The sequence below is a fragment of the Parvimonas sp. M20 genome (assembly GCF_035282425.1).
GTDB lineage: Bacteria > Bacillota > Clostridia > Tissierellales > Peptoniphilaceae > Parvimonas.
Window position 1 is genome coordinate 57672 of the sequence record NZ_JAYKBQ010000002.1, and the last position, 57671, is coordinate 115342.

A 57671-nucleotide genomic window follows, 5' to 3' on the forward strand; every position below is an offset into this window, starting at 1 on the left:
GTTTTTTAAATCCAAGCCAGGCTATATTACCTTTTTATTTGAAAACTTTTGATGAGGGCACATATATAATCGGAATTGAAAAAGAGTATGAAGAGTATAATTTTAGTAAAGTAAAAAGTATAAATGGAATTAAAATAAAAGATATTAGGGAAAAAGCAAAGGAAATAATTTCTGGAGATAACAAATATAATATTGATTATTGGGTTGACTATTATATAACAGATTTGGATTATCTTGTAGGACTTAAATTAATTTCAAATGTAAATGAAATAAATGTAGTGATTGAAAAAGATAAAAAAGAATTTAATGTAAAGTTTAAACCTAAGATTAATAGGGATGTTAAAACAGAAAAAAGTGAATATTCTAAAACAGAGGAATTTAAGAAAAATAAAGAAAATTATAAAAAATCAATATTAAAATTAATTGAAAAATCATCAGGAAAAGAAAGAGAAAAATTAGAAAATGATTTTAAGAAAATAAACAATTTGGAGTTTGTTACTTATAATTATATTGGCAAATCTTTTTTAGAAATTGACAATATTCCATATAAGATGAATCCAACACAATCTTATACTTTTGAAACATTTCCGAAGAAAAATGCAATGGTTCTTCATTATAATATATGTTTTAGTGAAGAACATAAACCTTTTGACAAATTTTCAGCTGAATTTTTTAAATACATTCGAGATAATAAAAATTTATTGGAAATTAATAATATAATAATTGATTTGAGATATAATGAGGGAGGAAGCGAAACTGTTTTTCTATCTTTTTTAGATGAGTTAGAAAAGTATGGGAAGGAAAATAAAAAATTAAAAATTCATATTTTAGTAGGAAGAAATACTTTTTCTGCAGGAACAAAAGTGGTATATTCTCTAAAGAAAAAATTTAAAGATGTTACAATTTATGGAGAACCTTTGGCAGGAGGAATATATTCGTCAGGAAATGTAACACAAGATATTTTGCCAAATAGTAAATTAATATTCAGCTATGGACAAAATTTTTTTGATAATACTAAAGATAATAAAGATTTATTTACAGAAAAAGAAATAAAAGAAAATGTATTAATCCCAAATGAAATTTTAAAACCGACAATAAAAGATTATATTGACAATAGAGATTATGTTTTAGAAGAAATATTGAATAGAATGAAAAAGTAACGATTATTTAACCATTACTTTTTTGTTGCAAAGCAACAATGTTCCCGAGCACCCACCCGATGCGAAGTATTGAGGAAGGGTGGGGTTCTTATATAATTAAGTTAATTCCAATTATTGTTAGTATTAAGTTTACAATTGTAGTTGTAACTATATCATTTCTATTGTATTTATAATTCTTTTTTTGTATATAATTTGATACTACAATTGTTGAAAATATAGTAATTAATGATGATATAAGGATTAGTTTTCCTGTTAAAATAATTCCCAATTTAAAATAAATTATCGGTAAGAAAAAAATTATTGAAGTAAAATGAAGTTTTAAATTATCTATTATTTTAATTTTATTTATATTTTTTAATGAATTTTTATTATATATAAAATTACAAATATTATGTTCTATTCTAAAAATGTTAAACAAATTTAAAATACCATTAAGAACAATTGAAATAGCAAAGAAAATTATTATATTTTCAAGGGTTTCTCTCCAAACGGTTATAAAAGATATTGTATAAAAAAGTGAGATATTTTTTATAAAATTTCCACTTCGTATTATGTATAAAAAATTATATCCAAAATATTTTTCTGAATTTATTAAAAGTTTTGAAAAATTATGTTTTTTAATATAATTTGATTTTATAGAATTTAATATTTTTATTGATATATAGACAAATACAAAAAATACTAAAATGTAAACAAAAAAAGGAATTTTATTTGCAAAATTTTTTATCATTTCTCCAGTTCCTTTTTTTACAAATACTAAAAGCAAAAATATTATACTAAATCTAATCAATAGTAAAAATGACTGAAAATCAATTTTATTGAATATTTTTCTTAGTCCTATAACAATTAAAAATAGCAAGGATACAATTGTCATATAAAATAGGCTTAAGTTTATTAAATCTAATCTGTATGGAATATATACAAAAAAGCCGACGATTAAAGATATGATTAAACTCTTTGAAGAATAGTATTTTTCTATTTCATCAGTTTTTAATTTTCCAAAAAATGATTTTAGTTTTACTTTGCTGTTTAAATTATAGTTTGGAAAGATAAATTCAATAATTATTGTAAAAAATAATAAACTTTTTAGAAGATACATATCTTCATATTTGCCAAACAGAATAAATCCAATATGAATTAATGAAATTATAAACAGTATCAATGCAAAAAATTCTATTAGGTTAAAATTATTTTTTATTTTAAATCTTTTCCTAAATATTTCAAAATTTATTTTAAATACATTCAAGAATTTCACTCTCCAATTTTTCTGTACTTTTATCTAAAATTTTTACAATTTTTCCGTCTTTCATTATAAAAAATTCATCACATATATCTGAAAGAGTATCTAAAATATGCGAAGAAATCAAAATGGAACAATCTTTAGAAATCTCTTTTAGATAGGTTTTAAGTTCAAATATATAGTTTATATCTATACTATTAAATGGTTCATCTAGAATTAAAAAATCAAAATTTCGTATAAATATAGGAGATAGGGCGATTTTTTTACTCATTCCCTGAGAAAGATTTGCAATTAATTCATTTTCTTTGTTTTTTAAATTTAATTTTTCTATAACATAATTGTAATTTGAGTTTGTATCATTATATTTTAATAAAAGATTTATAAATTCTTTTACAGTTAAAAACTCGTAGGCTTTAAGATCAGTTGGGATATAAAGAATTTTGTTTTCGTCAATATCCATTTCGATATTACCATTTAAGTTTAAATTATTTGTTATTGCATTCATCAATGTCGTTTTACCTGCACCATTTTTTCCAATGAGTGCATAAATTTTTCCCTTATCAAAACTTAAATTTTCAACATATATTGAAAAATTTTCAAAAGAATGACTCAACTTTTTTAAAATCATAAAACTCTCCTAGTAAAAATAAATAATTATTCTATATAGAATTTGAAAAATGTGCTTGCTATTAAGTTAATTATATTACAAAAATATCTTTTGTCAACGATTTAGTTAATTCGTTGAGATTAAAAAAATTTGAAAAATATTGAAAAACAAGATATAATATATGCTTGTAGATGTATTTTATATTTTAATAAAGGAAGAGAGTTAATGAATAATTTAAAAACAGATGATTTTGATTTTGAGCTTGATGAGTCTTTGATTGCTCAGTTTCCACTTAAGGATAGATCAAGTTCAAAACTTTTAGTTGTAAATAGAGAAAATTTTGATTTGGAACATAAAAATTTTAAAAATATTGTTGATTATATAAAAAAAGATGATGTTTTGGTAATTAATGATACTAAAGTTATTCCTGCAAGACTTTTTGGAGCAAGACCCGGTAAGAACGAAGCGATTGAAGTTTTACTTTTGAAAAAGCACGAGGATAATACTTGGGAAACTTTAGTTAAGCCCGGAAAGAAAATGAAGATAGGCTCAAAGGTTGAGTTTGGGAACGGAAAATTGCTTGGAGAAGTTGTAGGTATAAGTGAGGATGGAGAGAGATTTGTAAAATTTTCTTATGATGGAATTTTTGAAGAAATTTTGGACGAACTTGGAACAATGCCACTTCCACCATATATTCACGAAAAATTAGAAGAAAGAGATAGATACCAAACTGTTTATGCAAAGCATAATGGTTCAGCTGCAGCGCCAACTGCCGGACTTCATTTTACAGATGAGCTTTTAAAAGAGCTTAAAGAAAAGGGAGTTAAGATTGCAAGAGTTACTCTTCATGTTGGACTTGGAACTTTTAGACCTGTTAAGGTTGATAATGTTTTGGAACATAAGATGCATGATGAGTATTATGAAATTTCAGAAGAAAGTGTTGAAATAATTAATTCTGCAAAGGAAAAAGGAAATAGAATTTTTGCAGTTGGAACAACAAGTGTAAGAACTTTGGAAACAGTTTATAAAAAGTTTGGAAAACTTGTAGCTTGTAAGGGGAATACGGATATTTTCATATATCCGGGTTTTGAGTTTAAGGTTGTTGATTGCCTTATTACAAATTTTCATTTGCCAAAATCAACATTAATTATGCTTGTTAGTGCTTTTGCATCAAAAGAGATAATAATGAATGCATATAATGAGGCTACGAAAAACAAATACAGATTTTTCAGTTTTGGCGACGCAATGCTTATTAAAAAGGAGAAATAATGGAATTAAAATATGAATTGATAAAAAAGTCTTCGGATTGTAATGCAAGACTTGGAAAAATATATACAAATAGGGGTGTTATCGAAACTCCGATTTTTATGCCCGTAGGAACGAGAGCGACTGTAAAGGCGATGAATGTAGATGAGTTAAAAGAAATTGGCTCACAGATAATTTTAGGAAATACTTACCATTTGTATTTAAAACCAGGTCAAGAAATTATTAGAATGGCTGGTGGACTTCATAAGTTTATGAATTGGGATAAGCCAATTTTAACGGATAGTGGTGGTTTTCAAGTTTTCAGTCTTGGAGATATTAGAAAGATAACTGAAGAGGGTGTAGAGTTCAGATCTCATATTGACGGTTCAAAGCATTTTATTTCTCCTGAAAAATCAATGGAAATTCAAAATGATTTAGGTTCTGATATTATGATGGCTTTTGACGAATGTGCACCATATCCTGCAAGTTATGATTATGTAAAAAATTCTATGGAAAGAACTTTACGTTGGTTAAAGAGATGTAAGGATTATCATAAAAGCACAGATAATCAAGCACTTTTTGGAATTATTCAAGGTGGAATGTTTAAGGATTTAAGAAGAGAGTCTGCACTTGCTACAATAGATATGGATTTACCAGGCTATGCCATTGGAGGGCTTAGTGTAGGAGAACCTAAAGAAATTATGGTTGAATATCTAAATTATACAACACAATTTATGCCTGAAAATAAGCCTAGATATTTAATGGGAGTAGGTACTCCGGATTATCTATTTGAAGCTGTTGAAGCGGGGATTGATATGGCTGACTGTGTTCTTCCTACAAGAATTGCAAGAAATGGAACTGCAATGACTTCAAAGGGAAAACTTGTTATAAAAAATGCTAAATATGCGAAGGACTTTGCTCCACTTGATGATGAATGTGATTGTTATGCTTGTAGAAATCATACAAGAGCTTATATTAGACATTTGATTAATGTTGATGAAATATTAGGGGCAAGACTTCTTTCAATCCACAATTTAAGATTTTTACTTAAAACAATGGAAAATATAAGACAAGCAATTAGAGAAGATAGATTTTTAGAATATAAAAAAGAATTCTATAAAAAGTATGGATATGAGGACTAGAAATGAATAAATTTTTAAAATTATTGTTAATTTTAGTGATTACACCGATAATTTTAGCAACAGCAGGATTTGCTGTATTGCCGTCAGCAGTTTTTGCTTATATTAAAGATGGAAAAGAAGTTTTTATCGGCTCCTTTATGATTTATACATTTGCTTTGGTAAATGCAGTATTATCATTCTTTGGAATAACTTATTTAAGAAGAGTTAGAAAGAAATTTAATGATGAAAATTATCCAACGGGAGTAACTGTTGTAGCTTTTGTAACTCTGCTTATTTCTATTATGTGTAATTACTTTACTTTTTCAGTTTTAAAACTTATGTTAAAAAATTCAAAAATGGAAATTCCATTTTATGTAATTAGATTAGTTTTCACTTTAATTGCAATTTTGACAACAATATATGGAATTTATTTGAGAAAAGTAAATAAAGAAAGTGAATTTGCAATAAGAAATAAATGGACAATGAGTAATGATATAGTTTTTGGCTTTGCTAATAAATTTTCAGGAATTGTCTTTATAGCGGGTGGAATATTTCTTTCAATAGTATCTTGGATTATTGGAAATCAAAGTCAATTATATATAACAACATTATTTACTTTAATAATTTGTGCAATATCATCAAACTATATAAGTAGAACAATAGGTATGAAATACAAAATGATGTATAAGGAAAAAGACAAGAAAATATAAAATTTTTTAAAATAGAGTGTCAATTAGAAAATATTGACACTTTTTTAGTGGAAAAAATAGAATTAAATTAGAATAATAATATAAAAATATATAATAATTTTATAAAAATGTTGACAAATTTATTTTAAGTGTATATAATGTATATATACAGTAGATAGAGAGGAGGGTTATATGTTAATTAATTTATATAAAGACGATAAAGACCCGATTTATTTACAGATTGTAAAACAGATAAAAAAAGAAATTATGAATAAAAATCTACAACAGGGAGATTTACTTCCTTCCATTCGAGCTTTAGCAACAGACTTAAAAGTAAGTGTAATTACGACTAAAAGAGCGTATATGGAGCTTGAAAAGGATGGGTTTATACAAACTGTTGCAGGTAAGGGAACTTATGTTACGAATAAAACTGTAAATGTAATCGAAGATGAATATTACAGATTATTGGAAAACTCAATTAAAAATGTTTACACTTATGCAAATGCTTTAGGACTATCTAAGGAGGAGCTTAAGGAAATTTTTGAAAATTGGAGGTAATTATGTTAAAGGTTAAAAATCTTGAAAAAAATTATAAAAAATTTAATTTGAATATGACTTTTGATTTGGAAGAGGGCTGTATTATGGGCTTAATTGGAAAAAACGGCTCAGGAAAGACAACTTTGATTTCCACGATTTTAAATATAATTGTAAAAGATGGTGGAAGTTGTATGATTTTTGGAACGGAAAACAATAAATTAACTCCGATTCAAAGAGAAGATATAGGAATTGTTTTTGATGAAATTCATTTTCCAGACAACTTTAAGATATATGAAATTGAAAAATTTTGTAGTTTAGTTTATAAACATTGGGATACAAGTCTTTTTAGGAAGTTACTTGCTGACTATGAAATAGAAATTATAAAGGAAGTCAGTGAACTTTCAAAGGGAATGAAAATGAAATTGCAATTAGCTGTAGCATTTTCACATAATCCAAAGTTGTTAATTTTAGATGAGGCAACTTCTGGACTTGATCCGATTGTGAGAGATGAACTTTTAGATTCGCTTTTTGAGTTTGTAAGAGATGGTAAACATTCAATTTTAATGTCCTCACATATTTTATCTGATATTGAAAAAATTTCAGATATAATAACTTATATTGATAATGGAAAATTAATTTTTTCCGAATATAAAGATGATTTGCTTGAAAAATATTGCATAGTAAGAGGAGATGAGAGAATTTTAAATGGAATTGCAAAATGTGATATTTTAGGAGTAAAACAAGGTCATTATGGAATTGAAGCATGCATTAATAGAAATTCATTCAAAGGAGAAAATTTTGACAAACCTACATTAGAGGATATAATGATATTTTTAAATAAAGGGGTGATTTAATTGAAAGCATTACTTTATAAAGATATAATAATTTTAAAGAATAATTCTGTGGTAATTTCAATACTATCATTTTTTTTGATTATTGCTATAATATCTGGCAATGTTGATATAGCGTATTTGATTGCGACATTTGGACTGGTAATCTTTTTTATAATCATTTTTGAAAGTGATTATAAAAATAATTTTTATAAATATATAATTTCCAATGCAGTTGAGGAAAAATCTATAGTTATTTACAAATATCTTTTGGTTTTTTCAGCGATCATTTCTATTTTTTTTATCAATCTTTTAATTACATTTTTGACAGGGTATGACAAAACTTTTTATAGATTTTTACTTTTTTCAAGTATAAATATTTTGTTTTATGAAATACTTATTCCAATATTTTTTAGATTTGGGAAAATCGCTATAGCTGTTACTAATGTAATTGGGACTGTTATTTATATCGTAGGAGTTTTTTATTTAATAAAAAATAATACTATTTTAAAATTTGAAATTGGAAATAAATTAAATATTTTTATAATTTTAATTATAATTGATTTAATTTTGTTTGTATTTTCTTTTTTATTGAGTTTGAAATTTATTAAAAGAAGGATAAGTTAGGAGTTTGTTATGAATGGGTTATTGCTTTTAGAATATCTTGAAATTAAGAAAAAATGGTATTTGTTTGCATTAGATTTAATGCTTTTATGTTTAGGGGCTTATCTTGAAATGCCATTCGCCTATATTTTTATAATTTCATTAATTGGAAGTAGAGATGTCGGAAATAATTTTGAAAGGAATAAAAAAATAAACAAATATATTTTAACAACTAAATTTTCAAGAAAAGATTTAATTTTTTCAAAGTTTTTAGTTTCAACTCTAAAAATTTTAGTCTATTTTATTTTTTTATTTGTATTTGTTAGAATTTTTAATTCAAGTTTTTTATTAAGTTTATTAGGATATTTTTTTACGGCTATATTTATAAATCCAATAGTTCAGTATTCATATTTTGTATTTAAAGATAGAGATGATATAGTTCCATTTTTTGTTATGATTGCATTTCCTCTACTTTTTATTTTGTTGGGGTTTAAATATTTACCTAATTATGTTGGACTGTATGAAAATATGTATATATTAATATTAAGTTTTATAACTATATTTATTCTAAATATCTTGTGGAATATTTATTTGCTAAAAGCAACTTTTAAGAGTATTGAATGTGAAGATTTTTAGAAAAACTAAAAGAAGTTATAATTTCAAGACCGGTGGTAATGTCAACAAAAACGGCAAATCAAAAATTCCAATAAAACCTATACTAAATATTGCTAGTATAAACATAAAAAAGCACAGACAAAATTTATGCTTTGTCTGCGCTCTGAGAAGTCGCTAAGCGACTTCTTTTAATTTGTGTCTTCTTATAAATATTCCCAATAGGGTATAGAATACTATAAATACAGCCTGTGAAGCAACAAATAGTAAAAATTTGTCAAAAGTAATTTCTTCTAAAAACTTTACAAAATAATATTGTGGCATAAATTTTGAAAAATTAATTACTCCTTGTGGGATGTATTGTATTGGGAAAAATACTCCAGATGAAAATGCCATTATCATACTGAATGCAGAGTTTATACCATTTACAACTTTTACATCTTTTGATATAGATACTAATAGTTGTCCGATTGAAATAGCAGTGAAAGAGAAAATAAATACCGCTATACTTGTGTAAAATAATGAATTTTTAGGGATGGAATTTCTTGCCATAAATACAGAAATTGCTAAATAAAAACTCGTTATTATAATGGCAATTATTATTTGAGCAACAAATTGTTGTATTGTTTGTGATTTTTGACTATAAGGGGATAATGCCATTCTCTTTAAAAGACTTTCTTTTTTAAATTCAGCATCTATATTAATAATCACTGAAATAGTACTCATAAAAACAATATAACTTAGGACTGCAAAGGTAATATTAAAAGACTGTTTATCTTTTTCTTGATTGTATAAGTTTGTATCTATTACTTTCACATCAATCTTAGTATTTAATGTATTTAATACTTCTTGTTGATCAACATTTGAGTTAATTCCAGCCAAAGTGTAATTTAAATAGCTTTTTAAATCAATTTTTAAAAATGTTATAGCTGAAGTTTTAGTTGGAGCTAAAATTGAAACAGCTTTTTTATCATTTAATAAATTTTGTTTAAAGTCTTTTTTAATAACAATATAAGCTATAATTTTATCTTCAACAAGTTGTTTTCTCGCTTCACTATCCGTGATTTTATCTTCTTTAACATTATGTTTTTCTTTTAGATAATTTATTAACGCTCTTGATTCTTCACTTTTGTCTTCATCATTTATCATTATATCTAGTTTTGTTGGTTTAAATTCAGTATCACTATTTTTTGAGCTGGTGAATATAATCAACATAACCATAAAAATCATAAAAGAAAGTATAACTGATTTTATATTTTTAACAAATATTTTCATATAATTCTTGAATATCATTATGCCTTATGCCTCCTCAAACATATTAATGCAATTCCGAATAATACTAAGGAAAACGGAACTACATACTGAATCATTGAAATTAAATAACTGTTGTCATTTGCAATATTTACGCCTAGTAGGGCATTTTCCATGTATATTGCAGGATTTATATACTTTATTAGAGGAAATCCTGAAGCTATAGCATTAGTAACAGCTGGTCCAATCATCCCTGAAGTATAGTTCATTAGTAAAATAATTCCAAGTCCCACCATTGTTTTAGTTTCGGTTTTAGCTTTTAATGTAACAGAAAGCACCATTCCTAATGTAATTCCAAAAAGCATAATTAAAATAATTATAATACTGGAAGCAAAATAGTTTGTTATCAAGGTTATACCAAATACTAATTTTAAATATACAATTAATAATAGGGTATTAAAACCTGTTGATATTAGTGCTGATATTATTCCATTAATTAAGTAACTTGACTTTCTTAAAGGGGAAACTAACATTCTTACAGCAAAATCTGATGAGTCATATAAAAGATTATCTATATGATTAACCCCGTCAAACATTGTATAAAGACTTGTCATAATTATTATAGAATAGAGTATTGTTTCGACTCCTGTAACACCATGGTTTTTGTCTTCTATAAAATCTTTATTTATACTTTTCAATATTTCCCCTTGATTTATTTTTGTTTCATACATTTGTTTTATTTGATCTAGGATATTTTTAACAACCATTATATCGGAACTAGAAGATGCAATTTTTAAGGACAAATCATTTTCTATAAATGCCTTATATTCCTTGTTTTTTATATCTGTTTGAATATCTTCTTTTACTTCTTTAATATTAAGATATGGTATTTGTTTTAAAATTGACATATGTGGATTGTTTTTGTCTATTCCAACATCTACCTTATCAAAAGACTTACCCATATTAGGAATTACAATGCAGAAAAATGTGGCTAAAATTAAAGGGAAAAAAGTATTCCAAAAAAAGGTCATTCTATCTCTAGTAATTTGTAAAAAACTTATTTTTAAAGCAGATAAAATTTGCATTATTCTCTAAGCTCCTTTCCAGTCATTTCTAAAAATATATCTTCAAGTTTAGGTTTCTTAGAAAAGATTTCTTCATAAACAACATTATTTTCATCTAGTAGATATATTAACTTTTTAATATTACCAATATCACTTGAATAACTTAAAGTTACTTGGTTTTCTTTTAGTTCAACATCTATTACTTCGTCTTGTTTTTCTAAAATTGATATAATTTCAGGTTTTATAAAACCTACAACTGTAATTTTTTCTTTTACACTAACTCCATTAATTAAAGTTTGCATATCTCCTGTTAGTATATTTTTTCCATTATCCATAATAGAAATTCTATTGCAAAGATATTCAGCTTCATCCAAATAGTGAGTGGTATAAAGAATTGATGAGCCTCTTTCTGCTAAATTTTTTATTCCATCTAAGATAAACTTTCTACTTTGAGCATCAACCGCAACAGTAGGTTCATCTAAAATTACAAGTTCTGGCTTATGAGAAATACCACAAGCGATATTTAAACGTCTTTTAAGACCACCAGAAAGTTTTTTATGCAACATTTTTTGATGGCTTTGAAGGCCAGTAAATTCTATTGCTTCATTAACAAGTTTTTTTCTTTCATTTTTATTTGAAACATAAAGACCGCAGAAATAATCGATATTTTCTTTTACAGTTAAATTTTCAAAAACTGCAAGTTCTTGAGGAACAATTCCGATTTTTTTCTTTATTTCATATTCATTTGAAATATCTTTTTTACCGAAAACCTCAATATTTCCACTGTCATATCTCAAAAGAGATAACATACACATTATAGAAGTTGTTTTTCCACAACCATTAGGTCCAATAAGACCTAAAACATCTCCTTTTTCAAGAGATAAATTAAAATGATCAAGGACTATTTTTTCCTTAAATTTTTTGATCAAATCTTCTACTTTTATAATCATAATTATCACCTCACCAATATTATAGCAATAGTTACTTTAAAAGTTTAGTGCTTTATGTAATTTTTTGCATATGACAAATGTAATTTTTTGAAAAATATGGTAAAATAGATGTAGTAATATTAATTAGAATAAAAATAAATATATAAATTTATTTTTTAAAAAATTATATGGAGATTTTATGGTATTTTTAAAATATTTTTTATTAAATTTTTTGTTTTTATTTTCGGGAAATCAAAATTTTCTTAATGTTGCAATTTTTAGCATGATTTCGTTAATTTTTGTACTTATTGTAGAAATTAAAGAAAATATTTATTATAGTTTTGCTTTATCAATAATATTTTTGATTATAATTTATTTTTTTCCAGAATTTAGATTTTTCAGTTTTTCATTTATTTATGCAATTTACAGCAAATCAATATACAATATTCCAATATTCTTTGTATTTTTAATTACAAGAGAAATTGACTATTTCACATTGTCTTTGCTTATTGTCTGTCTATCGCAATACGATAGGGAGCTTTATGAAAGAAAAGTTTTTTATCATAGAGAGTTTTTGAATTTTTATAAGACAAATTATAAATTGCAAAAAGATTTGAAAAGTATGTATCTTGAAGAGGAAAAAAAGAATTATGAGAGCATATTAAAAGAAAGAGAAAAAATTTCAAAGGAATTACATAATTCAATAGGTCATACAATTTCAGCTTCTGTTTTGGAACTTAGAGCATTGGAGTATATTTGTCAAGACGAAGAAGTAAAAGAGTCGCTTATAAGAGTAAGGGAAAATCTATCCGGAGGATTGGTAGATATAAGAAAGATAATTCATAATATGTACAAATCTTCTTTTGACTTGGAGAACTCTATAGAAAAGATAATTACTTTTCCAAATATAAACACAAAGTTTATATATAGAGTGAAAAGTAAGATAAATGAAAATTTAAGTTTTGATATTGTAAGTATTGTTAAAGAAGCATTTTCTAATTTTATTAAACATTCAAATGGAGATAGTTTTACTGTAAGAATAATAGAAAATGAAAGTTCATTTATTATTACGATTTTTGATAATGGAAAAAATATTAAATTTGATAAATCTGAAGGTCTTGGTGTTTTATCAATGGAAGAAATTGCTAGAAAATATCATGGACTTTTCAATGTTATTACTGATGATGGATTTAAAATAAATATTGCAATAGATAAGGGAGAAAATAATGAAAATCTTAATGGTTGATGATGATTTACTAGTATTAAATGCTTTAAGTACAATTTTGAGCAAAAGTGGTTATGAAATTGTATTGGCAACTACTGATTCTAAAAAAGCAATTGAAACTTATAAAGAAAATGAAATTGATGTAGTAATTTTAGATATTAGGATGAAAGAAGTAAATGGAGTTGATGTTGCAATTGAGATTTTAGATTTTGACAAAGATGCCAAAATAATGTTACTTACTACTTTTAATGATAGAGATGATATAATTAGAGCCTTAAATAAAGGAGTTTTGGGAGTAATATTAAAGGACAATGTCGCATCGCTAATTCCTGCAATCGAAAGTGTGAGTCTTGGAAATAAAATTTTAGATAATGAATTGAATTTACATAGTCTTTTTAGTACTACAAAAAAAGATTTTGATCTTCTAACACAAAAAGAAGTTGAAATTTTAGAACAAATTGCTAAGGGACTTTCAAATAAAGAAATTTCTGAAAAATTATTTTTGAGTGAGGGAACTGTAAGAAATTATATTTCAGGAATTTTAGAAAAATTAGAACTTAGAGATAGAACTCAACTTGCTATATATTATTATACGAAATAATTGAAAGGAGAATATGGTGTTTAAAGAAAAATATTTTGAATTTTTTGAAAAAATCGGAATAAGTAAATTTATGGTGTTATCAACATCAAAAGATGACCTCGTAACATCAAGAATGATGAGTATAATTGTGATTGATGAAAAATTTTATTTTCAAACAGATAAAAATTTTAAAAAATATAATCAGATAATTGCAAATCCTAATGTATCTCTGTGTATTGATAACATTCAGATTAATGGGATATGTTGTGATGTTGGGAGACCTATTGAAAATAAAACATTTTGTGAAATATTTAAAGAAAAATATCCAAGTTCATACAGAAATTATTCGCTTTTAGAAAGTGAACGTTTATTGGAAATTGAACCTGCATATATTGAATGTTGGCATTATATTGAAGGAGTGCCTTATATAGAAGTATTTGATGTTAAAAATAAAAAATATACTATGAAAAAATATGTAAGATAAAAAGGTAAGCCTTCCACGATGTAAAGTATCGTTGAAGGCTTTAAATTTTGTTACTTATTTCCTTCTATTCCACTATTTAAAGCAAAAACAATTGATTCCAATAAATTTACTTTGTGAATATAAGCTTTTTGTGGTAATTTAAATACAGCCTTTCCTTGGCTGTTTTTTACAACTACATTACCAATTTTAGCTATGATATCATATTCATTCCATTTGTAAGTTTTATCATCTACTTTAAAATGGTCTTTTGTTATTTCAATTTTAGAACTTTGTTCTAAAATTTTTTTAACTGATTTTAAATTAAACTTGTTATTTTTTGGATCATGGTATATAAATTCAACAGTTTCTCCACCTAATATTTTTTGCATATAAATAGGATAATTTACATTGACAAAATCATCTTGCCATGGTTCAAATGCTTTTTTAGGGTATCCATTTCCAGCTAAGGACTTCCATTTATCATTTCTCTTATACCATATTGCTAAAATTTCTATAGGATTTAATGGGTTTGGAATAAAGAAATAATCTAAACCTTTATAAAGAATTTTATCATCTCCATTTTTTCCGATAATAACACCATCGTCAAAATAAAATAATTTAGGATACATCTTAAACAAATAGTATGGTAATACATATGCAAATAGGATTAGAAATATATCACCTATTATAAGAATAAGTAATGCCATATTATAGTTTCCATTTTTTGAAATTTTATCTGTATTCTTTAGAAAAAATTTAGTAAAAGCGAACAAAAATCCGTTAAATAATAAGAAACACATTATTGCAATTATTTTTAAAGATAATTTAAGCCCATATGATTTTTTTGCATTATCATAATTTTCCACATTTTCACCTCCTTATCTACATATTAAAAATTATATAATCAAACATAGCCTAATGATTACACAATTACAGAAATTTTATCATATTTTTATTTTTAATTCAAGAGTTTAAAGTATTGTTATAATTTAAAATTTCAATAGAAACTTCACTATATTACAAATATTTATATTGTGCTAACTGATGTAACTTATATGTTGATTTTTTATGTATCCTTTTATTAAAATAGTGAATACTAAAAATTGCTTTAACTTAAAATCAGAAGTAAATAATATATCTTAATAGATTTTTTACTTCTTTAACATCGTCGAAAATTTATTTATAAAAATTTATTGTATAAATATTTAATTTTAATTGAATAAATTTACAAATTTTGTTATAATACATAGTAAGTGGAGGTGTATTAATTATGAATAAAAATAAATTCGAAAATGGCAGTGTTAAGATATCAAACGATATTTTTTATATGATTGCTGCTATGGCAGCTATTGAAGTTGAAGGGGTAAAATCTATCGTTGGAGTTCCTGCTGACATTGAAAAAATTAATGCAAAAAATTCTAAGAAAGGAATAGAAATAGAATTTTTAGAAAAAGGAATTCAAATTAGTGTCAAAGTTTCTATAGAGTATGGACAAAAATTTGAAGAAATTGTTAAAAAAATTCAAGAAAATATAAAATTAAAAGTAGAAGTTATGACAAGTATTAAAGTTTTAGGTGTGAATATTTGTATTGAATCTATTGAAAAGTAGAGTGCTTATATGACTAGAAGTGAAGCACGTGAGTGGTGTATGAAGTTGATTTATCAACTAAGTATACAGAACAATTTTAAATGTGATGAGATTGAAAGTTTTATAGAGTATTTTGATTTACCTAGTAGTGAGGTTAAATATATTAGGAAAAATTGCAAATCTATAATTGATAATCTTGATGACATTGATAATATTATAAAAGAAAACTTAGAAGGTTGCTGGAACTACAATAGAATAGCTAAAATTGATTTGGCAATTCTTAGAGTTGCAGTAAATGAAATTTATTACTTGGACGATATTCCTGAAAGTGTTGCAATAAATGAAGCCATAGAAATTGCAAATAAATATTCTACTGATGCTTCATATAAATTTATAAATGGTATTTTGGGAACTATCGTTAGAACAAAAAATAAAATTTAATTTTAGGAGGTAGTTATGGGTGTACTTGGTAATTTATTGTTAATTGTATTTCTTGCCATAGGTTTAACTGGAATAGGAGTATCAACTTATTTAGTTGGGTCTGATGGGAAAATAAGATGGTTAGTATATACAATTTTTAGTGTAGTCTGTATTGGAATATTCTTGCTATTTAAATATTCAGCTAATACAACTCTACTGTTTTGGAGACAAGCATTTTTAATGATGAGTTTTTATGCTGCTGCAGTTTGTACTTTAATGGCATTTATAGCTATTCCTAAAACATCTTTAAAAGCATTAAAAGAAAGTATAGTTCCTGCAGTAAGTATATTTGCTATTGGTGGAATTCTTTTAATGATATTCTAAAATAGGAGAATTTTAATGACAACATTTAAGGTTAAAGAAGTTAGCAAGTATATTTCGAATGTACTTAGGAGAGATTCTTTTTTATCTAACATAAGTGTTGAAGGTGAAGTATCTAATTTTAAAAAATCGGGTGGACATAGTTACTTTAGTATTAAAGATGATGAAGCTATGCTTAAATGTGTAGTTTTTAAAACTATTCCAATTGCACAAAGTTTGAATCTAACTGACGGACAAAAGGTTGTCGTAACAGGAACTGTTATGACATATGAAAAAGGAAGCTACTATCAGATTTTATGTAAAAATGTTGAAGAGGTCGGTCGTGGAAATTTATATGAGCAATTTTTAGCTCTAAAAGAAAAACTTTCAAAGGAAGGCCTCTTTAATTCTGAATTTAAAAAACCAATTCCAAGATTTCCGAAGAATATTGGAGTTGTTACAGCTAAAAATGGTGCTGCAATTCGTGATATTCTAAATACTCTACGAAGAAGATTTAGAATTGCAAATATCTATTTTTATCCTGCAAAAGTTCAAGGAATTGGTGCTAGTGAAGAAATAGCTGAAGGTGTTAAATATTTAGATTCACTTGATTTTATTGACACAATAATTGTCGGTAGAGGTGGAGGTTCTTTTGAAGATTTGAATGCGTTTAATGATGAAAATCTCATTAGAACCATTTTTAATTGCAAAAAGCCGATTATATCAGCAGTTGGTCATGAGATAGATACAATGCTAACAGATTATGTTGCAGATAAGAGAGCGGCGACTCCTACAGCAGGGGCAGAGCTTTCATCTGTAAGTACGGATGAGATAAAAGAATTTTTAAATCAAGCTGAGAAAAAACTTAATAAAAACATTTTAGAAGAAATTTCTGCTGAAAAAGTTCAGCTTGAACATTTTAAAAAAGAATTGGAATATTACAATCCAGTTAATAGAATAACTACATTGAAAGAAAATCTTGAGAATTTGAAAAAATCTTTAGATGAAAAGATAGTTTCAATTTTTAAATATAACAAACAATTACTTGATTTTAAAAGACAATCTTTAGAAATTATAAACCCGAATAGTATTTTAGACAGAGGGTATAGTATTGTTTATAATGATAAGAATGAAATTGTTAAGGATATTAAAAGTGTAAATGTAGGGGATTCTTTGAAACTTAGAGTTTCTAATGGAGAGATTATTTCCGATGTTAAGGAGATTATAGATGGCAATTAAGTTAGAAAATTATGATAAGGGAATAGAAGAACTTATTAAAATTGTAAATACTTTAGAAAAAGAGCAATTAAGTCTTGAAAAAAGTATTGAACTGTATAAAAAGGGAATGAAACTTCATAAAGAGTTGGTTGATATTCTGGAAAAAGAAGAAGGTAGATTATTCTTATTTGACGAAAAGGCTCAAGATGAAGAAGAAAAATTTGTAGAAAAAACTTTAGAAGATGGACAAGTGAGTTTAGAGCTATAATGGAAGATTTTATAAAATTAATTCATAATGATAAAAGCATAATAGAACAAAGATTAAGTAAAGTCTATACTGATAATAATAAGTTTGAAAAAATGTGTGCTTATTCTTTTTCTGTTGGTGGAAAGAGAATAAGAGCAATTTTACTTTTAGAAGCATTTAAAATTTACAAGGATATTTCGGATATAGCTATAGATTTTTCGATTGCTTTAGAGCTTATTCATAACTATTCTCTTGTTCATGATGATTTACCAGAAATGGATGATGATAAATTTAGAAGAGGAGTGTTGTCTGTCTATGGTAAATATGGACAGTCAAATGCTGTTTTAGTTGGTGATGAGCTTTTAAATAATGCAAATTTAATTATGATTAAAGCTATGAAAAATCTTGAAAATTTTGATGAAATAAAGCTTGCGATTTCTGCAAGTGAAATAATTTTAAATTCAAGTGGAATCAATGGAATGATTTATGGTCAATTTTTAGATCTTGAAAATAATGCAGAGAATTTAACTGATATTGAAAAGATTAATTCTCTAAAGACAGGGGAACTATTTAAAGCGGCAATTTTATCGGGAGCAAAACTGGGTGGAGCAAATGATAATGACTTAGCACATTTGGAGATTTACGCTAAAAACCTAGGTTTAGTTTTCCAACTTCAAGATGATTTATTCGACTATGATGAGGATATTGAGTTAAATAAAAAAACTTTTGCAACTGTTTTAGGAAAGAGTGAGGTTGAAAAGAAAATTGCAGAATTAAATAAAATTTCATTGCAAGAAATTAATAAAATTTCAGGAAGAAAAGAGTTTTTTGTAAATTTCATTGATTATATGGCAAAAAGGACTTACTAATGGAAAGAGCAGATATTTGTTTAGTCAATTTGGGACTCGTAAAGTCAAGAACTTATGCAAAGAGGATTATTGCAGAAGAAAGAGCTTTTTATGATGGAAAAATTATAGAAAAAGTTTCAATGATGATTGAAAAACCTGAATTAATAACTATAAATTCAACTTTTGAGGATAGTTATGTGGGAAGAGGAGCCATAAAGTTAGACTCTGCAATTAAAAATTTTAAGCTTGATTTGAAAAATCTAGTTTGTATGGATATTGGAGCATCAACTGGTGGATTTACTCAAATTATGGTAAATGAAAATGCAAAAAAAGTATATGCTATTGATGTTGGTACTAATCAACTTGCAAAGAGTTTATTGAATGATGATAGAGTAGTAAGTTTGGAAAATACAAATTTTCGATATTTAGATTTTGAAGTTATAGGAGAAAAGGTTGATTTTATTTCTATTGACGTTTCTTTTATTTCTTTAAAATATATTTTTGAAAATTTGTATAAATTTTTAAAAGAGGACAGTATAATTGTGGCACTAATAAAACCACAATTTGAATGTGAAGGAAAGAGTTTAAATAAAAAGGGTATAGTTAAGTCTGAAAAAGTTATAGAAAATGTAATTGAAAAAGTCAGACTCTATGCACTTGGAAATAAACTTGAAGTAATTTCCATAATTGATTCTCCAATACTTGGTGGAGATGGAAATAAAGAAAAATTAGCACTTATAAAAGGGATTTTTTAAGAGGTTTTATGAAAAAATATACAAGACAGAGAATTATTTTAGATTTAATAGAAAATAATGAAATAAAAACACAAGAGGAACTTTCAGACTGCTTGGAAAAAAAGGGAATTCGTTCCACACAAGCTACAGTTTCAAGAGATATAAAAGAATTAAAAATTTTAAAGGTACAAACTAAAAATGGAGAATATAAGTATAAGGTCGTTGATTCACTCTATGATTCTTTAGATGAAAGATTGAATAAGATTTGTAAACTTGCAATTTTATCTATAAAGCATAATGAAGATATGATACTTATAAAGACTATTCCACATACTGCAAGTATTTGTGGCTCATATCTAGAAAGTGCCAAGTTAAAAATGGTAAGTGGAATCGTAACTGGAAATGATACTATCTTTATAGCTATTGATGATAAAGCTTTTTTAGATTCCGTAGTTGAAGATATAAGGAAACTTGTAAGGTAGGGATAATATGTTATCTGAATTATATATAAGAAATTTAGCAATTGTTGATGAAATTAAAATTTCCTTTACTGAAGGACTTAATGTTTTAACAGGAGAAACAGGAACTGGTAAATCTATAATTATCGGTGCTATTTCTTTGCTTTGTGGTGGAAGAGCTAATACTTCATCTATTGGGAAACGTAGTGATACTGCTTATGTTGAAGGAGTATTTTTTCTTTCTCGATATGATGAAGAAATTTTAAGAAATAAGTTTGAATTGCTAGGTTTAGATATAGAAATTGAAGATAATATGCTAGTTATTTCAAGAACTATAAGCAAAAACGGAAGATCAGTTTCAAAGATAAATAATAGAACTGTGAATAATTCTATTCTATCTGATATTATGTTAAATATTTTAAATGTATGTGGGCAACATGATAGTTATACATTGTTTAATAGAGCTGATTTTGTTGAAATTTTAGATAGTTTTTGCGATGATGAGTTTAGAAAAAAATTAAAAGAATTAGAAACATTATATTGCAAAATAAAAAAGACAAGTTCCGACTTAAAGAAGCTAAAGAATAGAGTAAATAATTTTGATGAAAATGTTGAGGAAATAAAATCAGAAATTGAAGAACTAAATAGTTTGGAACTTGAAACTTTGGATGAAGAATTTATTGAAAATGAAATTGATAAATTTAATAATAGTCAAACTATTTTAGTTTGCTGTGGAAATTTAGTTGAGCTTTTTGATGGAGAAAATTCAGAAGTAAATGCCTTTTCCATCTTGAATGAAATAAATAGAAATCTTGTTATATTGGAAGAAAATGATAAAAATGTAAAATTTAGTGAAGATTTTGAAAATATTTCTTTTGGATTAAAAGAAATTTATACAAAAATTCAAGATTATTACTCAAGTGTTTATATTGACGAAGAAAGTTTAATGATTCTACAGGAAAAATTTAATCTTTTGAATGACTTGAAAAGGAAATATAGGACAGATAAAAAGGGACTTGTAAAATATAAAAATTCATTAGAGGAAGATTTGTATTTACTTGAACATTCAAAAGATTTGTTATTTGAAGAAAACAATAAGCTTAAAAATTTAAGTGAAGAATATAAGAAACTTGGTATAGAAATTTCAAATTCTAGAAAAGAAGTAGCAAAGAGAATTGAAAAATTAATTGAAAAAGAACTTTTGGATTTAGATTTAAAAAATTCAATCTTTAAAATAGATATAAAGACAAATAATAAAATTACAAACATTGGTTTTGATGAAGTTAATTTTTTAATTTCAACAAATAAAGGCGAAGAACTTCAAGAAATATATAAAATTGCATCTGGTGGGGAACTTAGCAGAATTATGTTAGGTTTTAAAAAGGTTTTATCCGATAGGGATAAGATAGCAACTCTTGTTTTTGATGAGATTGATACGGGTATAAGTGGAGTAACTGCTCAAATTGTTGGAGAAAAACTTGCAGAAATTTCAAAAAATCATCAACTTCTTGTAATTTCTCATTTACCACAAATTTCAGTTTTGTCCGATACTCATTTTATTATAAGTAAAGAAACGGTCGGAGATATTACTTTGTCAAAAGTTTTATGTGCAAATTATGATGAAAAAGTTATGGAAATTTCAAGACTTATAGGTGGAGCAAATATTAATGAAACAACTATAAGACAATCTAAGGAAATGATTGAAATTGCAAATGAAAAAAAGGAAAGGTTAAGATGTATAGAAAAGTAAAATCAGAAGAAATTTTTGACGGAAAAATTTTGAATTTAAAACTTGAATACTTTGAAAAAGATGATAAAATTTTAAAAAGAGAAATTGTAGAGCATAAAGATGCAGTTGCAATTTTTCCAATTGATGAAAAAGGATATGTATACTTAGTTAAACAATACAGATTTCCAATTCAAGAGGACTTTTTAGAAATTCCAGCAGGACTTGTAGAAGTAGGAGAAAATTATGAAGAGACTGCTCTTAGGGAATTACAAGAAGAAATAGGTTTTAGTTCAAATAATTTAGAAAAAGTTTTTGAAGGCTATACAAGTGTTGGATTTTGTACGGAAAAAGTTGTAGTATATAGGGCTGACAGCTTATTTTCTTCAAAATTACCGGAAGATGAAGATGAAAATTTGAGTATAGTTAAAATTCATTTTGACGATTTAAAAAAGATGTATTTTAATGGAGAAATAAAAGATTTTAAAACGGCAATAGCTATTTTAAATGAGATAAATAGGAGGTAATATGAATAGTATAGCAGAACATTTAATTATTGCAGTAGCATTAATGTTAGTAATTATAGTTTCTAGAGTTTTCCAATCATATGTAGCTCTAGCTTTGGGAGATGATACACCAAAACTTAATGGATCAACTAGCTTTAATCCCATAAATCATATTGATTTAATGGGATTCGTGTTTTTTGTATTTTTTAAATTTGGTTGGGCTAAGCCAGTAGAAATAAATATGTCTAAATTTAAGAATAGATTTTGGGGAAAAATCATTTACTCTTTATCGCATGCTTTTATTTGCTTTGTGATAGCTTTATTATCAACAATAGTCTATTTATATATAAAACCTACAGATAAATTTGTAATTACTATTTTTCAATATATATTTTCCATAAGTATAATATTTGGAATTATAGAAATGTTGCCTTTTCCACCTTTTGATGGAGCAATTTTTATAAGTGCATTTTTATCAAGAGAAGTGGAATATGAATATTTCAAACTTTCAAGCTTTACAAATTTAATAATAATTGGTTTAATTTTAACAGGAGCTTTTAAAATTTTCTTATCACCTATAGTTAGTACAGTTGGGAAATTTATATTGAATTTAGCAACTATGTTGGTGATGTAATGCAATTAATAGTAAATTTAGATGCTTATTCAGGTCCTTTGGATTTGTTGCTTGACTTAATTTCAAAACAAAAAGTTGATATTTACGATATTGAAATAAGCAAAATTACTAAACATTATCTTGAGGTAATTGAAAATTCTGTTTATAGTGAAGATACTGATATATCAGCTTTTTTGCTTATGTCTAGTACATTAGTTGAAATAAAATCAAGGAGTTTAATTCCTAAAAATACAGATGAAGATGAAGAAGAAATTGTTACAAAAGAACAATTAATTGAAAGACTTATTGAGTATAGAAAGTTTAAAAAAGTGGGAGAATACTTTAAAAACTTAGAAACAGAAGGAAGTAAAGCATATTCAAAAATGCAGTCTGATATTACTGAGTATATGACTGAAGATAAGGAAATTATTTTAAATACAGATGTTGATGTTTTGCTTTCTTTAATGGAAAATATTATAAATCAGTATCAAAGTAAAAATGAAGAAAATTCTTTTGAAAAAATCATAGAAAAAGATTTATTTCCTATTGAAAAATATGTTTCAATGATAAAGGACAAAATTTATGAAAAAAAAGAGCTTTATTTTGAAGATTTAATTTTTTATAATGGAACAAAAAGTGAGCTTATAACAATATTTATATCTATTTTGGAGCTTGTTAAAAATAATATTATCAAGATTTTTCAAGATAAAGATAAAAATATTAAACTTAATTTAGTGGGGGAAGAAGTTGAATAGTAGAGAATATAAACAAGTTATCGAACAGTTGTTGTTTGTATATGGAGATCCTTTAAAAATTGATGATATTGCAAAAGTTTTGGATATTCCAGTAAAAGAGGCTACTGTTTATGCAGATGAACTTGTAGAGGAGTTTGAATTTCAAAAAAGAGGACTCGTAATTCAAAAAATTTCTAATTATTATCAGATAAAGACAAGAAAAGAATATCATGATATTATTTCAAAACTTTTTGAAAAAGTTACAATGAAACATTTAACTAATTCAACTTTGGAAACTTTGGCTATAATTGCATATAAACAACCAATTACAAGGCAAGAAATTGAAGAGATAAGAGGAGTTAAATGTAACAGCTCTATTGAAACTCTGATGTCAAAGAACTTCATTGAAGAAGCAGGAAGACTTGATAGAATTGGTAAGCCAATTATTTATAAGACAACTTTAAATTTTTTAAATCAATTTAATTTAAAGTCTCTAAAAGACTTGCCTGATATTGAAAAATTTATTTCTGATGAAGAAAAAAACCAAATAGTTGAAGATGAAAATAATGTGGAAATAGAAGATGAGAATAAATAAATTTATTGCAAATTCCGGTTATTGTTCAAGAAGAAATGCAGATTTACTTTTAGAACAGGGAAAAGTTTTTGTAAATGGAAAACTTGCAAATAAGGGAATTGACGTTTTAGAAAATGATGAAATTTTAATTGAAGGTAAAAAAATCAAATTAGAAGAAGCTAAAAAATATTATCTTTTAAATAAGCCTATTGGGTATTCCAGTACAGCTAAAGCTCAATTTCAAGAAAAAATTGTTTTGGATTTAATAGATTCTAAAGAGAGAATTTATCCCGTAGGGAGACTTGATAAGGACAGTTTTGGACTTTTACTTTTAACAAATGACGGGGACTTAGCTTTTAAATTGACACATCCAAGTCATAATGTTGAAAAAGAATATATTGTAAAGGTTGATAAAGCTTTAAAAGAAAATGATTTAAAAAAATTATCTTCTGGGATAATGATTGAAGGGAAATTGACAAGAGAAGCAAAATTTGAAATTTTTGACTTTAAAAATAATATGGTAAAAGTTTTTCTAAAAGAGGGAAGAAATAGACAGATAAGAAAAATGTTTAAAACTTTTGACTATAAGGTTATTTCTCTTGAGAGAACTGCCTTTGGTAAAATAAAACTTGGAAAATTAAAAGTAGGAAGTTACAGAGAACTTAGTAGAGAAGAGATTGAATATTTAAGGAGTTTATAATGATAGGATTAAAAAATGCCACTCCTGAAGAATTTGAAGAACTTTATGTCAAATATGGAATAGGTGGTAGTATAGATTTATCTGTTCCAACATTTTATTTCAGTTTAGTTATGGAAGAAAATATAATCGGATATGTAAAACTTACTTTTAGAGATGAAGATTATTATTTGGAAGAAATAAAATATGATGAAGGAATGGAAAAATTTAATAGATTTTTTATAAAATGTATTGCTTATAAAGTCTATATGAAGAGGAAAAAGAAATTTTATTCTAAATTGTTTTTTGAAGGAATTTCAGGAGTTACTAAATTAGAAGATGATTTATATACTTACGATGTTGATGAAATTTTAGAACAAGGAAGAACTTGCAGTGAATGTAAAAATAAATAATACTAAGACTTTAATTGAATTTTTCATGAGAAAGTATATTAAAGATGTTAAAATCGCAATTGATATGACAGTTGGAAATGGATTTGACTCTAAAAACATTTTAGAGATATTACAACCAGAAAAACTTTATTGTTTTGATATTCAACAAGAAGCTTTGGATAATTCAAAAATTTTGCTTGAAAAATATTCAAATTGTGAATTGATTTTAGAAAATCATAAAAATTTTGATAAATATATAAAAGAAAATATTGATTTTGCAATCTATAATTTAGGTTATTTACCTAAAGGAGATAAATATATAACTACAAATGCAAAAGATGTTGAAGAAAGTTTGAAGAAATTGTTAGAGAAATTAAATTCCAAAGGAGCAATTTTTATAACTTTTTATATAGGACATTCTGCTGGACAGATTGAAAGTTTAGAAATATCAAAATTTTTACAAAATTTAAATCAAAAAGAATATACTATACTTAAATGTACATTTGAAAATCAAAAAAACAATCCACCTTATGTGGTTATGATTCAAAAAATATAAATTGTATTTATATTGACTAAATAATAAAAATACATTATAATATATGGGTGTCGTGGAGAGCTGTCCGAGCGGTCGAAGGAGCACGATTGGAAATCGTGTAAACGTCAAAAGCGTTTCGAGGGTTCAAATCCCTCGTTCTCCGCCATGCACTAGGTGGGGTGTTAGCAGTACCTTGTAACCTGTAATCTGCTATAGCAGGGCTGAATTCCCAAGTTAGATTTTCAAGGGGTGTAGCCGACTTTTGTAAGTGGTGTTGACGAGTGGGTCCTTACGCAATAGAGCTTTACGAATCTGGTCAGGTCTTGACGGAAGCAGCCATAAGTAAAATACTCTATGTGCCGTAAGATTGCTTGCTTTGAGCTAACTGCAAGGGTACCGTACATTTCTTGTTAAGCGACCTTGGGTGTGCTTACATACTAAAGAGTTATCTGTAAAGATAGCTCTTTTTTTATGAAAATATATTTGATTTATACTGATTTTATGCTAAAATATAGTCAAGAGGTGTAGCTATGATAGTAAAGGATAGTATTAAAAAATTATTAGGTCTTGAAACAGACTTATCAGAAATAGAATATTCTAGGCATGGGTTAAAAAGACATCTTGAAAAAAGAAAGCATTATGATGTTTTAAAATATGTAGATAATATTAAAGAAATGATAGAAAATCCAGATTATGTAGGGATTAATAGAAATGGAAATAAATTAGCTTTAGAATATGTAAAATGTTATAAAAAGAATGTTTTACTAGCTTTAAAAGTTAATAAAACTAAAGATAAATTTTTTATTGTCAGCATGTATAGCATAAATGACTATAAATTAAACAGCAGAAAATTTAGTGGAAGACTAAAAAAGGTTGACAAAGAGTAAAAAATTGGGTATACTATAGTTAAGTAAAGAAGTAGTTGAGGGCAGAAAGGGTTCCTGCCACACCTGTAATAAGGTATCTGAGATGTTGGATACACCGACCAACCGACTACTTAATTCAAATCTGTGAGAGTTAGAGTAGTCTAACTCTTTTTTGTTTGAAAATTCTTAAAACTGTAAGTAGTGTTTTGTAGTTTTTATTTTTGACAATTATTTTAAAAGTTGATAATAACAACTAAAAGGAGGTAATTATGAAAAATAATAAAATTTACAATGTTGTATTTCCAATTTGGTTTTTGCTTTTATTTCCTTTGGCTTGGCTGATAGTAATGCCAGTAAATTTTTTAATTGATTCTATTGTAATATGTTTAGCATTAAAATTCCTAAAAACTGATGATATTCTACAAAGATATAAAGAAGTGATTGTAAGAGTATTCTTATTTGGGTTTTTAGCAGATTTTATTGGTTCAGTTTTTTTATTAGCTTTTACAAGTTTAGTTGGACGTTTAGAAGAAAATGTTAAATTTTTTAAATGGATTAGTGATAATGTAATTAAATATATTATGACAAATCCTTTAGAAGATATTTACGCTTTTATTATAGTTACAATTGCAATCTTATTAGCAGGTATTTGTATCTATTATTTCAATTTAAAAAATAGTTTTGCCAAGATGGAAATTGATGAAAAAGACAAGAAAAAATTAGCATTATATGTGGCAATATTTACTGCACCATATTTCTTTTACGTTCCTATATCCCTATTAAAGAATTATGGTTATTAGAATTTAATTATTAAATAAAAAGTTTTCAAGCAGAGTTGGTCAATCTGACTCTGTTTTTGTATAGTTAAAATATAATTTCTAGATTTTAAATAATTGACAAAAAGTAAAAAAATAGGTATATTATAGTGGAATAAATAAGTATTTTATAGCTTTGATTTTTGACAATTATTTTATAAGTTGATAATAGCAACTAAAAGGAGGTAATTATGAAAAATAATAAATTTTATAGTATTTTTTTTCCAGCATGGATAGTACTCCTGTTTCCTTTAACTTGGATTATAGCTTTGCCTTTAGATCTTCTCAGACAAAGTTTTGTACTTTGTATCACTTTAAAATTTTTAAATACATATGATATTATTGAAAAGGCTGGTAAAGTCATCAGGAAAGTATTTCTGTATGGAATTTTAGCAAACATTGTAGGGATAATTTGCCTATTTTTTATAACAATTATGGTTGGAATAGGAGCTGATATGTCCGGAATTGTTGGATGGATTAGTAATAATGTGGTTGAGGGTTTGATGACTACTGCTTTTTATAGTATTTATGCATTTATAGTAATAACTATTCCAGTTGTAATTTCAGGATTTTGTATCTATAAATTAAACCTAAACTATAGTTTTAAAAATTTAGATTTAGACATAAAAGATAAGAAAAAATTAGCATTGAGTTTGGCTGTTTTTACAGCACCATATTTATTCTATTGTCCATCTATAATATATATATTAACACGATAATGATTAGATAAAATAGCCTTTGTAAATTTTTTATGAAAGAGTTATAATATTTAACTCTTTTTTTGTAATTAAAATAAAGTACTAAATTCTTAAACATTGACAAAATACTTTTATAGATTTATAATTTAATTGTGTTATATTATTAAAAAGAATTTATTTTATACGATAAAAGTATAATAATAGGAGGTGTATTTTATGAGATTAATTAGTAGATATTTAGCAAACGCAGTTATAAAAAAGATTGACAGTACCCGTTATAAAAATCATATTTATTTCTCATTGATGTTAATGCTATCATTGGTAATTATATACACTTTATATTGTACTCTTAAAGCTGGAAATTTAGATACTACTAAAATCATAGGTGTTGTGCTTTGTAGTATTTTACTAGTGTTATCTGTAATATCAGCTATAGTTTATCTTATAAAAATGTTTGAAAAAGAAAAATAGTTTTTTATAATCTTTTTTGAGATTCGTAAAATTATATAAGGAGGGAGATATGTTCTACCTCCTTACTTGTATATAAACAAATAAAAATTCATTTTAATTATAATAGATTTTGATTTATAAATTTGGAGGAAATAATGAATATAAATTGGTATCCAGGTCATATGAAAAAGACTATGGATAATATAAGAGCGTCATTGAAATTGGTTGATATTGTTGGAGAGATTATTGATTCAAGAATTCCAATAAGCAGTAAAAATCCTGTTATTGATGATGTTTTAAAGGATAAGCCAAGAATTATGATTTTGAATAAATCGGATATGGCTGATGAAAATGAGACTAAGAAGTGGCTTAGTTATTATAGAAAAAAAGGTTATGGAGCTGTTGTTGTAGATGCACTTCATTCAAAGGGTTTAGACAAGATTTATTCAGTTGCTAAAGAGATGTTAGCTGATAAGTTCAAAAAACTTGAGGAAAAAAATCTTTCTTCAAAGACAATTAGAATGATGATTGTAGGAATTCCAAATGTAGGGAAATCTACTTTTATTAATTCCATTTCAAAGAGAAAGAGTGCAAAAATAGGAGATAGACCCGGTGTTACAAAACAGGTTCAATGGATTAAGACAAAGAATGAGTTAGAGCTTTTAGATACTCCGGGAGTTCTTTGGCCAAAGTTTGAAGATGAGAGAATCGGTTTGCACTTAGCTTTTACCGGTGCAATTAAGGATGAGATTATGGATATTGAAAATTTAGCTTTTCGTTTTATTGATGAGTTAAATAAAAGAGATGTAAATATTCTAAAAAATAGATATAATCTATCTGAAGATTATTATGAAGATACACTGTATTTAATGGATGAAATCGGAAGAAATAGAGGTGCAATTTTAAAGAAGAATGAAATTGATTATTTTAAGGTTGCAAATTTAGTTTTCGATGATTTTAGAAAAGTAAAACTTGGAAGAATAACTTTAGAGACTGTGGAAGATATTGAAAAATTTGAGGAAGATAATGGAAATTAGAGAAGAACTGGAGAATATCTACAAGAGATATAATTTAATTATCGGTGTTGATGAAGTTGGAAGAGGTTGTCTTGCCGGTCCTGTCGTTTCTTGTGCAATTATAATGAAAAAAGATAGCAAGATTGAGGGAGTAACGGACAGTAAGAAACTTTCTAAAAAGAAAAGACTTGCACTTTATGATAAAATTTTAGAAGAATGTGTAGGATATGGAATTGGAATTGTAGATAATGTAAAAATTGATGAAATTAATATTAAGCAGGCGAGTAGGCTTGCTATGAAGATTGCAATTTCAAATATAAAGGATTTAGAAGGAAATAAAATTTTAGGCGATTTTTTGATAACAGATGCAGAAAAAGTTGATGTCGATATTCCGCAGATTAATTTAATTCATGGAGATGAGCTTTCTTATGTAGTTTCTTGTGCTTCAATAATTGCAAAGGAATATAGAGATAGTATGTTTGCCGAGTATGAGAAAAAGTATCCGAACTATAATTTTATAAAAAATGTAGGATACGGAACAAAGGCTCATTATAAGGGAATTGATGAAAATGGAGTTACTCCTATTCATAGAGTAACTTTTTTGAAGAAATATTTTGAAAAGAAAAAAGAATATGAAAGCTAAAGATATTGGAAATTTAGGGGAAGATATGGCTGTTAAATTTCTTTTAGAAAAGGGTTATGAAATTGTTGAAAGGAATTTTTTAAAACCTTTTGGAGAAATTGATATAATAGCAAAAGATAAAGATTTTTTAGTTTTTATTGAGGTTAAGGCTAGAAAAAATGTAAATTTCGGTTTTCCCAGAGAGTTTGTAAATGGAAGTAAGATAAAAAAGATACAAGATGTTGCACAGATTTATATGATGGAGAAAAAATTGTTTGGAGCAAAAATTCGTTTTGATGTTATAGAAATAATTTTTGACAATCATAAAATTACACATATAGAAAATGCTTTTTAGGAGGATTTATGTTTACTGCTTATGTAATTACCGTTTCTGACAAGGGCTCAGTCGGAGAGAGAGTTGATACTTCGGGAGAAGTAATAGTAGAGATATTAAAAGAAAATAATTATAAAGTTATTGATAAGATTATTATTCCTGATGATCAAGCAACAATAGAAGAAAAGTTAAAATATGCAAGTGATGTTTTAGGTGCTAATTTAATTTTGACAACAGGAGGAACAGGTTTTAGTAAGAGAGATGTTACACCTGAAGCAACTTTGAATGTCGCTACTAAAAATGCATTTGGAATTTGTGATTCTATTAGACAATACAGTTTGACAATCACTAAGAGGGCAATGCTTTCAAGAGCTGTTTCAGTTATTAGAAACGACAGCTTAATTATAAATTTACCCGGTAGCCCAAAAGCTGTTAGAGAATCTTTAGAGTATATTATAGATTCTGTAGAGCATGGACTTCAAATACTTTTAGGAACGGCAACTGAATGTGCTAGAAAGTAGGTAAGATATGTATTCAAAGACTAAGACTTGTGTGTTAAATGGATTAAATGGTTATGATATTGATGTTGAAGCAGATTTATCAAGTGGACTTCAGGCTTTTAATATTGTAGGGCTTCCTGATTTATCTATAAAAGAATCAAAGGAAAGAGTTAAATCTGCAATTTCAAATAGTGGGTTCTCAATTCCACCTGGAAGAGTTACGATAAATTTAGCTCCTGCAAATTTAAAAAAAGACGGCTCTCAAATTGATTTGGCAATAGCTGTGAGTATGTTACTTGCTATTGGAGTTATCGAGTATTTGCCCGATGAAAAAACTGTTTTTTTAGGTGAACTTTCTCTTGACGGAAGAGTTATAACTTTTGACGGGGCTTTACCTATGATTATCTCTTTAAAAGAGCTTGGTTTTAGAAAGTTCTTTATTCCTAATGCTATTAAAAATGAAGTTAATATAGTTCAAGGAATTGAGATTTATCCAATTTCACATTTAAAAGAATTAGTTGATTGTTTAAATGGAGTTATCGAAATAAAAAAAGAAGAAATAGCAAAGGTAAATTTAGATGAAGAAATTAAATATGATATAGATTTTTCAGATATAAAAGGTCAGGAAAATTTAAAAAGAGCAATGGAAATTTCTGCTGCAGGAGGACATAATTTGCTGATGGTTGGCCCTCCGGGGAGTGGAAAAACTATGATTGCTAAAAGATTACCGACAATTTTACCTAAATTAACTTTTGATGAATGTATTGAATGTACAAAAATTTATTCAATAGCAGGAAAACTTAAAAATAATAAATTGGTTACTCAAAGACCTTTTAGATCTCCACATCATACAAGCAGTCCTATTTCTCTTGTTGGTGGTGGTAAAATTCCAAAACCTGGGGAAGTTTCACTTGCTCATAATGGGGTTTTGTTTTTGGATGAATTTCCAGAGTTTTCAAAACAAGCTATTGAAGTTTTAAGACAGCCAATGGAAGATGGAAAAGTTACGATTTCAAGGGCTAATTCGTCAATTACTTATTATTCAAACTTTGTAACTGTTTGTGCATTAAATCCTTGTCCTTGTGGAAATTATGGATCACAAACCGAAAAATGCACTTGTTCACAGTTACAAATACAAAGATATTTAAGTAAAATTTCAGGACCAATACTTGATAGAATTGATATTCAAGTTGAAGTTGAACCTGTGAAATATGACGATTTATCCTCAAAAGAAGTTTTAGAAACTTCTGCTGATATTAGAAAAAGAGTTGAAAGAGCTAGAAAAATTCAACTTGAAAGATACAAAAACGAAAAAATATATAATAATGCAAATCTTTCAGCTAGACAGATTAAGAAATATATTATTTTAGATGAAAAACTTGAAAAAATTATAGAGTTTGCATTTAAAAAGTTTAAGTTTTCAGCAAGATCTTTTAATAAAATTTTGAAGTTGACAAGAACAATTGCAGACTTGGACGGAAGTGAAGAAATTAAGGAAGAACATCTGTTAGAAGCAATCAGATATAGAAGTTTGAGCAATAAATATTGGAGTTAGCTATGAGAAATGAAGATGCTTTGTTATTTTTAAGTTATTTGAATTTTGATTATAAAATTAAAGATGAATTGTTAAATCATTTTACTTTGGAACATATTGAGGAGATATTTTGTTTATCGGGAGAATATTTTAAAGAAAATAAACTTTTAACTAAGAATAATATTGAAAAATTAGTTGAAGAGAGAAAAAAATTTAATTCAGATGCTTATAGAGATTTTTTAGAGAAAAAGAAAGTTAAATATGTAAGTATTTTGAGTGAAAATTATCCTATTAATCTAAAAGATATTGAATTTATTCCACAAGTTATTTATTATAAGGGATATATTTTACCGGAGGATGAATTTGCACTTTCAATTGTAGGCTCTAGGAAATGTACCAATTATGGAGCTTGGGCAACTGAATATTTTGCAAGGTCAATTTCAGAACTTGGAATAAGAATTGTTTCAGGAATGGCTTTGGGTATTGATTCCATTTCACATAGAGCTGCTTTAAAATCAGGTGGAAGAACGATAGCTGTTTTAGGTTGTGGAGTTGATATAGCCTATCCTAAAACTAATTACAGATTGTATGACGAAATTATAGAAAATGGGGCAGTTATGAGTGAGTTTCCTATTGGGATGCCACCTTTAGCTCATAATTTTCCTGTTAGAAACAGAATTATTTCAGGACTTTCAAAAGCATTATTGGTTATCGAAGCACAAGATCGTTCAGGTACACTTATAACTTCAAGATTTGCAAATGAACAATCAAAAGAGATTTTTGCTCTTCCTGGAAATATAAATAGTCTATACAGTAAAGGAACGAATAAATTGATAAAAGATGGAGCATTGATTGCTACGAATTATCAGGATATTATAGATGGAGTTATTGATTTTTCAGAATTTATTTTGAATAAAAATAAAGAAGAAAAAGATTTGAATATTTTGGATGCAAAAGAACTTTTAATTTATAATTTAATAAATGAAGAATCAAAATCTCAAAATAAAATTTCTACTATAACAGGTTTTTCAATCATAGAAACAAATACAATTTTAACTGCATTGGAGCTTAAAGGATTTATAAAGGAGCTTAATGGAGGAATTTTTGTAGTTGATTAGTTTTAAGAGATGATGTTCATCTTTTTTTGATGAGGTAATTATGAATATAGATAGAGAATATGCTATGACTTTATTGAATGAAGCCAATAAATTAAATTGTGGTAGGTGGTTTGAACATTCTTTAAATGTTGCAAAATGTGCGGAGATTATCGCAAAAAATACTGAATATTTAGATTCTGAAAAAGCATTTGTACTGGGATTGTTACATGATATTGGTAGAAGATTCGGATTTTCACATATAAAACATGTATATGACGGAATGATTTTTTTGGATGAAAAAAATTTTTATGAAGGTGCAAGAATTTGTTTAACACATTCATTTCCTATTCAAACTATATATTGCTATAATGGAAAATTAGATTTACCCAAAGAAAAGTTGGATTTTCTTGAAAACAAATTGAAAGAAATTATTTATGATGATTATGATAGATTGATTCAACTCTGTGATGCTTTAGGAGCTGCTGAAGGATTTGTAAGATTGGAAATTAGGCTGTTTGATGTTGCAATCAGAAATGGAATAAACGAGTATACTATTGAAAAATGGAAAAAGTTTTTAGAACTAAAAAGATATTTTGATGAAAAATGTAATATTGATATATACAAACTTTTAAATATAGAATAGGTGAATTATGAATTATATAGTTTTTAACAGTCCAATTGGAGAAATAAAAGTTGTTGAAGATCAGGAGAAAATAATTGAGATAAAATTTGTAAAAGATGAAAAAGTTATTAATCCTGAAACTGAAATTTTAAAATTGGCAAAAAAAGAATTGGAAGAATATTTTTGTGGGAAAAGAAAAAACTTTACATTCTCATTTAAAGTGGATGGAAGCGAGTTTGCATTAAAGGTATATAAGGCTTTAACGGAAATTCCTTATGGAGAAACTTGTAGTTATAAAGATATTGCAAGAAAAATTGGAAATGAAAATTCGCAAAGAGCAGTAGGCGGAGCGAATAATAGAAATAAATTACCAATTTTGATTCCATGCCATAGAGTTATAGGAAGCGATGGAAAACTTGTTGGATATGCAGATGGAATTGAAATAAAACAAAAACTTTTGGAGTTGGAAAGAAAAAATTTAAGATAATAAGGAAAATAAAGAGTTTACAAAAAGTTACAAATATTTTTTTATATTGTATAATGAATTTAGTAAAAAAGATAAAGTAAAAAAATATAAATGATGAATAATACAAATAATATAAATTTCTTCAAAACTGAAAGGAGCGAATTATGAATTTTAAAAAATTGAATATTATTGCTGGTATTGTAATTAATATTTTATTAGCAGTTTTCTTTATATTAAGTATTTCTGGGAAAATTGGTTATGATGAAGGAAGAAGCTTATTGTATGCATTGTTATTATTAAATATTTTTACATTTGGACTTAATATTTTTCTAAATAAAGACGATAATAATAAAATTTCTAACAAAAAAATATTATTACTTCTATTAGTAACAATAATATTATCCATTTTAGCAATTGTGGTATTATTTACTAATAAATAAAAAAACAAAGCAGTATTGGAGTTAGTCTAAAACTTTTAAACTGCTTTTTTATTGTAAAAAATTAATTAAAAAATAAGAAAAAAACATAAAAAACGAAAATATTTTAAAAAATAGCAAAAAAAGTGAAAAAAAATTACAATAAAGTGTTGACAAATTAAATTTAATGGGGTATAATATAGATAACAAACAAGATAACGCGTTAAATAGTTTGAAGACTGGAGGTAAGACCAATGAAAATTTTAAAAACAATTTCATCAGAGTTGCTGAATCATTGGTTTTTAGTAAAAACTTACGATGCCAGCAACTTGAACAGCAGATAATATATTTTGTGAATTAGAAGGTTGGAAAATAGTATAATTAACTCAAAAAACTAATCTAAATTTTTAACAAAATCGAAGTGTTGTGTTGTATGATAAAAAATTTTGGTATTAAAGTTAAATATGAGAATATTAAGATATTTGAGTGTTAATATTAAATATAAGGGAAGCAAAAGATTCTAGTATTTTATAGAAGAGATATGAGGATGTTAAGATGTTTGAGTATTTAAAAATTATATCAGTTTGGTGTTGTATATACTAATACGGTGATTAAAGAATAGTAAAACTAAATTATACTAAAGATACAATGTGAAGTAATATATAGACACAAAAGATATTACAAGCAATGTGGTTGTAGATTTATCATAAGGTTGTATGTGTAGAATAAGAAAAGAGGGTTGTTGATAGAATAGATATATCGGTGATTAGCTAGATTATGCTAAAGTATTATTTTTGATAGATTTACAAAAACTAAAATTGAAGTTCAAGTGTAAAGAAATTTGGATTTCGTTAAAACTAAAATTAAATATTTAGATATAAAAAGTGCATCATTTTATAATTTGATGCACTTTTATTGTAAAATTAATTTATCTATTAATTGCTTTTTGTTTTAATTCTCTTAAAAATGTTACTGTGTTTCTATCTAATTCTTTTGCGTAGTCAAATCTTAAGTTAAGAGCTATTTGAAGAGAAAGTCTTCTGAAAAGTCCACAGATGTTAAATAGTGCAGACCAAAGGGATTCTAGTTCTAATTCTGAGTAACAGTGTAGATATTTTTCGAAAATTTCCGTATCAACATAGTTAAAAACTAATTTATTATCTTTTCCAAGATCTATAACATATTTGTTTTCTGATAAAACATAGTGTTTTAAATGTTCATCTAGTAAAGATAAAACTTTTCTATATTCTTCTGATACATTTAAAAATTCTTTTATATATAATTTATTTCCAAATTTTAAGATATTCCAGAAAAATTCACAAGTATTTTCCAAAAATGCTTCTTCTGTTAGTTTATGTGTTTTTCTTTCAATATATACACTGGCTTTTTTAGTCTCATCTTTATTAAGTACACAAATATATTTTTCTTCTAATTCTCCTAAAGAGTCCATTGAATCTTTTGAAACTATTCTAAAAAGTCCTTGAGTGAAATTTTCATAAATTATTTTATATTCAATTACATTTTCATTTTCAGTATTTTCAAACATTGTTAATATATCGCCAAAATCGCCAATATATTCAAAGGAGTCATCATCAAATGATAAATCTTTTACTAAAAATAGAACATTAAAAAATCCTACATCACTGGACATACTTTGTGATTCAAGTTGTTCAATAAAGAGCTTTTCAACTCTGCTATCTTTCATTGCTATTTTTTTTGCTATCTCTTTAAGTTCATTATATGTTAAAATATTATTCAAAACAAATTCCTCCTAAATTTCTTGTACTCTAAATCCTCTACCTTTAACTTCATACGCTTCAGATATTATTAAAAATGAAGCCGGATCAACTTCACTTAATATTCTTTTTATAGTCACTACTTGTCTTGTACTTACAATACAATATACGACATTTTGTTGTTTATGAGTGAATGCACCCTCTCCGTGAAGAAGAGTAACACCTCTATGCAAATCTGATAAAATTCTGTCTGTAACTTCTCTTTGTCTAGATGTTATAATCATAATTTGTTTTGTATCTCCAAAACCCATTTGGATTTTATCAAGCATTTTGTAAGCTACATACATTGCAACAATAGTTAGAAGTCCTCTTTCAAGACTAAATATGTAAGAGGCAACTCCTATTATGATTGCATTTATAGCCAGGAGAGATGAGCCGATGTTTACATTAAGTTTTGTTTTAAAAATAGTTGCTAAAATATCAAGTCCACCTTGACAAGCGCCATTTTTGAATAAAATTCCCATTCCAAGACCATTTATGAAACCACCAAAAATTGCATATAACATATTGTTATCAAGTTTTAAGTCGATCGGAACATGACGCATAGCAATTAATATAAATGAATAGATGAATGTGGATAAAAATGCGTAAGTCATAAACTTTTTATTCAAAAAAAATGCACCGACAATCATCATTGGCAAATTCAATACAAAAACCGATACTCCCGTAGGAAGACCTGTTAAGTACTCAATCATAAGTCCAATACCACCTAGTCCACCTGAAAGAAGTCCAGCAGGTACTAAAAATTTGACAACTGCAAATGAGCAAACTAAATCACCTAATAGGATATAAAAAATAGTTCTTAAAAAATATTTTTTATCTCCAAAGAATTCTTCTAACATAACACACCTCTGCTAATTTCTCTAATAAAATATAACAACATAATTATATCATAATTTTTATTTATATGATATAATTATACTAATTATATCATATTTTTCTTACAAATATTTAAATTAATGTAATTAAAATTTTAGGAGATGAGTTTATGAGTTTATTTTTATTAATTTTAATATTGACAATTTATATTTTATTACAATTTTCGTGTTTTAAAAAGGAAAGAAAGGCTAGAAAAGTTTTTAGAAATGGAGATTTTCCGCTTGTCTTTGCTCATAGAGGATCAAGTCATTTATTTCCAGAAAATACTGAATTAGCTTTTACAAAATCTTTTGAAATGGGAGTTGATGCTTTTGAAACTGATATTAGACTTACAAAAGATGGCAAAATAGTAACTCAGCATAATGAAGATATTGATGAAACAACAAATGGAACAGGGAATGTTATTGATTATACATATGATGAATTAAAGGAATTTAATTTTGGTTATAAGTTTAAAGATATCAATGGAGATTCTCCTTATGTAGATAATAGAGAATATGGGTTATTTCCAATGGAAGTCTCAGCACTTTTTGAAAAATTTGGAGATAAGGTTGTGTATAGTATTGATGTTAAGGATGAGGGCGAAATTGGTTTAAAGTCTGCAGAACTTTTATACAAATTCGTAAAAGAGTACAATTTAGAAAAAAATGTAATTTTTTCAAGTTTCAGCGAAGATAATCTTAAACATTTAAGAAAAATAAGTCATGGAGAAATAATTATTTCTGGATCTATGAAAAAGACTACTGAAGTCGTTTTGGCCTCATATTTTGGATATGATAGTTTTAAAAAATTTAATACTCATGCAATGATGATTCCGAAATTTGAAAAATTGCCTTTAGATACAAAATATTTAATTTATAAATTCCATAAACATAATATCTCTGTATGTTATTGGACAATTAATACAGAAAAAGATATGAGAAAGCTTATAAATAAAAAAGTTGATGGAATTATTACTGATAGAGTTGATTTGATTTTAAAAATAAAAGAAGAAAAGTCTAATTAAAATATTGACTTTTTCTTAATAATTTAGTATTCTATTATAAATGAATATATATGTTGAAAAGGAAAAGAAACAACGATTTTAAGAGAGATGTTGTGTGGTGAGAAACATCAAGTTGAAGGTGCATCCTTGGAGTATTGTTTGCTACTTTATAGCAATTTAAGTGGATTTTTCAATTAGAGTGGAACCGCGGAATTTTTTCGTCTCTTGTTTTTTCAAGGGACGTTTTGTTTTATATAAAAATTTTTTAAGTGGCGAATACAATGAATAAAAATAGAGAGGTGTAACATGAAGATTTACAACACATTAACAAGAAAAAAAGAAGATTTTAAACCTATACAAGCAGGAAAGGTACTGATTTATGTTTGTGGACCAACTGTTTATAACTATATTCATATTGGAAATTCAAGACCTATGATTGTTTATGATACCCTAAGAAGATATCTTTTATATATTGGTTATGATGTTAAATTTGTTAGTAATTTTACGGATATTGACGATAAAATTATAAATAGAGCAAAAGATGAAAATGTACCTTTTACAGATATTACAAAAAAATACATTGATGCATATCTTGAGGATAGCTATGGATTAAATCTTTTTGAAAGTCATACAATTCATCCAAAAGCTACAGAATGTATTGACGAAATGATTGAATTTGTAAAAGTCCTAGAAGAAAAAGGAATTGCTTATAATGTAGATGGTAATGTTTATTTTGATATTACAAAGGCTAAAGATTATGGAAAACTATCTAAAAAAAATATTGATGATTTAAGAGCTGGGGCAAGAATTGATATTTCTGATGAAAAGAAAAATCCTCTTGATTTTGCACTTTGGAAAAAAAGAAAAGATGAAACAGAACCTGCTTGGGAAAGTCCTTGGGGAATGGGAAGACCTGGTTGGCATCTTGAATGTTCCGTTATGGCAAAAAAATTCTTGGGTGATACAATAGATATTCATGCAGGGGGAGAAGATTTACAATTTCCACATCATGAAAATGAAATTGCTCAGTCAGAATGTTGTAATGGAAAAGTTTTTGCTAATTATTGGATGCATAATGGAATGATTAATATAGATAATGTAAAGATGAGTAAGTCAAAAGGAAATTTCTTTACAATAAAGGATATTCAAAAAGAATATGATTTGGAAGTAATTAGGCTTTGGATTTTATCAACTCATTATAGAAATCCTCTAAATTTCAGTAGAGAAGTTATGGAACAAACTAAAAACGGACTTGAAAGAATGTATAATGGTAAAGAACATTTAGAAAGACTTTTGGAAATTTGTGAGGAAAGAGAAAATGCAGATGTTTCTAAATTACTTGAGTTTAAAAAAGAATTTTTAGACTCTATGGATGACGATTTAAATACTGCTGACGCTATTTCTAAAGTTTATGAACTTATTCGTTATACAAATACATTTGATGAAAATACTGATTTAAAATTAGTAAAAGGAGCTGTTAAGTTGCTTTCCGACTTAACTTCTGTTTTAGGCCTTCTCTATAAGGAAGAAGATGATGATTTAGATGAAAAAGTTGAAAAACTTATTGAAGAAAGAGAAGAAGCTAGAAAGAATAAAGACTTTAAAAGGGCGGATGAAATTCGTGATACTTTAAAAGAAATGAATATAGAATTGAAAGATACTAGAAATGGTGTTATTTGGAAAAGGGTGTAATATGAGCGACTATATATTTGGTAGAAATGCTGTTTTAGAGGCATTAGAAAGTGATAAAAAAGTAGAGAAAATATATATTTTAAAAGGCGATTTAAAAGGTTCAATAAATAAAATAATTGGGAAAGCAAAGGCAAATGGTATATTAATTTCAGAAATTGATAAGCATAAATTAGAAAATATGGCAGATGGAGTTGTTCATCAAGGAGTTTGTGCATTGATTTCAAGTTTTGAATATTCAACTATTGAAAAAATATTACAAAGCGCAAAAAATAAAAATGAAGATTTATTTTTGGTAATTCTTGATGAAATTGAAGATCCACATAATTTTGGGGCGATTATTCGTACTTGTGAAGCGGTTGGTGTTCATGGAATTATAGTTTCAAAAAGAAATCAAGCACCGGTTACTTCAATTGTTCAAAAATCATCTGCCGGAGCAGTAAATCACATAAAAATAGCAAAAGTTGCTAATATTGCAGATACAATTTTAAAATTACAAAAAGAAAATGTATGGGTTTATGGTGCTTGTGGAGAGGCCAAAAAAATTTACACAGACATGGATTTTAAAGGAAATGTTGCAATAGTAATTGGAAATGAAGGTAAGGGAATAGGACAGCTTATAAGAAAGAGATGTGATTTCTTAACTAAACTTCCAATGAAGGGTAAAGTTTCAAGCCTTAACGCATCAAATGCCTGTGCAATTCTAGTTTATGAGGCATTAAGACAGAGAGATGAAAACTAAAAAATTAATAATAATCGATGGTTACAATATTCTAAATGCTTGGGAAAAATACAAACCATTTTTAAATTTGAGTTTTGAAAATGCAAGACAGGAGTTAATTAATGATATGGGTGAATTTTCAAAATTAATTGGAATAGATTTGCTACTTGTCTTTGACGCATATAAAATTAATTTTAAAGGAAGTTCGGAAGTTATAAAAGGAATTGAAGTTATCTACACGAAACAGAATGAAACTGCAGACCAATTTATTGAAAAAAAATTGGATGAAATAGGAAGAAAAATTTCAGTTTCGGTCGGAACGGATGACACTCTTATTCAAAAACTCGTAACACAAAGAGGTGGGATTGTATTAACTTCCAAAGAATTATTGTATCGTTACGAAAATTTAAAAAACAAAAGTAACCGTTATGAAACTAAAAACAGAATTACAAACAAAAGCTATTTCAATTCCTTAGACGAAAAAGCTTTAAATCAATTGGATGAAATAGAAAAAAAATTATTTGGAAAGTAGAAGGGTTATGAATTTAAAATTTGATATTGAAAAAATTAAAAATTACAAATCAAATTCTCAAAAAGCTAGAGTGTTAACCGAAAATTGGGTTAATGAAAATATGTATTGTCCTAGATGTGGGAATTTTAATTTAAATCATTTTGAAAATAATAGACCGGTGGCGGACTTCTTTTGCCCTTCTTGTAAAAACGAATATGAATTAAAAAGTAATACTAAAAATGTAAGTTTAAAAATTAATGATGGTTCTTATGAAACTATGATAAGGAGAATAATAAGTAATAAAAATCCTGATTTTTTGTTTATGAGGTATTCTAATGTAGAATGGAAAGTTAATGATTTAATATTTGTTCCAAAGCATTTTTTTGTACCTGAAATAATAGAAAAGAGAAATCCCTTATCTCAAAGTGCAAAAAGAGCAGGGTGGATAGGTTGTAATATTTTAGTTAATAAAATTCCTATTCAAGGAAAAATATTTATTATTTCGAATGGAGAAATCTGTAATAAGACTGATATTATTAATTATGTAAATATTAGTAATCGACTTATAACTAAAGATATAAAAAGTAGAGGTTGGTTAATGGAAATATTAAATTGTATAAATCTTATTCCAACAGTTGAGTTTAGTTTGGCTGATACGTATAATTTTGAAGATTATTTTCACAAAAAATTTTTAAACAATAATAATGTAAGAGCTAAAATTAGACAACAATTACAAATTTTAAGGGATAGAAAAGTTATAGAATTTATCGGAAGAGGGAAATATAGAAAATTATTTTAAAAATAGGAGGGAATATGAGAAAACCTTGGGAAGAATATTTTATGGATTTAGCGAAGATGGTCGCAACAAGAGGAACTTGTGATAGAGCTTATGTTGGTTGTGTTTTAGTTAATAAGGACAATAGAATTGTTTCAACTGGATATAATGGTTCAATTTCAGGAAATCCTCAATGTGATGAAATAGGTCATACAATGAGAGATGGACATTGTATTGCTACAATCCATGCAGAACAAAATGCACTTTTGTATTGTGCAAGAGAAGGGATAAAAGTAAAGGGTTGTACTTGTTATGTAACTCATTTTCCTTGCTTAAATTGTACTAAGGCATTAATTCAAGCTGGAATTTCTAAAATCTACTATGAAAATAGTTATAGAATGGATGAATACGCAATAGAGTTATTGGAAAGAAACAAGATAGAATATATTAAAATTGGAGATTAGATTATAAAAAATTAATTGATTGAACAAAAAAATAGAGTTGGTTTCAACTCTATTTTTTAATTATGAAATAACAAGGTTCACGGATACCCACCCGATGTGAAGCATCGAGGAAGGGTGTAGTTTTTATCCTTGTAATAATTCTTCAATATATTCAAATTGAATATCTTCATCTTTTTTAGCGTAAGCCATATCTCTTTCTTTTGTAACTGCAATATCATCTACAAAAAATGGCCTAATAGTTTCTGTATTATTATCTTCATTAACTATTTTTACTTTTACAATTTCTGATAGAGTATAACTGTCAACTATAATGCCTTTGCCTTCATTTGTTATGACATATGTTCCACAAGGTGGTATTTTTTTTAATTTTTCTTCATAGACATTTTGTTCATATTTCAAACAACACATAAGTCTACCACATGTTCCAGATATTTTGTTTTGATTTAAAGATAAAGATTGATCTCTTGCCATTTTTATAGTTACAGGAGCAAATTCTCCTAAAAATCTCTTACAACAACAAACTTGTCCACAAGAACCGATAGCACCAACTATTTTTGCGTGATCTCTCACTCCAATTTGTCTAAGTTCAATTCTGTTTTTAAATATATATGCAAGGTCTTTAACCAATTCTCTAAAATCAATTCTATTATCAGAAACAAAATAAAAAATTACTTTTTGATTGTCAAAAGTATATTCACAATCAACTAATTTCATATCTAAGCCGTGTTCATTTGCTTTTACTTTGCAAATTTCAATAGCATCTTTAGCTTTTTTCTTATTTTCTTCATGTATATAATCATCCATATTGTCGGCAATTCTCAAAACAGGTTTTAATGAAGAAACGAGCTTTGATTCTTCAACTTCTCTTGGCTCAATGGCTACATTTCCATATTCTATACCACGAGAAGTTTCAACGATTACATTGTCATTTTTATTTATACTAAAGTTGCAGGGATCAAAGTAATAAATTTTTCCGGCTTCTTTGAATCTTATCCCAACTACTTTTTTCATTGTTCCTCCTAAAATTTGTCCATACATATTATATCACAATTTTCTGGTGAATACTAGATATATAAATGCAGTAGATTTAAAGTTGTTTCGATATGAATATGCATAAAAAACTATAAGGGAATAATTACTTTCTAAATTTTTTTGTTTTTTATATAAACGGATGATATTACATTTTATATTTTAACTTAAAGTAAGAATATTTCTATAAACTATTGAAAATTAGCATAATATATGTTAGTATATATGTATAATGTACTATGTTAATTTGCTACTATAAACAAAATATGGAATTTATATTCTTAAATGATTAAATTATAGACATTGAAAAATTTTAAAAATATATTTTTGTTGTATATATATTATTAGGATAATAGATTCTATTATACTTTTATAGTTAAATATGAAAAAGGTGATAAATTATGAAAAAATATAAAATAGGTTTGTATGAAGTAGAAATTGATGAAGAAAAAACTAAAAGTTGGTATGAAACTTATGATGGATGGAACTGTGAGTGTGGAGATTGTCAAAATTATTCAGAGATTGCAAGAAAAAGAGAATTTCCGGATTTTTATAGAGATTTATTGGATATGTTAAATATTCCACTTGAAAAAGCAACTTATGTATGTAAATTGTTTGGAGATAATAATCAACACTATTATGAACTTAGTTATCGTGTTGCAGGAAACATTATTAGTAAAGAAAGTTCTAAGGAAGATTTTGAAGACGTAAGTTGTTATCATGAAAGATACCCTTATGCAGCCTCAGATTTTCCAACTCCACATTTTGACCTACGATTTTATATTTATTTACCTTGGATATTGGAAGAATTACCAAAATAATAACATAAATATTTTAAATAAATTTTAAATTGTTATGATACAGATGTATAAAACCCCTAAATCCTTTGTTAGGATTTAGGGGTTCACATCATTTTTGTCCACTGTTTTTTATGTTAAATATAAAATTATACTGATGCATAGTAGAGTTAAATTATAGTAAATTATTCTCTGTTTTTTAGAACTTCGCTGAAATTCATTTTTGATATTCTATAAAATTGTAATATACTTACAAATAAATAAGTAGCAATAGTTATCACAATTGACATTATTACAATTTTTGGCGAAATATCAAGCTCTAAATATCCTGAAAATTTTAGCATTGAATAATACATTATTTGTTTTACTGTATATATTTCAAGTGGTATTAAAGCTATTAAACTTAATAATACTGTTAGAGTTACTGGTCGAATATAGATTTTTGAAATTTCTCTATTCGTGTAACCGAAAATTTTTAAATATGCAATTTGGATAGTATTTTTATCTGTTATTATTTTCATTAGACTGTAAGTAAAGCCTGCTAAGAATATTGTAGATACAGCTATAAATGCAGATAGCATTGGTCCCATAAGTTTAGACATCTGTTTAGAAACATCTGTAATTGAATTCTCATCTATTGTTGTTGAAACATACTTTTCATCAATATCCAATTTTTCATTACTAAAATATCCATTAAAGAATTCTTTATTTTGCTCTAATTCTTCATTCAAATATTCTTGCTTTATAAAGGCTGAAAGATTAGCAGACTTTTTGTGTATATTAACTATTTTATAAGTCTTTTCTTTATCTGACAATTTCCCTTTAACTGTTATTTCATCTCCAACATACTTTCTAAGTTTCTTTGAAAGATTTTCACTAATAACTATCTCATTTTTGTTTTCGGGTAGTTTGGTGTTTTCAAAGTATTTTGAATTTTCAGCAATTCCTAAAAGAAGTATGTCTTCATCTGATTTTTTGATACTGTGATAAACCCTTGCTGGTGTAGTCGTATATTTTTCTGCTGTTTTATTGCCAATTTCAATAGGAGCCTTTAGCACATATTGATATTTACTAATCAAATTTTCTTTTATATTATTTCCGTAGTTGTCGAATGTAGGTTTTGCAGAAATTCCAAAGATGAATAATATTGAAGTAATAAATATTCCAAGTACTATCGCTACATAATCACCTTTGTTGGATTTTATAATTGATTTTCTAAATGAACCTAAAAAGTTTTTGTTGACTTTTAATTCATTTTCATGCTTTGATTTTCTTTTATTTTTATAATGTTTTAAATTTTTTCTTAAAAAATCTAAAGGTGTGAAGTTTAATTTTCTATAAATATAAATATAATTAAAAATTAAAATTATTGAAATAGGGATTATAGTTGTAATTATTAATGCTTCCAAGTTGAAACTAGGAGTGAAGTTCTGCATATTAAATGATTTGTAGTAAACAGATTTAAAAGAATTTGTAAAAACTGTGTACCCAAAAATATTTCCTAAAACAGCAGCTAAAAATGTAATTATAACAGAGTTTGCTATATAATTTATAACTAGCTCTGATTTTTTATATCCATTCGCAAGAAGTATTCCAATTATTTCAGATTCTTCTTGTATTTTACTCACAATAGAAAGTGCAAATATGAATCCTATTAGCGTTACCATTAGACAAAGCATAACAATGACCATAGGCCTATCTCCACCCATATCGTCAATCAAATAACTTATAGCATTATTATCTTTTTTTGGAAGTTGTTCTAAAACTGTTTTTGATATATTCGCAGAATTTACAACTTCTTTATTTTTTTCTTTCGTTTCTTTTTCACTTAGGTTTCTATCGTTAAATCTATATGAAACTTGATATTTTAACTTGCTTTCGTTAAAAATATCTTTGTCTTTATCAGATACTAATCCTACTCCAAAATCTATTGCATTAAATATTAAATCTGTAGATTTTTGAAAAGATGAATTATAATCTGGAGTTGCTATTAAACCAACTATTTTAAAGCTTCTTTCTTTATTATCTTTAAAAAATTCTTTTTTAAAAGTAATAGTGTCACCGACTTTTAAATCATTGTTTTCAGCAAATAGTCTATTTATAGCTATTTCGTTTTTGTTTTTTGCAAGATTACCTTCATTGATAACAGGAAGATTTATATTTTTTCTATTTGTATAAAGTCTAATTGTTTTTTCATCTTTATCATCTTTAATTTTATTTATTTTTGCATCAACATAAGGAGCTTTTTCGACTTTAACATTAGTTTTTTCAATGGATTTTAATATTTCATCTGTAGGGTCAAATGCGAATAATATTTTTCCATCTTCAACAACTCCAGTTGACATAAGTTCATAATATAAAGTCTTGATACTTCCTGATGAAACTAACATGCCTGAAGTTGTGGAAATCATAAAAAACAGAAGTATAAAGAGAAATAAATTTTTTGACCATTGGGCTTTTAATCCTCTAAGAATTCTTTTATTTAAATTTCTCATGTTACCACTCCAATTCTTGTGCATCCATTACCTTGTCATTTTCAATTTCTTGACATATAATTCCATCTTTTAGCCTTATTGTAATATTAGACATCTTCGTGATTTCTTCATTATGAGTTGCAAGGATAATTGTAGTTTTATATTCATTATTTATTCTTTGAAGTAGAGATAAAATATCCTTTGAAGTTTTATAATCTAAAGCACCCGTAGGCTCATCACAAAGTAAAATTTCAGGTTTTTTTATTAAAGCACGGCCTATTGCACATCTTTGTTGTTGTCCACCTGATAATTGTCTTGGATATTTATTTTTATGTTCCCATAAACCTAAATCTTTTATTAATTTTTCAATATCCATAGGGTCGTTATGTATAAAAGAACCTACTTGAATATTTTCTGTTACAGTTAAATCTGGAATCAGATTATAAAATTGAAAAATAAAGCCTAAATATTTTCTTCTAAAATTTGAAAGGGCATTTTGTTTTAAACTTGAAATCTCATATTCATTTATCACTATAGAACCACTGTCGATTTTTTCAAGTCCGCCAATAGCATTAAGTAATGTTGATTTTCCTGAACCAGATGGTCCTAATAGAGTACAAAGTGCACCTTTTTCTAAAGAAAAATTTATATCTTTTAAAACGGAAATTTTATTTTCATTTGCTCCATAAGATTTGTTTAAATTTTTTACAACTAAAAACATAAATACCTCCATAAAAATTTATTTAACTATAAACAAATTATAGCACTTTCGATATTTATTATCAACAATAAAATTTTATAACAGAAAGTATTTTTTTATTTGATTATTAAAGAAATTTTTGCGGTATATTAGTTATGTTATAGATGAAAAATATAGTATAATATTATATAGATTATTTTAAATAAAAATATTTGATTAATAAATAAATGGGGAGTACATTATGGAGTTTGTTTTAAATTCAAAATTTAAGCCTACAGGAGATCAACCCGAAGCTATTGAAAAAATATCGGATTCAATTAAAAAAGGTAATAAAGAAATAATTTTAAAGGGTGTTACAGGAAGTGGAAAGACCTTTACAATGGCAAATATTATTGAAAAAGTTCAAAAACCAACACTTGTAATTGCGCATAATAAGACTTTGGCTTATCAGCTTGCTAGTGAATTTAAGGAATTTTTTCCTAATAACGCTGTTGAGTTTTTTGTGTCCTATTATGATTATTATCAACCTGAAGCCTATGTTCCACAATCCGATACTTATATAGAAAAAGACAGCTCAATAAATGATGAGATAGATAAACTTAGACACTCCGCTACAATGTCTCTTTTTGAAAGAAGAGATGTAATTATTGTTGCTTCCGTTTCTTGTATTTATGGTTTAGGTGATCCAATAGACTATGAAAATTTAGTTGTTTCATTAAGACCAGGAATGATAAAAGATAGAGATGAAGTTATAAGAAAACTTGTAGATATTCAATATGTAAGAAATGATATTAATTTTATTCGTGGTACTTTTCGTGTAAGGGGAGACAGTTTAGAAATATTTCCGGTTTCCTCATCTGAAAATAGTATTAGAGTAGAATTTTTTGGAGATGAGATAGATAAAATTTCAGAAATTGATGCCTTAACAGGAAATGTAATAGGAACTCGTGAGCATGTTGCAATTTATCCTGCTTCTCACTTCGCTACTAGTTCTGAAAAAATCGAAAGAGCAATCGGTACAATTTCAAAAGAATTGGAAGAAAGACTTTTAGTTTTAAATCAAGAAAATAAATTAGTTGAAGCTCAAAGGCTTGAACAGAGAACAAAATATGATTTGGAAATGTTACAAGAAATTGGATTTTGTAGTGGAGTAGAAAATTATTCTGCTCATTTAAGTGGTAGAGAAAGAGGTTCAAGACCTTATACTTTGATTGATTATTTTCCTGATGACTTTTTGATTATTGTAGATGAAAGTCATGTTACTGTTCCACAAATTGGAGCAATGTATGAAGGGGATAGAAGTAGAAAACAAAATTTGGTTGATTATGGATTTAGATTGCCTTCTGCTTTGGATAACAGACCATTAAAATTTACAGAATTTGAAAGTATGGTAAATCAAATCTTATATGTATCTGCAACTCCTGGCAAGTACGAAAAAAGCCATAATTTAGAAGAAGTTGAACAAATTATAAGACCTACAGGACTTTTGGATCCTTTAATTGAAGTTAGAAAAACAGAAGGACAAATTGATGATATAATTGGGGAAGTGAATTCAGTTATTAAAAAAGGTGAACGTGTTTTAATTACAACTTTGACTAAAAAAATGGCTGAAAATTTAACGGATTATTTAAAAAATGTAGGAATAAAAACAACTTATTTGCATAGCGATATTGATACGATTGAACGTATGGAAATAATTAGAGATTTGCGTGTTGGAAAGTTTGACGTTTTGGTTGGAATAAATTTATTAAGAGAAGGACTTGACTTGCCAGAGGTAAGTATGGTTATAATTATGGATGCAGATAAGGAAGGTTTTTTACGTTCTGAAACTTCTATGATACAAACAATTGGACGTGCTGCAAGAAATGTAAACGGAAGAGTTATTATGTATGCAGATAGAATAACAAAGTCAATGGATGTGGCAATTAAGGAAACAAATAGAAGGCGTGAAATTCAAAATAAATACAATATAGAGCATAATATTACACCAAAGAGTGTTAAGAAAGATATTAGAGAGATTATTCAAGCTACAAAGGTTGCTGAGGATAATGTGGATTATAAAACAGAAGATGTTGAAATTACAGATTATGAAAGTTTCATTGAAGATTTGAAAAATGAAATGTTATCCGCTGCTGATTCTTTAGATTTTGAAAGAGCAGCATCAATAAGAGATGAAATAAAGAGATTAAAAGAAATGTGGGGATTAGATGTCTAAAAATACGATTAGAATTAAAGGGGCAAAAGTAAATAATTTAAAAAATATAGATTTGGAAATTCCAAGAGATAAAATGGTTGTTTTTACAGGACTTAGTGGAAGCGGAAAATCATCTTTGGCTTTTGATACAATTTATGCCGAAGGGCAAAGAAGATATGTTGAAAGCTTATCAAGTTATGCAAGACAATTTTTAGGTCAAATGGATAAACCTGATGTTGAATATATTGATGGACTAAGTCCGTCAATTTCTATTGATCAAAAAACTACAAATAGAAATCCAAGATCTACTGTAGGAACTGTTACTGAAATTTATGATTATTTAAGATTGCTTTTTGCAAAAATTGGAATTCCAAAATGTCCAATATGTGGAACTGAAATAAAAAGTCAAAGTATCGATCAAATGGTTGATAGAGTTATGAAACTTGAAGAGAGAAGTAAGATATTTGTGTTAGCTCCTGTAATTCGTGGAAAAAAGGGAGAACATAAAAAACTTTTAGAAAATATAAAAATTCAAGGTTTTGTTCGTGCGATTATTGATGATAAAGAATATGAACTTACTGAAGAAATTGAATTAGATAAAAATAAAAAACATAATATTGATATCGTAGTTGATAGACTTGTTGTAAAAGAAGGAATTGAGTCAAGACTTACAGAGAGTTTGGAAACAGCTTTCAAATTTAGTGACAGTATTGTTAAGGTTAAAGTGGTCGATGGAGAAGAAATTTTATTTTCTGAAAAAATGTCCTGTCCTAACGGGCATATTTCATTTGATGAAATTGAACCTAGAACTTTTTCTTTTAACAGTCCTTTTGGAATGTGTCATGATTGTAATGGACTTGGAAGCCATAAAATTATAGATCCGGATTTGGTAATTCCTGATAAAAATAAATCACTTTTAGAGGGAGCAATTGAATGTTACAATATGACTACTGGGGAAGATGGATACTATTACAAAATATTTCACGAAATCATAAAATATAACGGTTTTGATGAAAATACTCCTTTTAAAGATTTAAGTAAAGAAACTATAGATGAACTTCTTTATGGGACAGGATCAAGAAATATAAAATTTAGGTTTGAAAGCAAATTTACAAATGAAAATAAAACTTTTAATAAACCATTTGAAGGAATAGTAAAGAATTTGGAAAGAAGATATTCTTCTTCTCCAATGTCTTCTATGAGAGAAAAAATTGAAACAGTGATGTCTGAAATGGAATGTGAAACTTGTAAAGGAAAAAGACTTAATGAAAAAGCTCTTTCAATTTTTATAAGAGATAAAAATATTTCAGATGTTACTGCAATGTCTGTTCAAAAATTAAATGAATGGTTTAATGATTTAGAATTAACAGAAACTGAAAGTATTATTGGTGAAAGAATTTTAAAGGAAATTAGAGAAAGACTTAAATTTTTAAAAGATGTAGGTCTTGAATATTTAACTTTGGCAAGAAGTGCAGGAACTCTTTCAGGAGGGGAAAGTCAAAGAATTAGACTTGCAACTCAAATTGGTTCTGGGCTTGTTGGAGTTGTTTATGTTTTAGATGAACCAAGTATCGGTTTACATCAAAGAGATAATGAAAAACTTTTAAATGCTTTAAGAAATTTAACAAATCTTGGAAATACTTTGATTGTAGTAGAACATGATGAAGATACAATTCGTTGTGCTGACCATATTGTAGATATTGGACCAAGAGCAGGCATTCATGGTGGAGAGGTTGTTGCACAGGGAACTATTAAAGATATTATGAAGAGTAAAAAATCTATTACAGGTGCATATCTTTCAGGAAAAAGTAAAATAGAAGTTCCTAAACAAAGAAGAAAATACACAGATACAATTAAAGTTTTTGGAGCAAGAGAAAATAATTTAAAAAATATTGATGTTGAATTTCCTATCGGTGTTTTTACTTGTGTAACTGGTGTTTCCGGAAGTGGAAAGAGCAGTTTGGTAAATTCAATTTTAAATAAAGAATTGTCAAACAAATTAAATAGGAGCAAACAAAAAACAGGAAAATTTGATAGGATTGAGGGCTATGAAAAGCTTGATAAAGTTATTGAAATTGACCAAAGTCCAATAGGTAGAACTCCGCGTTCAAATCCTGCAACTTATACTAAACTTTTTGATAATATAAGAGATGTCTTTGCTATGACTACAAAGGCAAAAATGAAAGGATATAGCAAAGGTAGATTTAGTTTTAATGTTCATGGTGGCCGTTGTGAAGCTTGTAAAGGAGATGGAACAATAAAGGTTGAAATGCACTTTTTACCTGATGTATATGTTCCTTGTGAAGTTTGTGGTGGTAAAAGATACAATAGAGAAACTTTGGAAGTAACTTATAATGGGAAAAATATTTCAGATGTTTTGGAAATGACTGTTGAAGATGGACTTAAATTTTTTGAAAATCATCCTTCAATAAAAAGAAAATTACAAACTTTATATGATGTAGGATTGGATTATATTAAGATTGGTCAAAGCTCAACAGAGCTTTCAGGTGGAGAGGCTCAAAGAGTTAAACTTGCATCTGAACTTGCTAAACGTGGAACGGGACAAACTGTTTATATTTTGGATGAACCAACTACAGGATTACACATTGATGATATAAAAAAATTGATTGAAGTTTTAAATACCTTAGTTGAACAAGGAAATACTGTTATTGTTATAGAACATAATTTAGATATGATAAAAATTGCAGATCATATAATTGATTTAGGTGTTGAAGGTGGCGACGGTGGAGGAACCATTGTAGTAACAGGCACACCTGAGGAAGTTGCAAAATGTGAGAAATCATATACAGGACAATTTTTAAGGAAAATATTAGGAGAGCAAAATGGATAGATATATTTTAATTTTAACAGATACCTTTGAAGAAGTTGAAGCACTTACTCAAGTTGATTATCTTAGAAGAGCTGACATTAAAGTCGATATGATTTCAATTACAGGAAAACTTCAAGTTACAAGTAATAGAGGAATAACTGTTTTAGCAGATGATTTGTTTGAAAATATAAATTTAAAAGAATATGCAGGAATTATTATTCCAGGTGGACTTCCTGCTGCTTTTGATATCAGAGATGATAAAAGAGTTTTAGAAATAATAAAGAAATTTGACGAAGAGGGCAAGTTGATTTCTGCGATTTGTGCAGGACCTTCAGTTCTTGCAAAAGCAGGTGTTTTATCCGGAAGAAATGCAGTTATTTATCCGGGAATGGAAGATGAGTTGCTTGATGCAAATGTTAAAGAAGATGCAATTTGTATTGATGACAATATAATTACAGCAAGAGGAGCAGGACTTGCAGGAGAACTTGCTTATACATTGATTAGAAAAATAAAAGGGAAAGTTCAAGAAAAACAAGTTCGTTTTATGTCTGTTGATTATTTGTTGAGGGATTTTATTCTAAAGGAAGAAAAGAATGGGAAATAAAAAAATAGAATTTAACTCTTTGAAAATTGAAGAGCTTGAAGATTTATTTTTAAGTTTGAGAGAAAAGAAGTTTAGGGCTGAGCAATTTTTTAGATTTATGCATCAAAAGAAAAACTTTGAAATAGAAAATTGCAAACAACTGCCTAAAGTTTTAATTGAAAAACTAAAGGAAATAGGATATATAAATACTTCTACAATTTATACAAAATATGAATCAAAGCTAGATAATACAAAAAAATATTTGATTAAATTATATGATAATAGAATAATTGAAACTGTATTTATGGACTATGGAAGTTATTGTACAGTTTGTATTTCAAGTCAAGTAGGTTGTAGAATGGGTTGTACTTTTTGTGCTTCAACAAAAGAAAATTTTAAAAGAAATTTAACTTCTGGTGAAATGTTAAATCAAATTTATCTAATAGAGAATGATTTGAATTTAACTATAAATAATGTTGTTATTATGGGTATTGGAGAACCACTTGATAATTATAATAATGTAATAGGATTTTTGAAAATTATAAATTCTGAAAAAGGTAAAAATTTGAGCTTAAGAAATATTACAATTTCAACATGTGGGCTTGTCCATAATATTTATAAATTAGCTGATGAAAAATTACCTGTAACACTTACAATTTCGCTACATAATCCGTTCCAAAAGGAAAGAAGAGAGATAATGCCTATTTCCGACAATTTTTCAATTGATGAAATATTAAAGGCTTGTAAATATTATTTTGATAAAACTTCAAGAAGAGTGAGTTTTGAATATACAATAATCAAAGGACAAAACGATTCAAGAGAACATGCATTAGAGCTTAAAAATATTCTAAAGGGCTTAAATTGCCATATTAATATAATTCCTTTAAATTCAATAAAAGAGTTTGATGGAGTTGCACCAAGTACAAAGTATATTTACTCTTTTAAGTCAATGCTTGAAAATTATGGAATAAATGCCACGATAAGAAAGAAACAGGGTGATGATATAAACGGAGCTTGTGGGCAACTTAGACAAGGTGTATTAGAAGAGGAGAATTAACTGACTGTGAAGTCAGTTTTTTATTGTAAAACAACAAGGTTCTCTGGACCCCACCCGATGCGAAGCATCGTGGAAGGGTTGGGTTCTTATTAAAAAAATTTCTAATAAAATATTTAGAACAATCAATATTCATTATTAAAAGTTTTTATAATTTGATAATTTTATTATTTGTAAATTTCAATATTTACTAAAATTAATTATATAAAAAATTTATATATATGTATTTTATATAATAAGTAATATTTATTGATAAACGCTTATAAATATTGAAATTTCAATAAATTATAAAATAAGAAAAAATTATTTAGACTATCAAATCAAATTTTTAAAAATGATTATTATTATGCTATAATGGGCAAACATTTAATAATCTTTAATGATTATAAAGATTGTTTATATTTTAAAATTGGAGGTTAGTATGAGTAAGTTTTATGAAGATGCATTATTATTTGCTAAGGAACATATTTTGCCTTATGCAAAAGAGATTGATGAAAAGATGGAATTTCCTGTTGAATCTTTTAAAGAAATGGGAAAAGCTGGATATTTCAAATTGATGATTCCTACTGAACTTGGGGGATTAGGGAAAGGAATGACAGAGCATTCTGAAGCATGTATGGCTTTTGCTAAAAGTAGTGCAACAGCTGGACTTTGTTATATGATGCATAATGTTTGTTTAAGTATTGTTTTGAAATATGCTAGCGATGAGCTAAAAAGCAAAATTGTTAAAGATGTTGTTGAAAATAATAAGTTTTTAGGATTTGCTTATTCAGAGTTTGGATCAGGGACAAATTTTTATCGACCTGATATTAAAGCTGAGTTTAATGATAAAGAAGTAATTTTAAATGGAACAAAGAGTATGGTTACATCTGCTGGACAAGCTTCTTATTATCTATTGCTTTCTTCTTCAGAATCAGGTGAAGGAATTGATAACTGGATTGTTCCTATTGAAACTGAAGGTGTTGAATTTAAGCAAAGCGAATGGCAAGGTTTAGGAATGAGAGGAAATGTTTCTTGTCCTATGGAATTTGTAGATGCTCATTTGTCGAAATCATATAGAATAGGTAAAATTGGAGATGCTATGACTCATATTTTTGAAGTTGTTGCACCTTTCTTTATTACAGGTTTAGCTTCAGTTTATACAGGTGTTTGTGAAGCTGTTCTTTCAGAAGCGTTAAGTCATGCAACAAATAGGAAACATACTTTTGGTTCTAAACTTGCAGAATATGAAACTGTACAAGCACATATTTCAAGAATATATTCTCAAACTAATGCTGCAATCTTAGGAACAAAAGAAGCAGCCAGAGCTGCTGATGCTGGAGAAAGTGATGCTATAGTGAAAATTATATCAGCTAGAATTTTTGCGTCAGAGGCTGCTATTGAAGTTGCAAGATTAGGAATGAGAGTTGGAGGTGGAAAAGCTTATAATAAAATGGGAATAATGGAAAGACTTTTAAGAGATTCTTATGCCGGACAAATTATGGCACCAAGTGTTGATGTTTTAATTCTTTGGTTGGGAAGAGCTCTTTTGGGACTACCTTTAATCTAAATTTCAATTTTTTAATAAATAGGCTTTTTTGCTTAAATTTATCTTAAATATTTACAAAATAGGAGGAACATATATGAATAAATTAAAAGTTGGAGCAGTAGTTTATGCACCTAGAGTTACTGTTATTTGGGGGATAATTGCCGATTTCTTCAAAGAAGAAGGTTTTGAAATTGAACCGATTTACTACAAAGACTATAGATCACAAGTTGACGGACTTATGAAAGGAGAAATTGATGTTGCTTGGAATTCTCCTCTTGCGTGGTTAGATGCTAATTTAAGAACTAATGGGAAAGCACTAAATGGTTCTATGAGAGATACAGATAATGATCGTTCAACTTATTTGGTTGTAAAAAAATCTTCAAATATAAAATCTATAGAAGATTTAAAGGGAAAAATGATAGGCTTTGGTGCTATTGATTCTCCTCAAGCCAGACTTATACCTATATATAATTTATATCAACATGGTCTTGAATTTAATAAAGATTATGTTGAAAAAAGATTTGATATAGGAATTGGACTTCATGGAGATCATGTCGGTGGAGAATTGGATTCAGCAAAAGCTATGCTTAATGGCGAAGTTGATGCTACTTGGATGTTGGATTTGAATTATGATGCATGGATACAAGACGGAACTATTGATAAAAATCAAGTTGATATAATTTATAAAACTCCGTTTTTTGATCATTGCATTTTTTCAGGAAGACCTGATCTTAAAGTTGAAAAATTTGAAATGTTTGCAAAAATTTTACACAAAATGGATTACAACAACCCTGAACATAAAGAAATGATGGATATGGAAGGGCTAAAAAAGTGGGTTATTGGTCGAACAACAGGATTTGAGCAAATAAAAAATGCAAATGAATATATTAATTTTTTAGAAACTTTTTATAAGTAGGTATGAGATGAAAAAAACTTTTAAACCATTTACAACTTCTCTTATAGGAAGTCTGCCAAGAAGTAAAGAGATAATGGCTTTGAAGAGAAGATTAAAATCTGATGTAGATTTCAAAAAGGAATATGATGAATTAATAAAAATCGAAACGGAAAAATTGGTTAAACTTCAAGAAAAATATTCAATAGATATAATAACTAATGGAGAATTGGCAAGAGATAATTATGTTTCTTTTGTAGCAGATAGGATAGATGGAGTTGTTATGATGAATATGGGTGATATGCTTGAATATATAGACGATAAACAGGCGTTCGAACAAATCTTGGAAACACTTGATGTTCCATCTGTTAGTATAAAAAATGCTATTTGTAATGGCGTTTTAAAATATAATAAAAGTTTAGTTTCTGATGAGATAAAATTTTTGAAAAAAATTACAACTTCTTCTGTAAAAGCAACACTTCCGGGTCCCTATCTTATGACAAGATCTATGTGGCTTCCTGCTCTTAGTAAAAAATTTTATAATAGCAA

General features: G+C 26.9%; 65 protein-coding genes, 1 tRNA gene and 1 other RNA gene (2 of these 67 cut by a window edge). 56 read left to right on the forward strand and 11 right to left on the reverse strand.

The genetic code is table 11. The features are described 5' to 3' along the window. Positions 1–1160, forward strand: the 3' portion of a protein-coding gene (locus VJI93_RS01275; RefSeq protein ID WP_323998839.1) for a hypothetical protein. Its footprint begins 328 nt before the window's first position; only the last 1160 of its 1488 coding nucleotides appear in the window; its start codon lies beyond the left edge, outside the window; the stop codon is at positions 1158–1160. 88 nt (positions 1161–1248) lie between these two features. On the opposite strand, the gene VJI93_RS01280 is transcribed toward VJI93_RS01275, so the two are convergent. Together VJI93_RS01280 and VJI93_RS01285 are read right to left on the reverse strand one after the other, a co-directional pair. Continuing rightward, positions 1249–2406 (reverse strand): hypothetical protein, encoded by a 1158-nt coding sequence (locus tag VJI93_RS01280; protein ID WP_323998838.1) that lies wholly within the window; start codon positions 2404–2406, stop codon positions 1249–1251. Further along, complete coding sequence (locus VJI93_RS01285) at positions 2393–3028, reverse strand: ABC transporter ATP-binding protein (RefSeq protein WP_323998837.1); 636 nt, start codon at positions 3026–3028, stop codon at positions 2393–2395. The genes VJI93_RS01280 and VJI93_RS01285 overlap by 14 nt, the downstream gene beginning before the upstream one ends. A 204-nt stretch (positions 3029–3232) precedes the next feature. Here VJI93_RS01285 and queA point away from each other — a divergent pair, with 204 nt between their 5' ends. The 7 genes from queA (at position 3233) to VJI93_RS01320 (ending at position 8668) form a co-directional block, all read left to right on the forward strand. Then, the gene (queA, locus tag VJI93_RS01290; protein WP_323998836.1) at positions 3233–4276 is read left to right on the forward strand and encodes a tRNA preQ1(34) S-adenosylmethionine ribosyltransferase-isomerase QueA; all 1044 of its coding nucleotides are present in this window, start codon (positions 3233–3235) and stop codon (positions 4274–4276) included. Beyond that, a complete protein-coding gene (tgt, locus tag VJI93_RS01295) occupies positions 4276–5394 on the forward strand; it encodes a tRNA guanosine(34) transglycosylase Tgt (protein WP_269754388.1) in 1119 nt (372 codons plus the stop codon). Before queA ends, tgt begins: the two co-directional genes overlap by 1 nt. A gap of 2 nt (positions 5395–5396) precedes the next feature. Further along, on the forward strand, positions 5397–6083 hold the full coding sequence (locus VJI93_RS01300; protein ID WP_323998834.1) for an SdpI family protein: 687 nt from the start codon (positions 5397–5399) through the stop codon (positions 6081–6083). Positions 6084–6254: 171 nt separating this feature from the next. Continuing rightward, entirely contained in the window at positions 6255–6620 is a 366-nt protein-coding gene (locus VJI93_RS01305; protein WP_323998832.1) for a GntR family transcriptional regulator, read from the forward strand. A 2-nt stretch (positions 6621–6622) separates the two neighbouring features. Further along, positions 6623–7453, forward strand: a complete 831-nt coding sequence (locus VJI93_RS01310; RefSeq protein WP_323998831.1) for an ABC transporter ATP-binding protein — start codon at positions 6623–6625, stop codon at positions 7451–7453. Then, entirely contained in the window at positions 7454–8056 is a 603-nt protein-coding gene (locus VJI93_RS01315) for an ABC-2 transporter permease (protein WP_323998829.1), read from the forward strand. Between the two features lie 9 nt (positions 8057–8065). Continuing rightward, the gene (locus VJI93_RS01320; RefSeq protein ID WP_323998828.1) at positions 8066–8668 is read left to right on the forward strand and encodes a hypothetical protein; all 603 of its coding nucleotides are present in this window, start codon (positions 8066–8068) and stop codon (positions 8666–8668) included. 153 nt (positions 8669–8821) lie between these two features. Here the strand turns inward: VJI93_RS01320 and VJI93_RS01325 are convergent, their stop codons facing one another. The 3 genes from VJI93_RS01325 to VJI93_RS01335 are packed head-to-tail and all read right to left on the reverse strand — an operon-like array spanning position 8822 to position 11909. After that, a complete protein-coding gene (locus tag VJI93_RS01325; protein ID WP_323998827.1) occupies positions 8822–9937 on the reverse strand; it encodes an ABC transporter permease in 1116 nt (371 codons plus the stop codon). Then, positions 9937–10980 (reverse strand): ABC transporter permease, encoded by a 1044-nt coding sequence (locus VJI93_RS01330; RefSeq protein ID WP_323998826.1) that lies wholly within the window; start codon positions 10978–10980, stop codon positions 9937–9939. The genes VJI93_RS01325 and VJI93_RS01330 overlap by 1 nt, the downstream gene beginning before the upstream one ends. Next, entirely contained in the window at positions 10980–11909 is a 930-nt protein-coding gene (locus VJI93_RS01335; RefSeq protein ID WP_323998825.1) for an ABC transporter ATP-binding protein, read from the reverse strand. The genes VJI93_RS01330 and VJI93_RS01335 overlap by 1 nt, the downstream gene beginning before the upstream one ends. Before the next feature lie 178 nt (positions 11910–12087). Between VJI93_RS01335 and VJI93_RS01340 the strand changes: the two genes are divergently transcribed. From VJI93_RS01340 to VJI93_RS01350, 3 genes are read left to right on the forward strand one after another with little or no spacing between them, the layout of a single operon-like run. Further along, on the forward strand, positions 12088–13134 hold the full coding sequence (locus tag VJI93_RS01340) for a sensor histidine kinase (protein ID WP_323998824.1): 1047 nt from the start codon (positions 12088–12090) through the stop codon (positions 13132–13134). Continuing rightward, the gene (locus VJI93_RS01345; protein ID WP_323998823.1) at positions 13115–13714 is read left to right on the forward strand and encodes a response regulator transcription factor; all 600 of its coding nucleotides are present in this window, start codon (positions 13115–13117) and stop codon (positions 13712–13714) included. Before VJI93_RS01340 ends, VJI93_RS01345 begins: the two co-directional genes overlap by 20 nt. 13 nt (positions 13715–13727) lie before the next feature. Then, positions 13728–14177 carry a pyridoxamine 5'-phosphate oxidase family protein gene (locus tag VJI93_RS01350; protein WP_323998822.1) on the forward strand — a complete coding sequence of 150 codons (450 nt, stop codon included), beginning with the start codon at positions 13728–13730 and terminating at the stop codon, positions 14175–14177. Between the two features lie 50 nt (positions 14178–14227). On the opposite strand, the gene VJI93_RS01355 is transcribed toward VJI93_RS01350, so the two are convergent. Then, the gene (locus VJI93_RS01355; protein ID WP_323998821.1) at positions 14228–15022 is read right to left on the reverse strand and encodes a hypothetical protein; all 795 of its coding nucleotides are present in this window, start codon (positions 15020–15022) and stop codon (positions 14228–14230) included. Positions 15023–15426: 404 nt separating this feature from the next. Here VJI93_RS01355 and VJI93_RS01360 point away from each other — a divergent pair, with 404 nt between their 5' ends. The 31 genes from VJI93_RS01360 (at position 15427) to VJI93_RS01510 (ending at position 35245) form a co-directional block, all read left to right on the forward strand. Next, the gene (locus VJI93_RS01360; RefSeq protein WP_323998820.1) at positions 15427–15765 is read left to right on the forward strand and encodes an Asp23/Gls24 family envelope stress response protein; all 339 of its coding nucleotides are present in this window, start codon (positions 15427–15429) and stop codon (positions 15763–15765) included. Positions 15766–15774: 9 nt separating this feature from the next. Beyond that, positions 15775–16185 (forward strand): transcription antitermination factor NusB, encoded by a 411-nt coding sequence (nusB, locus tag VJI93_RS01365; protein WP_323998819.1) that lies wholly within the window; start codon positions 15775–15777, stop codon positions 16183–16185. A 15-nt stretch (positions 16186–16200) separates the two neighbouring features. Then, positions 16201–16548 carry a hypothetical protein gene (locus VJI93_RS01370; protein ID WP_323998818.1) on the forward strand — a complete coding sequence of 116 codons (348 nt, stop codon included), beginning with the start codon at positions 16201–16203 and terminating at the stop codon, positions 16546–16548. A 15-nt stretch (positions 16549–16563) separates the two neighbouring features. After that, complete coding sequence (gene xseA, locus VJI93_RS01375) at positions 16564–17763, forward strand: exodeoxyribonuclease VII large subunit (protein ID WP_323998817.1); 1200 nt, start codon at positions 16564–16566, stop codon at positions 17761–17763. Next, the gene (xseB, locus tag VJI93_RS01380; protein ID WP_029949726.1) at positions 17753–18010 is read left to right on the forward strand and encodes an exodeoxyribonuclease VII small subunit; all 258 of its coding nucleotides are present in this window, start codon (positions 17753–17755) and stop codon (positions 18008–18010) included. The genes xseA and xseB overlap by 11 nt, the downstream gene beginning before the upstream one ends. Then, positions 18010–18858 (forward strand): polyprenyl synthetase family protein, encoded by an 849-nt coding sequence (locus VJI93_RS01385; RefSeq protein ID WP_323998816.1) that lies wholly within the window; start codon positions 18010–18012, stop codon positions 18856–18858. The genes xseB and VJI93_RS01385 overlap by 1 nt, the downstream gene beginning before the upstream one ends. Continuing rightward, complete coding sequence (locus VJI93_RS01390; protein WP_323998815.1) at positions 18858–19592, forward strand: TlyA family RNA methyltransferase; 735 nt, start codon at positions 18858–18860, stop codon at positions 19590–19592. The genes VJI93_RS01385 and VJI93_RS01390 overlap by 1 nt, the downstream gene beginning before the upstream one ends. Positions 19593–19600: 8 nt before the next feature. Then, positions 19601–20053, forward strand: coding sequence for an arginine repressor (locus VJI93_RS01395; protein WP_323998814.1), 453 nt, complete (start codon positions 19601–19603; stop codon positions 20051–20053). A 7-nt stretch (positions 20054–20060) separates the two neighbouring features. Further along, positions 20061–21779, forward strand: a complete 1719-nt coding sequence (recN, locus tag VJI93_RS01400) for a DNA repair protein RecN (protein ID WP_323998813.1) — start codon at positions 20061–20063, stop codon at positions 21777–21779. Continuing rightward, positions 21764–22282, forward strand: coding sequence for an NUDIX hydrolase (locus VJI93_RS01405; RefSeq protein WP_323998812.1), 519 nt, complete (start codon positions 21764–21766; stop codon positions 22280–22282). Before recN ends, VJI93_RS01405 begins: the two co-directional genes overlap by 16 nt. A gap of 1 nt (position 22283) precedes the next feature. Continuing rightward, the gene (locus VJI93_RS01410) at positions 22284–22895 is read left to right on the forward strand and encodes a site-2 protease family protein (protein WP_323998811.1); all 612 of its coding nucleotides are present in this window, start codon (positions 22284–22286) and stop codon (positions 22893–22895) included. Further along, positions 22895–23629, forward strand: a complete 735-nt coding sequence (locus VJI93_RS01415; protein WP_323998810.1) for a segregation and condensation protein A — start codon at positions 22895–22897, stop codon at positions 23627–23629. The genes VJI93_RS01410 and VJI93_RS01415 overlap by 1 nt, the downstream gene beginning before the upstream one ends. Continuing rightward, positions 23622–24203, forward strand: coding sequence for an SMC-Scp complex subunit ScpB (gene scpB, locus VJI93_RS01420; RefSeq protein ID WP_323998809.1), 582 nt, complete (start codon positions 23622–23624; stop codon positions 24201–24203). Before VJI93_RS01415 ends, scpB begins: the two co-directional genes overlap by 8 nt. Then, the gene (locus VJI93_RS01425) at positions 24190–24882 is read left to right on the forward strand and encodes a pseudouridine synthase (protein WP_323998808.1); all 693 of its coding nucleotides are present in this window, start codon (positions 24190–24192) and stop codon (positions 24880–24882) included. Before scpB ends, VJI93_RS01425 begins: the two co-directional genes overlap by 14 nt. Further along, on the forward strand, positions 24882–25271 hold the full coding sequence (locus VJI93_RS01430; RefSeq protein WP_323998807.1) for a hypothetical protein: 390 nt from the start codon (positions 24882–24884) through the stop codon (positions 25269–25271). The genes VJI93_RS01425 and VJI93_RS01430 overlap by 1 nt, the downstream gene beginning before the upstream one ends. After that, positions 25252–25806: a tRNA (mnm(5)s(2)U34)-methyltransferase gene (locus tag VJI93_RS01435; RefSeq protein ID WP_323998806.1), complete on the forward strand. Its 555-nt coding sequence runs from the start codon at positions 25252–25254 to the stop codon at positions 25804–25806. The genes VJI93_RS01430 and VJI93_RS01435 overlap by 20 nt, the downstream gene beginning before the upstream one ends. 54 nt (positions 25807–25860) lie before the next feature. Beyond that, positions 25861–25951, forward strand: a tRNA-Ser gene (locus VJI93_RS01440). Beyond that, positions 25951–26217, forward strand: an RNA gene (ffs, locus tag VJI93_RS01445) — signal recognition particle sRNA large type. The genes VJI93_RS01440 and ffs overlap by 1 nt, the downstream gene beginning before the upstream one ends. Positions 26218–26315: 98 nt before the next feature. Beyond that, a complete protein-coding gene (locus tag VJI93_RS01450) occupies positions 26316–26672 on the forward strand; it encodes a PBECR3 domain-containing polyvalent protein (RefSeq protein ID WP_323998805.1) in 357 nt (118 codons plus the stop codon). A 248-nt stretch (positions 26673–26920) separates the two neighbouring features. Then, positions 26921–27451 (forward strand): hypothetical protein, encoded by a 531-nt coding sequence (locus VJI93_RS01455; protein ID WP_323998804.1) that lies wholly within the window; start codon positions 26921–26923, stop codon positions 27449–27451. 206 nt (positions 27452–27657) lie between these two features. Then, positions 27658–28185 (forward strand): hypothetical protein, encoded by a 528-nt coding sequence (locus tag VJI93_RS01460; protein ID WP_323998803.1) that lies wholly within the window; start codon positions 27658–27660, stop codon positions 28183–28185. A 195-nt stretch (positions 28186–28380) separates the two neighbouring features. Continuing rightward, complete coding sequence (locus tag VJI93_RS01465; RefSeq protein WP_323998802.1) at positions 28381–28635, forward strand: hypothetical protein; 255 nt, start codon at positions 28381–28383, stop codon at positions 28633–28635. A 134-nt stretch (positions 28636–28769) separates the two neighbouring features. Next, positions 28770–29651 carry a ribosome biogenesis GTPase YlqF gene (gene ylqF, locus VJI93_RS01470; protein ID WP_323998801.1) on the forward strand — a complete coding sequence of 294 codons (882 nt, stop codon included), beginning with the start codon at positions 28770–28772 and terminating at the stop codon, positions 29649–29651. Further along, on the forward strand, positions 29641–30273 hold the full coding sequence (locus VJI93_RS01475; protein WP_323998800.1) for a ribonuclease HII: 633 nt from the start codon (positions 29641–29643) through the stop codon (positions 30271–30273). The genes ylqF and VJI93_RS01475 overlap by 11 nt, the downstream gene beginning before the upstream one ends. Further along, complete coding sequence (locus tag VJI93_RS01480) at positions 30263–30607, forward strand: YraN family protein (RefSeq protein ID WP_323998899.1); 345 nt, start codon at positions 30263–30265, stop codon at positions 30605–30607. Before VJI93_RS01475 ends, VJI93_RS01480 begins: the two co-directional genes overlap by 11 nt. Positions 30608–30615: 8 nt before the next feature. After that, on the forward strand, positions 30616–31107 hold the full coding sequence (locus VJI93_RS01485; RefSeq protein WP_323998799.1) for a MogA/MoaB family molybdenum cofactor biosynthesis protein: 492 nt from the start codon (positions 30616–30618) through the stop codon (positions 31105–31107). 7 nt (positions 31108–31114) lie between these two features. Continuing rightward, positions 31115–32641: a YifB family Mg chelatase-like AAA ATPase gene (locus VJI93_RS01490; RefSeq protein ID WP_323998798.1), complete on the forward strand. Its 1527-nt coding sequence runs from the start codon at positions 31115–31117 to the stop codon at positions 32639–32641. Positions 32642–32643: 2 nt separating this feature from the next. Beyond that, complete coding sequence (gene dprA / locus VJI93_RS01495; protein WP_323998797.1) at positions 32644–33738, forward strand: DNA-processing protein DprA; 1095 nt, start codon at positions 32644–32646, stop codon at positions 33736–33738. 40 nt (positions 33739–33778) lie between these two features. After that, on the forward strand, positions 33779–34360 hold the full coding sequence (locus VJI93_RS01500; protein ID WP_004833043.1) for an HD domain-containing protein: 582 nt from the start codon (positions 33779–33781) through the stop codon (positions 34358–34360). 7 nt (positions 34361–34367) lie between these two features. After that, positions 34368–34826, forward strand: coding sequence for a methylated-DNA--[protein]-cysteine S-methyltransferase (locus VJI93_RS01505; protein WP_323998796.1), 459 nt, complete (start codon positions 34368–34370; stop codon positions 34824–34826). Between the two features lie 143 nt (positions 34827–34969). Further along, a complete protein-coding gene (locus VJI93_RS01510) occupies positions 34970–35245 on the forward strand; it encodes a hypothetical protein (protein WP_323998795.1) in 276 nt (91 codons plus the stop codon). 904 nt (positions 35246–36149) lie between these two features. Here VJI93_RS01510 and VJI93_RS01515 read toward each other — a convergent pair. Then, on the reverse strand, positions 36150–36980 hold the full coding sequence (locus VJI93_RS01515) for an aminoglycoside 6-adenylyltransferase (protein WP_323998794.1): 831 nt from the start codon (positions 36978–36980) through the stop codon (positions 36150–36152). A gap of 12 nt (positions 36981–36992) precedes the next feature. Further along, positions 36993–37859 (reverse strand): YitT family protein, encoded by an 867-nt coding sequence (locus VJI93_RS01520; RefSeq protein ID WP_323998793.1) that lies wholly within the window; start codon positions 37857–37859, stop codon positions 36993–36995. Positions 37860–38005: 146 nt separating this feature from the next. Here VJI93_RS01520 and VJI93_RS01525 point away from each other — a divergent pair, with 146 nt between their 5' ends. From VJI93_RS01525 to VJI93_RS01550, 6 genes are all read left to right on the forward strand, one after another. Then, entirely contained in the window at positions 38006–38902 is an 897-nt protein-coding gene (locus tag VJI93_RS01525) for a glycerophosphodiester phosphodiesterase (RefSeq protein ID WP_323998792.1), read from the forward strand. A 285-nt stretch (positions 38903–39187) separates the two neighbouring features. Continuing rightward, positions 39188–40573, forward strand: coding sequence for a cysteine--tRNA ligase (gene cysS / locus VJI93_RS01530; protein WP_323998791.1), 1386 nt, complete (start codon positions 39188–39190; stop codon positions 40571–40573). Between the two features lies 1 nt (position 40574). Continuing rightward, complete coding sequence (rlmB, locus tag VJI93_RS01535) at positions 40575–41312, forward strand: 23S rRNA (guanosine(2251)-2'-O)-methyltransferase RlmB (RefSeq protein ID WP_323998790.1); 738 nt, start codon at positions 40575–40577, stop codon at positions 41310–41312. Further along, positions 41302–41823 carry an NYN domain-containing protein gene (locus VJI93_RS01540; RefSeq protein WP_323998789.1) on the forward strand — a complete coding sequence of 174 codons (522 nt, stop codon included), beginning with the start codon at positions 41302–41304 and terminating at the stop codon, positions 41821–41823. Before rlmB ends, VJI93_RS01540 begins: the two co-directional genes overlap by 11 nt. Positions 41824–41830: 7 nt before the next feature. Next, positions 41831–42601 carry a DpnI domain-containing protein gene (locus tag VJI93_RS01545; RefSeq protein ID WP_323998788.1) on the forward strand — a complete coding sequence of 257 codons (771 nt, stop codon included), beginning with the start codon at positions 41831–41833 and terminating at the stop codon, positions 42599–42601. A 14-nt stretch (positions 42602–42615) separates the two neighbouring features. Continuing rightward, the gene (locus VJI93_RS01550; RefSeq protein WP_323998786.1) at positions 42616–43041 is read left to right on the forward strand and encodes a deoxycytidylate deaminase; all 426 of its coding nucleotides are present in this window, start codon (positions 42616–42618) and stop codon (positions 43039–43041) included. Positions 43042–43164: 123 nt separating this feature from the next. On the opposite strand, the gene VJI93_RS01555 is transcribed toward VJI93_RS01550, so the two are convergent. Next, on the reverse strand, positions 43165–44052 hold the full coding sequence (locus VJI93_RS01555; protein WP_323998785.1) for a PSP1 domain-containing protein: 888 nt from the start codon (positions 44050–44052) through the stop codon (positions 43165–43167). A 419-nt stretch (positions 44053–44471) separates the two neighbouring features. On the opposite strand from VJI93_RS01555, the gene VJI93_RS01560 reads away from it, so the two are divergent. Beyond that, positions 44472–44891, forward strand: coding sequence for a hypothetical protein (locus VJI93_RS01560; protein ID WP_323998784.1), 420 nt, complete (start codon positions 44472–44474; stop codon positions 44889–44891). 161 nt (positions 44892–45052) lie between these two features. Here VJI93_RS01560 and VJI93_RS01565 read toward each other — a convergent pair whose 3' ends face one another. Together VJI93_RS01565 and VJI93_RS01570 are read right to left on the reverse strand one after the other, a co-directional pair. Continuing rightward, positions 45053–47362, reverse strand: a complete 2310-nt coding sequence (locus VJI93_RS01565) for an ABC transporter permease (protein ID WP_323998783.1) — start codon at positions 47360–47362, stop codon at positions 45053–45055. A gap of 1 nt (position 47363) precedes the next feature. Further along, entirely contained in the window at positions 47364–48062 is a 699-nt protein-coding gene (locus tag VJI93_RS01570; RefSeq protein WP_293438651.1) for an ABC transporter ATP-binding protein, read from the reverse strand. A 220-nt stretch (positions 48063–48282) separates the two neighbouring features. Between VJI93_RS01570 and uvrB the strand changes: the two genes are divergently transcribed. From uvrB to VJI93_RS01605, 7 genes are all read left to right on the forward strand, one after another. Then, positions 48283–50256, forward strand: coding sequence for an excinuclease ABC subunit UvrB (uvrB, locus tag VJI93_RS01575; RefSeq protein ID WP_009354255.1), 1974 nt, complete (start codon positions 48283–48285; stop codon positions 50254–50256). Then, positions 50249–53086, forward strand: coding sequence for an excinuclease ABC subunit UvrA (gene uvrA, locus VJI93_RS01580; RefSeq protein WP_293438658.1), 2838 nt, complete (start codon positions 50249–50251; stop codon positions 53084–53086). Before uvrB ends, uvrA begins: the two co-directional genes overlap by 8 nt. Further along, positions 53079–53669 carry a DJ-1 family glyoxalase III gene (locus VJI93_RS01585; RefSeq protein WP_293438660.1) on the forward strand — a complete coding sequence of 197 codons (591 nt, stop codon included), beginning with the start codon at positions 53079–53081 and terminating at the stop codon, positions 53667–53669. The genes uvrA and VJI93_RS01585 overlap by 8 nt, the downstream gene beginning before the upstream one ends. Next, the gene (gene rlmN, locus VJI93_RS01590; protein WP_323998782.1) at positions 53659–54705 is read left to right on the forward strand and encodes a 23S rRNA (adenine(2503)-C(2))-methyltransferase RlmN; all 1047 of its coding nucleotides are present in this window, start codon (positions 53659–53661) and stop codon (positions 54703–54705) included. The genes VJI93_RS01585 and rlmN overlap by 11 nt, the downstream gene beginning before the upstream one ends. Positions 54706–55123: 418 nt before the next feature. Further along, the gene (locus VJI93_RS01595) at positions 55124–56251 is read left to right on the forward strand and encodes an acyl-CoA dehydrogenase family protein (protein ID WP_323998781.1); all 1128 of its coding nucleotides are present in this window, start codon (positions 55124–55126) and stop codon (positions 56249–56251) included. A gap of 73 nt (positions 56252–56324) precedes the next feature. Continuing rightward, positions 56325–57146: a phosphate/phosphite/phosphonate ABC transporter substrate-binding protein gene (locus VJI93_RS01600; protein ID WP_004833077.1), complete on the forward strand. Its 822-nt coding sequence runs from the start codon at positions 56325–56327 to the stop codon at positions 57144–57146. A 7-nt stretch (positions 57147–57153) separates the two neighbouring features. Further along, positions 57154–57671, forward strand: the 5' portion of a protein-coding gene (locus VJI93_RS01605) for a cobalamin-independent methionine synthase II family protein (protein WP_323998780.1). The gene runs 664 nt beyond the window's last position; only the first 518 of its 1182 coding nucleotides appear in the window; it begins with the start codon at positions 57154–57156; its stop codon lies beyond the right edge, outside the window.

Excerpts from the sequence above, each read along its gene's own strand:
- VJI93_RS01285 (WP_323998837.1), bottom strand. The coding sequence starts at position 3,028 with ATGATTTTAAAAAAGTTGAGTCATTCTTTTGAAAATTTTTCAATATAT.
- queA (WP_323998836.1), top strand. The coding sequence starts at position 3,233 with ATGAATAATTTAAAAACAGATGATTTTGATTTTGAGCTTGATGAGTCT.
- tgt (WP_269754388.1), top strand. The coding sequence starts at position 4,276 with ATGGAATTAAAATATGAATTGATAAAAAAGTCTTCGGATTGTAATGCA.
- VJI93_RS01300 (WP_323998834.1), top strand. The coding sequence starts at position 5,397 with ATGAATAAATTTTTAAAATTATTGTTAATTTTAGTGATTACACCGATA.
- VJI93_RS01305 (WP_323998832.1), top strand. The coding sequence starts at position 6,255 with ATGTTAATTAATTTATATAAAGACGATAAAGACCCGATTTATTTACAG.
- VJI93_RS01310 (WP_323998831.1), top strand. The coding sequence starts at position 6,623 with ATGTTAAAGGTTAAAAATCTTGAAAAAAATTATAAAAAATTTAATTTG.
- VJI93_RS01320 (WP_323998828.1), top strand. The coding sequence starts at position 8,066 with ATGAATGGGTTATTGCTTTTAGAATATCTTGAAATTAAGAAAAAATGG.
- VJI93_RS01325 (WP_323998827.1), bottom strand. The coding sequence starts at position 9,937 with ATGATATTCAAGAATTATATGAAAATATTTGTTAAAAATATAAAATCA.
- VJI93_RS01330 (WP_323998826.1), bottom strand. The coding sequence starts at position 10,980 with ATGCAAATTTTATCTGCTTTAAAAATAAGTTTTTTACAAATTACTAGA.
- VJI93_RS01335 (WP_323998825.1), bottom strand. The coding sequence starts at position 11,909 with ATGATTATAAAAGTAGAAGATTTGATCAAAAAATTTAAGGAAAAAATA.
- VJI93_RS01340 (WP_323998824.1), top strand. The coding sequence starts at position 12,088 with ATGGTATTTTTAAAATATTTTTTATTAAATTTTTTGTTTTTATTTTCG.
- VJI93_RS01345 (WP_323998823.1), top strand. The coding sequence starts at position 13,115 with ATGAAAATCTTAATGGTTGATGATGATTTACTAGTATTAAATGCTTTA.
- VJI93_RS01350 (WP_323998822.1), top strand. The coding sequence starts at position 13,728 with ATGGTGTTTAAAGAAAAATATTTTGAATTTTTTGAAAAAATCGGAATA.
- VJI93_RS01360 (WP_323998820.1), top strand. The coding sequence starts at position 15,427 with ATGAATAAAAATAAATTCGAAAATGGCAGTGTTAAGATATCAAACGAT.
- nusB (WP_323998819.1), top strand. The coding sequence starts at position 15,775 with ATGACTAGAAGTGAAGCACGTGAGTGGTGTATGAAGTTGATTTATCAA.
- VJI93_RS01370 (WP_323998818.1), top strand. The coding sequence starts at position 16,201 with ATGGGTGTACTTGGTAATTTATTGTTAATTGTATTTCTTGCCATAGGT.
- xseA (WP_323998817.1), top strand. The coding sequence starts at position 16,564 with ATGACAACATTTAAGGTTAAAGAAGTTAGCAAGTATATTTCGAATGTA.
- xseB (WP_029949726.1), top strand. The coding sequence starts at position 17,753 with ATGGCAATTAAGTTAGAAAATTATGATAAGGGAATAGAAGAACTTATT.
- VJI93_RS01385 (WP_323998816.1), top strand. The coding sequence starts at position 18,010 with ATGGAAGATTTTATAAAATTAATTCATAATGATAAAAGCATAATAGAA.
- VJI93_RS01390 (WP_323998815.1), top strand. The coding sequence starts at position 18,858 with ATGGAAAGAGCAGATATTTGTTTAGTCAATTTGGGACTCGTAAAGTCA.
- VJI93_RS01395 (WP_323998814.1), top strand. The coding sequence starts at position 19,601 with ATGAAAAAATATACAAGACAGAGAATTATTTTAGATTTAATAGAAAAT.
- recN (WP_323998813.1), top strand. The coding sequence starts at position 20,061 with ATGTTATCTGAATTATATATAAGAAATTTAGCAATTGTTGATGAAATT.
- VJI93_RS01405 (WP_323998812.1), top strand. The coding sequence starts at position 21,764 with ATGTATAGAAAAGTAAAATCAGAAGAAATTTTTGACGGAAAAATTTTG.
- VJI93_RS01410 (WP_323998811.1), top strand. The coding sequence starts at position 22,284 with ATGAATAGTATAGCAGAACATTTAATTATTGCAGTAGCATTAATGTTA.
- VJI93_RS01415 (WP_323998810.1), top strand. The coding sequence starts at position 22,895 with ATGCAATTAATAGTAAATTTAGATGCTTATTCAGGTCCTTTGGATTTG.
- VJI93_RS01425 (WP_323998808.1), top strand. The coding sequence starts at position 24,190 with ATGAGAATAAATAAATTTATTGCAAATTCCGGTTATTGTTCAAGAAGA.
- VJI93_RS01430 (WP_323998807.1), top strand. The coding sequence starts at position 24,882 with ATGATAGGATTAAAAAATGCCACTCCTGAAGAATTTGAAGAACTTTAT.
- VJI93_RS01450 (WP_323998805.1), top strand. The coding sequence starts at position 26,316 with ATGATAGTAAAGGATAGTATTAAAAAATTATTAGGTCTTGAAACAGAC.
- VJI93_RS01455 (WP_323998804.1), top strand. The coding sequence starts at position 26,921 with ATGAAAAATAATAAAATTTACAATGTTGTATTTCCAATTTGGTTTTTG.
- VJI93_RS01460 (WP_323998803.1), top strand. The coding sequence starts at position 27,658 with ATGAAAAATAATAAATTTTATAGTATTTTTTTTCCAGCATGGATAGTA.
- VJI93_RS01465 (WP_323998802.1), top strand. The coding sequence starts at position 28,381 with ATGAGATTAATTAGTAGATATTTAGCAAACGCAGTTATAAAAAAGATT.
- ylqF (WP_323998801.1), top strand. The coding sequence starts at position 28,770 with ATGAATATAAATTGGTATCCAGGTCATATGAAAAAGACTATGGATAAT.
- VJI93_RS01475 (WP_323998800.1), top strand. The coding sequence starts at position 29,641 with ATGGAAATTAGAGAAGAACTGGAGAATATCTACAAGAGATATAATTTA.
- VJI93_RS01480 (WP_323998899.1), top strand. The coding sequence starts at position 30,263 with ATGAAAGCTAAAGATATTGGAAATTTAGGGGAAGATATGGCTGTTAAA.
- VJI93_RS01485 (WP_323998799.1), top strand. The coding sequence starts at position 30,616 with ATGTTTACTGCTTATGTAATTACCGTTTCTGACAAGGGCTCAGTCGGA.
- VJI93_RS01490 (WP_323998798.1), top strand. The coding sequence starts at position 31,115 with ATGTATTCAAAGACTAAGACTTGTGTGTTAAATGGATTAAATGGTTAT.
- dprA (WP_323998797.1), top strand. The coding sequence starts at position 32,644 with ATGAGAAATGAAGATGCTTTGTTATTTTTAAGTTATTTGAATTTTGAT.
- VJI93_RS01500 (WP_004833043.1), top strand. The coding sequence starts at position 33,779 with ATGAATATAGATAGAGAATATGCTATGACTTTATTGAATGAAGCCAAT.
- VJI93_RS01505 (WP_323998796.1), top strand. The coding sequence starts at position 34,368 with ATGAATTATATAGTTTTTAACAGTCCAATTGGAGAAATAAAAGTTGTT.
- VJI93_RS01510 (WP_323998795.1), top strand. The coding sequence starts at position 34,970 with ATGAATTTTAAAAAATTGAATATTATTGCTGGTATTGTAATTAATATT.
- VJI93_RS01520 (WP_323998793.1), bottom strand. The coding sequence starts at position 37,859 with ATGTTAGAAGAATTCTTTGGAGATAAAAAATATTTTTTAAGAACTATT.
- VJI93_RS01525 (WP_323998792.1), top strand. The coding sequence starts at position 38,006 with ATGAGTTTATTTTTATTAATTTTAATATTGACAATTTATATTTTATTA.
- cysS (WP_323998791.1), top strand. The coding sequence starts at position 39,188 with ATGAAGATTTACAACACATTAACAAGAAAAAAAGAAGATTTTAAACCT.
- rlmB (WP_323998790.1), top strand. The coding sequence starts at position 40,575 with ATGAGCGACTATATATTTGGTAGAAATGCTGTTTTAGAGGCATTAGAA.
- VJI93_RS01540 (WP_323998789.1), top strand. The coding sequence starts at position 41,302 with ATGAAAACTAAAAAATTAATAATAATCGATGGTTACAATATTCTAAAT.
- VJI93_RS01545 (WP_323998788.1), top strand. The coding sequence starts at position 41,831 with ATGAATTTAAAATTTGATATTGAAAAAATTAAAAATTACAAATCAAAT.
- VJI93_RS01550 (WP_323998786.1), top strand. The coding sequence starts at position 42,616 with ATGAGAAAACCTTGGGAAGAATATTTTATGGATTTAGCGAAGATGGTC.
- VJI93_RS01555 (WP_323998785.1), bottom strand. The coding sequence starts at position 44,052 with ATGAAAAAAGTAGTTGGGATAAGATTCAAAGAAGCCGGAAAAATTTAT.
- VJI93_RS01560 (WP_323998784.1), top strand. The coding sequence starts at position 44,472 with ATGAAAAAATATAAAATAGGTTTGTATGAAGTAGAAATTGATGAAGAA.
- VJI93_RS01565 (WP_323998783.1), bottom strand. The coding sequence starts at position 47,362 with ATGAGAAATTTAAATAAAAGAATTCTTAGAGGATTAAAAGCCCAATGG.
- VJI93_RS01570 (WP_293438651.1), bottom strand. The coding sequence starts at position 48,062 with ATGTTTTTAGTTGTAAAAAATTTAAACAAATCTTATGGAGCAAATGAA.
- uvrB (WP_009354255.1), top strand. The coding sequence starts at position 48,283 with ATGGAGTTTGTTTTAAATTCAAAATTTAAGCCTACAGGAGATCAACCC.
- uvrA (WP_293438658.1), top strand. The coding sequence starts at position 50,249 with ATGTCTAAAAATACGATTAGAATTAAAGGGGCAAAAGTAAATAATTTA.
- VJI93_RS01585 (WP_293438660.1), top strand. The coding sequence starts at position 53,079 with ATGGATAGATATATTTTAATTTTAACAGATACCTTTGAAGAAGTTGAA.
- rlmN (WP_323998782.1), top strand. The coding sequence starts at position 53,659 with ATGGGAAATAAAAAAATAGAATTTAACTCTTTGAAAATTGAAGAGCTT.
- VJI93_RS01595 (WP_323998781.1), top strand. The coding sequence starts at position 55,124 with ATGAGTAAGTTTTATGAAGATGCATTATTATTTGCTAAGGAACATATT.
- VJI93_RS01600 (WP_004833077.1), top strand. The coding sequence starts at position 56,325 with ATGAATAAATTAAAAGTTGGAGCAGTAGTTTATGCACCTAGAGTTACT.